54 protein-coding genes, 2 pseudogenes and 2 riboswitches (2 of these 58 running past the window's edge) are annotated in these 57,671 nt (G+C 49.9%); of the genes and pseudogenes, 42 read left to right on the top strand and 14 right to left on the bottom strand.

Annotated elements, in window-relative coordinates:
- Together CW734_RS17880 and CW734_RS17875 are read left to right on the top strand one after the other, a co-directional pair.
- Positions 1-1,279 carry the 3' portion of a 2-hydroxycarboxylate transporter family protein gene (locus CW734_RS17880; RefSeq protein WP_232787130.1) on the top strand. Its footprint begins 29 nt before the window's first position, so 1,279 of the gene's 1,308 nt are visible here — the last part of the coding sequence; its start codon lies beyond the left edge, outside the window; the stop codon is at positions 1,277-1,279.
- A 61-nt stretch (positions 1,280-1,340) separates the two neighbouring features.
- A complete protein-coding gene (locus tag CW734_RS17875; RefSeq protein ID WP_180956245.1) occupies positions 1,341-2,246 on the top strand; it encodes an AEC family transporter in 906 nt (301 codons plus the stop codon).
- A gap of 80 nt (positions 2,247-2,326) precedes the next feature.
- Here the strand turns inward: CW734_RS17875 and CW734_RS17870 are convergent, their stop codons facing one another.
- The 5 genes from CW734_RS17870 to CW734_RS17850 all read right to left on the bottom strand — a co-directional run bounded on the left by CW734_RS17870 (position 2,327) and on the right by CW734_RS17850 (position 7,872).
- Positions 2,327-3,325 (bottom strand): hypothetical protein, encoded by a 999-nt coding sequence (locus CW734_RS17870; RefSeq protein ID WP_101192071.1) that lies wholly within the window; start codon positions 3,323-3,325, stop codon positions 2,327-2,329.
- A 294-nt stretch (positions 3,326-3,619) separates the two neighbouring features.
- On the bottom strand, positions 3,620-4,492 hold the full coding sequence (locus tag CW734_RS17865; protein ID WP_157824191.1) for a polysaccharide deacetylase family protein: 873 nt from the start codon (positions 4,490-4,492) through the stop codon (positions 3,620-3,622).
- The gene (locus tag CW734_RS17860) at positions 4,446-4,946 is read right to left on the bottom strand and encodes a hypothetical protein (protein WP_101192069.1); all 501 of its coding nucleotides are present in this window, start codon (positions 4,944-4,946) and stop codon (positions 4,446-4,448) included. Before CW734_RS17860 ends, CW734_RS17865 begins: the two co-directional genes overlap by 47 nt.
- Positions 4,904-6,163 carry a poly-beta-1,6-N-acetyl-D-glucosamine synthase gene (gene pgaC / locus CW734_RS17855; protein WP_101192068.1) on the bottom strand — a complete coding sequence of 420 codons (1,260 nt, stop codon included), beginning with the start codon at positions 6,161-6,163 and terminating at the stop codon, positions 4,904-4,906. The genes CW734_RS17860 and pgaC overlap by 43 nt, the downstream gene beginning before the upstream one ends.
- Positions 6,164-6,495: 332 nt before the next feature.
- Positions 6,496-7,872 carry an outer membrane protein assembly factor BamB family protein gene (locus CW734_RS17850; RefSeq protein WP_157824190.1) on the bottom strand — a complete coding sequence of 459 codons (1,377 nt, stop codon included), beginning with the start codon at positions 7,870-7,872 and terminating at the stop codon, positions 6,496-6,498.
- 263 nt (positions 7,873-8,135) lie between these two features.
- Between CW734_RS17850 and CW734_RS17845 the strand changes: the two genes are divergently transcribed.
- The 3 genes from CW734_RS17845 (at position 8,136) to CW734_RS17835 (ending at position 10,737) form a co-directional block, all read left to right on the top strand.
- Positions 8,136-9,323: a DUF4317 domain-containing protein gene (locus CW734_RS17845; protein ID WP_101192066.1), complete on the top strand. Its 1,188-nt coding sequence runs from the start codon at positions 8,136-8,138 to the stop codon at positions 9,321-9,323.
- A gap of 203 nt (positions 9,324-9,526) precedes the next feature.
- Positions 9,527-10,183: an RsiV family protein gene (locus CW734_RS17840; protein ID WP_101192065.1), complete on the top strand. Its 657-nt coding sequence runs from the start codon at positions 9,527-9,529 to the stop codon at positions 10,181-10,183.
- 71 nt (positions 10,184-10,254) lie between these two features.
- Positions 10,255-10,737, top strand: coding sequence for a nucleoside deaminase (locus tag CW734_RS17835; protein WP_101192064.1), 483 nt, complete (start codon positions 10,255-10,257; stop codon positions 10,735-10,737).
- Positions 10,738-10,865: 128 nt separating this feature from the next.
- Here CW734_RS17835 and ahpF read toward each other — a convergent pair whose 3' ends face one another.
- The 3 genes and pseudogenes from ahpF to CW734_RS17820 form a co-directional block, all read right to left on the bottom strand.
- Positions 10,866-12,413, bottom strand: a complete 1,548-nt coding sequence (gene ahpF / locus CW734_RS17830; RefSeq protein WP_101192063.1) for an alkyl hydroperoxide reductase subunit F — start codon at positions 12,411-12,413, stop codon at positions 10,866-10,868.
- A 12-nt stretch (positions 12,414-12,425) separates the two neighbouring features.
- On the bottom strand, positions 12,426-12,995 hold the full coding sequence (ahpC, locus tag CW734_RS17825) for an alkyl hydroperoxide reductase subunit C (RefSeq protein WP_101192062.1): 570 nt from the start codon (positions 12,993-12,995) through the stop codon (positions 12,426-12,428).
- A gap of 454 nt (positions 12,996-13,449) precedes the next feature.
- Positions 13,450-14,416: pseudogene (locus tag CW734_RS17820) on the bottom strand (sugar phosphate isomerase/epimerase family protein).
- Between the two features lie 200 nt (positions 14,417-14,616).
- Between CW734_RS17820 and CW734_RS17815 the strand changes: the two are divergent.
- The 5 genes from CW734_RS17815 to CW734_RS17795 all read left to right on the top strand — a co-directional run bounded on the left by CW734_RS17815 (position 14,617) and on the right by CW734_RS17795 (position 20,317).
- Complete coding sequence (locus tag CW734_RS17815; RefSeq protein ID WP_058382315.1) at positions 14,617-15,606, top strand: LacI family DNA-binding transcriptional regulator; 990 nt, start codon at positions 14,617-14,619, stop codon at positions 15,604-15,606.
- A 114-nt stretch (positions 15,607-15,720) separates the two neighbouring features.
- Positions 15,721-16,701, top strand: coding sequence for a substrate-binding domain-containing protein (locus CW734_RS17810; RefSeq protein WP_101192060.1), 981 nt, complete (start codon positions 15,721-15,723; stop codon positions 16,699-16,701).
- 64 nt (positions 16,702-16,765) lie between these two features.
- Positions 16,766-18,280 (top strand): sugar ABC transporter ATP-binding protein, encoded by a 1,515-nt coding sequence (locus tag CW734_RS17805; RefSeq protein ID WP_101192059.1) that lies wholly within the window; start codon positions 16,766-16,768, stop codon positions 18,278-18,280.
- Positions 18,273-19,247, top strand: coding sequence for an ABC transporter permease (locus tag CW734_RS17800; protein WP_232787129.1), 975 nt, complete (start codon positions 18,273-18,275; stop codon positions 19,245-19,247). Before CW734_RS17805 ends, CW734_RS17800 begins: the two co-directional genes overlap by 8 nt.
- Positions 19,248-19,258: 11 nt before the next feature.
- On the top strand, positions 19,259-20,317 hold the full coding sequence (locus tag CW734_RS17795) for a Gfo/Idh/MocA family protein (protein WP_101192057.1): 1,059 nt from the start codon (positions 19,259-19,261) through the stop codon (positions 20,315-20,317).
- Positions 20,318-20,576: 259 nt separating this feature from the next.
- On the opposite strand, the gene solA is transcribed toward CW734_RS17795, so the two are convergent.
- Complete coding sequence (gene solA / locus CW734_RS17790) at positions 20,577-21,716, bottom strand: N-methyl-L-tryptophan oxidase (protein ID WP_101192056.1); 1,140 nt, start codon at positions 21,714-21,716, stop codon at positions 20,577-20,579.
- Positions 21,717-21,922: 206 nt separating this feature from the next.
- Positions 21,923-22,028: riboswitch (SAM riboswitch) on the top strand.
- A gap of 126 nt (positions 22,029-22,154) precedes the next feature.
- Here solA and CW734_RS17785 point away from each other — a divergent pair.
- From CW734_RS17785 to CW734_RS17740, 10 genes are all read left to right on the top strand, one after another.
- On the top strand, positions 22,155-22,967 hold the full coding sequence (locus tag CW734_RS17785; RefSeq protein ID WP_101192055.1) for a transporter substrate-binding domain-containing protein: 813 nt from the start codon (positions 22,155-22,157) through the stop codon (positions 22,965-22,967).
- Between the two features lie 21 nt (positions 22,968-22,988).
- Positions 22,989-23,708, top strand: coding sequence for an amino acid ABC transporter permease (locus CW734_RS17780; protein WP_101192054.1), 720 nt, complete (start codon positions 22,989-22,991; stop codon positions 23,706-23,708).
- A complete protein-coding gene (locus CW734_RS17775; RefSeq protein ID WP_101192053.1) occupies positions 23,708-24,445 on the top strand; it encodes an amino acid ABC transporter ATP-binding protein in 738 nt (245 codons plus the stop codon). Before CW734_RS17780 ends, CW734_RS17775 begins: the two co-directional genes overlap by 1 nt.
- Before the next feature lie 42 nt (positions 24,446-24,487).
- The gene (mmuM, locus tag CW734_RS17770; protein WP_101192052.1) at positions 24,488-25,441 is read left to right on the top strand and encodes a homocysteine S-methyltransferase; all 954 of its coding nucleotides are present in this window, start codon (positions 24,488-24,490) and stop codon (positions 25,439-25,441) included.
- 156 nt (positions 25,442-25,597) lie between these two features.
- Positions 25,598-26,365: an alpha/beta hydrolase gene (locus CW734_RS17765; protein WP_101192051.1), complete on the top strand. Its 768-nt coding sequence runs from the start codon at positions 25,598-25,600 to the stop codon at positions 26,363-26,365.
- Positions 26,366-26,465: 100 nt separating this feature from the next.
- Positions 26,466-26,568, top strand: a riboswitch (SAM riboswitch).
- 282 nt (positions 26,569-26,850) lie between these two features.
- On the top strand, positions 26,851-28,431 hold the full coding sequence (locus CW734_RS17760; RefSeq protein WP_101192050.1) for an ABC transporter substrate-binding protein: 1,581 nt from the start codon (positions 26,851-26,853) through the stop codon (positions 28,429-28,431).
- Positions 28,432-28,524: 93 nt separating this feature from the next.
- Positions 28,525-29,469, top strand: a complete 945-nt coding sequence (locus tag CW734_RS17755) for an ABC transporter permease (RefSeq protein ID WP_101192049.1) — start codon at positions 28,525-28,527, stop codon at positions 29,467-29,469.
- A gap of 23 nt (positions 29,470-29,492) precedes the next feature.
- Positions 29,493-30,323, top strand: coding sequence for an ABC transporter permease (locus CW734_RS17750; protein ID WP_101192048.1), 831 nt, complete (start codon positions 29,493-29,495; stop codon positions 30,321-30,323).
- Positions 30,324-30,336: 13 nt separating this feature from the next.
- Complete coding sequence (locus tag CW734_RS17745) at positions 30,337-31,344, top strand: ABC transporter ATP-binding protein (RefSeq protein ID WP_101192047.1); 1,008 nt, start codon at positions 30,337-30,339, stop codon at positions 31,342-31,344.
- Positions 31,341-32,357, top strand: a complete 1,017-nt coding sequence (locus CW734_RS17740; protein ID WP_101192046.1) for an ABC transporter ATP-binding protein — start codon at positions 31,341-31,343, stop codon at positions 32,355-32,357. Before CW734_RS17745 ends, CW734_RS17740 begins: the two co-directional genes overlap by 4 nt.
- Positions 32,358-32,496: 139 nt before the next feature.
- On the opposite strand, the gene CW734_RS17735 is transcribed toward CW734_RS17740, so the two are convergent.
- On the bottom strand, positions 32,497-33,069 hold the full coding sequence (locus CW734_RS17735; protein WP_101192045.1) for a YdeI/OmpD-associated family protein: 573 nt from the start codon (positions 33,067-33,069) through the stop codon (positions 32,497-32,499).
- 154 nt (positions 33,070-33,223) lie between these two features.
- Between CW734_RS17735 and CW734_RS17730 the strand changes: the two genes are divergently transcribed.
- From CW734_RS17730 to CW734_RS17685, 10 genes and pseudogenes are all read left to right on the top strand, one after another.
- Positions 33,224-33,865, top strand: coding sequence for a Yip1 family protein (locus tag CW734_RS17730; protein ID WP_101192044.1), 642 nt, complete (start codon positions 33,224-33,226; stop codon positions 33,863-33,865).
- A gap of 229 nt (positions 33,866-34,094) precedes the next feature.
- Positions 34,095-36,430: pseudogene (gene katG, locus CW734_RS17725) on the top strand (catalase/peroxidase HPI).
- A gap of 120 nt (positions 36,431-36,550) precedes the next feature.
- Positions 36,551-37,234 carry a hypothetical protein gene (locus CW734_RS17720; RefSeq protein WP_101192043.1) on the top strand — a complete coding sequence of 228 codons (684 nt, stop codon included), beginning with the start codon at positions 36,551-36,553 and terminating at the stop codon, positions 37,232-37,234.
- A gap of 312 nt (positions 37,235-37,546) precedes the next feature.
- A complete protein-coding gene (locus CW734_RS17715) occupies positions 37,547-39,109 on the top strand; it encodes a histidine kinase N-terminal 7TM domain-containing diguanylate cyclase (RefSeq protein WP_101192042.1) in 1,563 nt (520 codons plus the stop codon).
- A 186-nt stretch (positions 39,110-39,295) separates the two neighbouring features.
- A complete protein-coding gene (locus CW734_RS17710; RefSeq protein WP_101192041.1) occupies positions 39,296-39,862 on the top strand; it encodes a DUF4256 domain-containing protein in 567 nt (188 codons plus the stop codon).
- 88 nt (positions 39,863-39,950) lie between these two features.
- The gene (locus tag CW734_RS17705) at positions 39,951-40,439 is read left to right on the top strand and encodes an LURP-one-related/scramblase family protein (protein ID WP_101192040.1); all 489 of its coding nucleotides are present in this window, start codon (positions 39,951-39,953) and stop codon (positions 40,437-40,439) included.
- Between the two features lie 202 nt (positions 40,440-40,641).
- Entirely contained in the window at positions 40,642-42,270 is a 1,629-nt protein-coding gene (locus CW734_RS17700) for an ABC transporter substrate-binding protein (protein WP_232787128.1), read from the top strand.
- Between the two features lie 18 nt (positions 42,271-42,288).
- Positions 42,289-43,368 (top strand): M42 family metallopeptidase, encoded by a 1,080-nt coding sequence (locus CW734_RS17695; protein ID WP_101192038.1) that lies wholly within the window; start codon positions 42,289-42,291, stop codon positions 43,366-43,368.
- A gap of 167 nt (positions 43,369-43,535) precedes the next feature.
- Entirely contained in the window at positions 43,536-44,090 is a 555-nt protein-coding gene (locus CW734_RS17690; RefSeq protein WP_101192037.1) for a hypothetical protein, read from the top strand.
- 22 nt (positions 44,091-44,112) lie between these two features.
- Positions 44,113-44,283, top strand: coding sequence for a Fe3+ hydroxamate ABC transporter substrate-binding protein (locus tag CW734_RS17685; RefSeq protein WP_101192036.1), 171 nt, complete (start codon positions 44,113-44,115; stop codon positions 44,281-44,283).
- Positions 44,284-44,351: 68 nt separating this feature from the next.
- Here the strand turns inward: CW734_RS17685 and CW734_RS17680 are convergent, their stop codons facing one another.
- Positions 44,352-45,284 carry an iron-hydroxamate ABC transporter substrate-binding protein gene (locus CW734_RS17680; protein WP_101192035.1) on the bottom strand — a complete coding sequence of 311 codons (933 nt, stop codon included), beginning with the start codon at positions 45,282-45,284 and terminating at the stop codon, positions 44,352-44,354.
- Positions 45,285-45,468: 184 nt separating this feature from the next.
- Between CW734_RS17680 and CW734_RS17675 the strand changes: the two genes are divergently transcribed.
- The 9 genes from CW734_RS17675 (at position 45,469) to CW734_RS17635 (ending at position 50,447) form a co-directional block, all read left to right on the top strand.
- Positions 45,469-45,813: a DUF6176 family protein gene (locus tag CW734_RS17675; RefSeq protein WP_101192034.1), complete on the top strand. Its 345-nt coding sequence runs from the start codon at positions 45,469-45,471 to the stop codon at positions 45,811-45,813.
- A gap of 179 nt (positions 45,814-45,992) precedes the next feature.
- On the top strand, positions 45,993-46,232 hold the full coding sequence (locus tag CW734_RS17670; RefSeq protein WP_101192033.1) for a hypothetical protein: 240 nt from the start codon (positions 45,993-45,995) through the stop codon (positions 46,230-46,232).
- Between the two features lie 35 nt (positions 46,233-46,267).
- Complete coding sequence (locus tag CW734_RS17665) at positions 46,268-46,492, top strand: hypothetical protein (protein ID WP_101192032.1); 225 nt, start codon at positions 46,268-46,270, stop codon at positions 46,490-46,492.
- A 187-nt stretch (positions 46,493-46,679) separates the two neighbouring features.
- Complete coding sequence (locus tag CW734_RS17660; protein ID WP_101192031.1) at positions 46,680-46,886, top strand: hypothetical protein; 207 nt, start codon at positions 46,680-46,682, stop codon at positions 46,884-46,886.
- 39 nt (positions 46,887-46,925) lie between these two features.
- Positions 46,926-47,126: a hypothetical protein gene (locus CW734_RS17655; RefSeq protein ID WP_058382350.1), complete on the top strand. Its 201-nt coding sequence runs from the start codon at positions 46,926-46,928 to the stop codon at positions 47,124-47,126.
- Between the two features lie 62 nt (positions 47,127-47,188).
- Positions 47,189-47,752, top strand: coding sequence for a DNA-3-methyladenine glycosylase I (locus tag CW734_RS17650; protein ID WP_101192030.1), 564 nt, complete (start codon positions 47,189-47,191; stop codon positions 47,750-47,752).
- Positions 47,753-47,845: 93 nt separating this feature from the next.
- Positions 47,846-48,103: a hypothetical protein gene (locus CW734_RS17645; protein ID WP_101192029.1), complete on the top strand. Its 258-nt coding sequence runs from the start codon at positions 47,846-47,848 to the stop codon at positions 48,101-48,103.
- Between the two features lie 311 nt (positions 48,104-48,414).
- Positions 48,415-49,944 carry a malate dehydrogenase (quinone) gene (mqo, locus tag CW734_RS17640; RefSeq protein ID WP_101192028.1) on the top strand — a complete coding sequence of 510 codons (1,530 nt, stop codon included), beginning with the start codon at positions 48,415-48,417 and terminating at the stop codon, positions 49,942-49,944.
- Between the two features lie 86 nt (positions 49,945-50,030).
- Positions 50,031-50,447, top strand: a complete 417-nt coding sequence (locus CW734_RS17635) for a GNAT family N-acetyltransferase (protein WP_101192027.1) — start codon at positions 50,031-50,033, stop codon at positions 50,445-50,447.
- A 37-nt stretch (positions 50,448-50,484) separates the two neighbouring features.
- Here CW734_RS17635 and CW734_RS17630 read toward each other — a convergent pair whose 3' ends face one another.
- Together CW734_RS17630 and CW734_RS17625 are read right to left on the bottom strand one after the other, a co-directional pair.
- Entirely contained in the window at positions 50,485-51,021 is a 537-nt protein-coding gene (locus CW734_RS17630; RefSeq protein ID WP_058382354.1) for an ECF transporter S component, read from the bottom strand.
- A 444-nt stretch (positions 51,022-51,465) separates the two neighbouring features.
- Positions 51,466-51,915: an SRPBCC family protein gene (locus CW734_RS17625; RefSeq protein ID WP_101192026.1), complete on the bottom strand. Its 450-nt coding sequence runs from the start codon at positions 51,913-51,915 to the stop codon at positions 51,466-51,468.
- A gap of 124 nt (positions 51,916-52,039) precedes the next feature.
- Between CW734_RS17625 and CW734_RS17620 the strand changes: the two genes are divergently transcribed.
- Entirely contained in the window at positions 52,040-55,189 is a 3,150-nt protein-coding gene (locus CW734_RS17620; RefSeq protein WP_232787127.1) for a DEAD/DEAH box helicase, read from the top strand.
- A 369-nt stretch (positions 55,190-55,558) separates the two neighbouring features.
- Here the strand turns inward: CW734_RS17620 and CW734_RS17615 are convergent, their stop codons facing one another.
- Positions 55,559-56,317 carry a purine nucleoside phosphorylase YfiH/LACC1 family protein gene (locus CW734_RS17615; RefSeq protein WP_101192025.1) on the bottom strand — a complete coding sequence of 253 codons (759 nt, stop codon included), beginning with the start codon at positions 56,315-56,317 and terminating at the stop codon, positions 55,559-55,561.
- Positions 56,318-56,470: 153 nt separating this feature from the next.
- On the opposite strand from CW734_RS17615, the gene CW734_RS17610 reads away from it, so the two are divergent.
- Both CW734_RS17610 and CW734_RS17605 read left to right on the top strand, forming a co-directional pair.
- Complete coding sequence (locus tag CW734_RS17610; RefSeq protein ID WP_101192024.1) at positions 56,471-57,085, top strand: NUDIX hydrolase; 615 nt, start codon at positions 56,471-56,473, stop codon at positions 57,083-57,085.
- A 115-nt stretch (positions 57,086-57,200) separates the two neighbouring features.
- Positions 57,201-57,671 carry the start of a branched-chain amino acid aminotransferase gene (locus tag CW734_RS17605; RefSeq protein ID WP_101192023.1) on the top strand. The gene runs 603 nt beyond the window's last position, so 471 of the gene's 1,074 nt are visible here — the first part of the coding sequence; the start codon lies at positions 57,201-57,203; its stop codon lies beyond the right edge, outside the window.

Here is a 57,671-nt window from a genome sequence, read left to right as displayed (position 1 = left end):
GTTGCCGGCGAGAAATTTGAAAGACAAATTCACGATTTTCAATATGCCGATTCTATGGTTCGGGGTTTTCGCAGCGATTGCGATCTATGCGATGTACACCGAAAACTTGCCGGCCGGCATGATCGGCGCGTTGCTCATTACCATGGTGCTTGGTGAATTATTGGGCTGGTTCGGCAATCATATGCCAATCGTCCGCACGTTCCTCGGAGGCGGCGCGATTGTCGCTATTTTCGGATCTGCTTATATGGTCTATAGTGGACTTATGCCTGAAAGCACAACGGCAGGCATTACGGAATTCATGAAAGATGGCGATTTCCTCAACTTCTATATTGCGGCTTTAATTACCGGCAGTATTTTGGGGATGGAATCGAAGATCCTGGTGAAAGCGGGCGTCCGCTATGCCTTGCCATTGCTCGCTGCGGTGGCAGGAGCGGTTGGACTGGCTGCCTTAGTCGGGATGGTATTGGGCTTTAGCGTCCAGGAAGCGGTGCTCGTCATCGCCATGCCAATCATGGGCGGCGGCATGGGTGCAGGCGCTGTGCCGATGTCTCAAGTCTATTCGGAAATGCTGGGCAATGAACCCGGGTATTACCTGTCGATTTTAGTGCCGGCTTTGGCACTTGGGAATGTCTTCGCCATCATCTTGGCGAGTGTATTGAATTTGATCGGTGATAAATACCCGAGCTTGACGGGGAATGGCCAGCTGATCCGCAATTTCCATTACGAGAAAAAAGAAACGCCGAGCTACGATTTGGCGAAAATGGGAATCGGCGTCTTGGCTGCGGTATCGTTCTATATTTTAGGGAATTTATTGGGTGATTTTATCCCACTTCATCCGTACGCCATCATGATCATTTTGGTGGCAGCACTGAAAGTGGCGAATGTCATGCCGGAGATTATCGTAGAAGGCGCGAGCCAGTGGTATGAGTTCGTGGCGCGCAACTGGACCAACGCCTTGCTAGTAGGCATTGGGGTCGCGTATACGGATCTTGAAGCCGTGCTGAATGCCTTGAGCATCCAATACGTGCTCATCGTCTTGGCGGTTGTCATCGGTGCTGTCATCGGTGCTGGCGTGGTCGGGAAGTTCATGGGCTTCTACCCGATCGAAGCGGCGATCACCGCAGGGTTGTGTATGGCGAATATGGGCGGAACGGGCGATGTCGCGGTGTTGTCTGCGGCAAGACGCATGGAATTGATGCCATTTGCGCAAATTTCCTCCCGTCTCGGCGGCGCGTTGATCTTATTACTCGCCAGTGTGTTTATCCCGTTTTTCATTTAATAAATTAAACTTTGGGGGAGGGGAGAAATCCTTTCCCTCTTTCTGATGGAGAGTGAACGCCGTGATTGTCAGTGAAATCATCAATGTCATTTTGCCGGTCTTTATCTTGCTCGGCATCGGCTTTTTTGTCGGCAGATTCATGGACATCCAGACGAAACCGGTGTCGGATTTATGCATCTACGTGTTCAGCCCGGCCTTATTTTTCCATTCCGTCACGACGTCTTCGCTGGATTTGGGGGATTTAGGGCGGATTGTGCTGTTTGCCGTGTTGTTGTTCGTCCTATTTGCGGTGCTGATTAAGCTTCTTGGCATCGTGTTTGGGTGGAATCTGTCGTACCGCAACACGATGATGCTTGCGAGCGCTTTTCCGAACACCGGGAATTACGGCTTGCCGATTGTGTTGTTCGCCTTTGGGGACGAAGGGATGGCGATCGCCATTATTTACGTCGTCATGCAGTCTTTGCTGATGAATTCAGCTGGCATTTTTTATGCTTCGAATCATGCGGATGTGTCCAAGAAGGCGATTTTCATTACCATCATCCGTATGCCAGGATTTATTGCCATCACGATCGGGCTGGTTCTGAAAATAGCGGGCATCGGGGTGCCTGAGGCGCTCGGCAATGCCACGGGATTGCTCGGGCAGGCGGCGGTGCCGGTGCTATTGACGCTGCTCGGAATTACCTTGGCATCGATTCAGATCAAGACCGTGCTGAAGTTTATCGGGACGGCGGCTGTGTTGAAATTGGCTGCGTTCCCGGCGATCGCGTTCGTGCTGCTGGCCTGGCTGTATCCGGGAGGGTCGCTGGAAGCGAAGGTGTTGCTCATTTCTGCGGCAACTCCGGCGGCTGCCACGACGACGCTTTTGGCCATCAAATTCAATATGAACCCGGACATGGTATCGAGCGCAATGTTCGTCAGCACCTTGGCGAGCATCGTTACCATTCCGGCATTGCTGCTGATTCTTTAAAACGGCAAGTGTCTGAAAAAAATAAATAAGGAGTCATCCCTGAGTTGCTTAGGGATGACTCCTTATTTTTGTACGTAGAATTACTGAGCTGCTTCGTCCAACTCCACCGTCACTTCTTGCAAGCCTTCTTTGTCCAAAGTCGCAAAATACACATGGCGTTCATCGAGGAACACGCCGGTGGTGCCGGACGTTCCCCAGTTGATATCCAATGAATCGGAAGAATTCAGCTGGAGCTGGTCATCCGAAACGTGGACGGTGAAATAATTCGCGGGCAGCTGCGGGAACACCAATGTATTTCCTTCTATGGCCGGGGCGGCTTCCCGGACCAGGCGGGGTGCATCGATTTGGTCGAGGACTTCTCCTTCTTTTGAAAGCAATAACAAGGTGCCGCCTCTATTCGTCTGGGCCGCGACGACATACTGGCTCGCCGCTGGCACATAAGAGACGCTGTAAATATAAAAATTCACTTGCGGTAATAATTCGGACGGCGTGACAGTCAGTTCATTTGCAACCGGATCATAAACAGCGAAACGGAGGGAGGCTTCGCTGGCATCGTCATTGAATTGCTGCCAAACGAGCAGCGCATTATCGTCGGAAGCGGCAAGCATCGGCCAGCTGTCGCGGTCATCTGCTTGCGATAGTTTGATGTCATGCAAAACTTCGCCTTCATTTGAAACGGTTGAGACGATGACTTCCTTGCCCGAGCCGAGGTCGTTTACACCGCCGCCGTTGACCCAGCCGTGGGACCAAAAAAGGACGTGATGCGCATTTGTCGAAGCTGCATGCCCGGAATGCCCCCCGTCGAGCAAGGTGCCTTCATGCAATGGCTGCCAATTGTCATCATAGAGCTTATAGCGCTGGGAAACATTATTGTTTGAATTATAGCCGTCCTCGTAAGTGATGATGCTGGTTTCATCGGTTGAACTGGCGCTGACCGGTTCTTGTGCTTCCGGATTGGAAACGAGTGTGTCGAACTGGTTTTCACCGATTTCTTTTTTATAAATATCATGGATCCAGCCATCTTTGCGCTGCTCCCCACTTTTTTCAGACCATAGCACCGTATTTCCGACGATGGACACGCCATGCGCATATTTCCTTGTATCCTCAGTTGGCTGGGCAGACTGCATGGAACAGCCTGACAGCAGGAGGGTGGCTGTTAGTGGAAGCCATTTTTCATTATCATTCCGCCTTTACGATACGTTTTCTGCGTGGCGGGAGAAGCGGGTAGTGGAACGGCCCGGTAGATCAGCGGGGACCGGTGCTAGATTGCCGGAATTAACTATAGAGGCCTTGAAGTCCATTCATTGAATAAAAAAGGAAAGCTCCCCTATAGAAAGGAGCTTCCTTATAGAGCTTGAGATCGGGTTGAACTCTTAGTTTTTTTCCAGATAAGGAAGCAGCACGTCATCGAAAGTTGTCTGGTTGACGATGACCCGGTTGATCCAATAATTATCATCTGCCGGCCGAATGACTTGAGGGGCTAAGATATGGCCAGCTTCAAGGCCTTGCTCTTTCAAGATGCGGGTGACCCGTTCGTTGGTGTTGCCGTAAGGATAGGCAAAACTTTTCACCGTGACATCCAGTTCCGACTCAATCGTTTCGACGCTTTTTTTCAGGTCTTCCCTGAATGCGTCCGCTTGCCCGGGAATCAAAAAGACAGGCGTTTCGCCTTCGAAGCGATGCATATCAAAGGTATGGGAGCCGAAGTCAGCCAAGCCGCTGTCTTTCATTTCCCTCAGCTGATCCCATGTGGACATCTCCAGGTTGCTGAAGTCCTTATTGCCGACTTGCCCGGCAATAACGAACAGGGTGAATGGCACATTCGCTTCTTTTAAAACAGGAAAAGCATTGTCATAAACCGACACGTCGATATCGTCAAATGAAATCCATACGCATTTTTCCGGGAAGTCGCCGTCCGCTTTCGCCTTCAATAATTGCTCTTCGTTCAAGAAGTTGGCGCCCGCTTCGACTAAAGCATCGATTTGCGATTGAAATTCGCTTTTCAGCACGCTGTATTGCACCAGTTCGTTGGATTGCAACACGCTGCGCGCTGATTTGACGATTAAAGCATCGTCTTGGACGCGGTGATAATTCAATCCGAGGCAGCCATCGCTAATCAATTTTTCCGGAAAGGACATAGCGGGCTTGTCAGCTGAGAAAGCTTCGGCGAACAGCTCTTTCCGCGACAAGAAAAACAGGCTAATTAATGCGATAATGGTCGTCCAAATAAAGATCTTTTTGATCAACGCTCTCACCTCCAAGAGGGACAATCGGGTTTGTTTCAAAAACGGCATAGTCTTCGCTTTGCAGTTTCTCGATTGCTTCTATTTTCATCAACCCCAACGACTTGAGTTCGGCATTGCTTGCCGGGGCGGGGTAGCGCCGTCTTCTTAAGGTGCCGAATCTCTTTTTATTGTAGACATGATTCAAATACAGCAATGTGTAGAACAGCAGGAAGACGCCAAGGGCTGCGGCAATGAACAAGCGGATATCTTGATTGATCATATTAAAGGAAGAATTCATGACCCGTGTCAGGATGTTATTGAAGCCGAAAGTGGCCGATACGATAAACGAGACCACCAATACACTATAAAGCCAGCACAGCATCGAAAAGATGAAATCGATGGTGGCGTAGAGCCAGGGACGCTTGACGACGATTAGGAAACTTTCTTCTTCATACCGCGGTCTGGGCTGTTCCATACTGCGTAACCTCCTTTAAGGCGAGATGAGATTGTTTTTGGGATGGCTGCGATGACGACAGCGGTATTGATCATCCAATAAATGGCCGGATACCAAGCGGCCCAGAAATAGTATTTTAATTTCCCGTTATAGCGGGAGTCGATGGACAGGGCGATGAATAATTGAATGAGGCTGATGAACACCAAGGCGAAGGAACTGAAGGTGAACCAGAACAGCATTTCCTGCAGCGTAGTAGCCGTGAACAATAACAATAGCGTGATGAACAGCCAGCAGAAAGCCCATAGGATGCTGAACCATTGCTCGAGATACACAAGCCAGATTCTGCGTTGTTTCCAGTTGAACAATACTTTCCAATGGCGCAGGATGACTTCCTGCCCGCCTTGCGCCCAGCGAACCCGTTGTTTCCAAATGCCCGATACTGTTTCTGGCACCAGCATCCAGCACAGCGCACGGGGTTCATAGCGGATATCCCAGAAACGCTTTTGGAGTTTCCAGCTGACCGCGATGTCTTCAGTGATCATGTCGCGGTCCCATAAGCCGACATCGACGAGTGCTTTTTTGCGGTAGGCAACGACGACGCCGGAAACGGTCATCACTTTTCCGAGTAGCCTTTGCGTCCGCTTGATAGCCCCGATGATCGAAGCGTATTCGACCAGCTGCATCCGGCTCAGCAAATTGTTGCGGTTGCGGATCGTGGGGTTGCCGGTGACAGCGCCGACCCGTTCTCCTTGCTTGAAGAACTGATGGATCAAATAATAAGGAGCGGTATCGGCCAGCATGGCATCCGAATCGACACATACGAGGTATTCGGCTCTAGAAGCGAACAAGCCGACTTGCAACGCGTTCGCCTTGCCGCGGTTTTCATGCAGCTGGATAGCCCGCACGTCGCCGTACTGCTCCGACAATCTCCTGAGGATATCGCTCGTCCCGTCTTTAGAGCCGTCATTAATTAAAATGATTTCTTTTTTCGGATAAGACAGCCCAACCAAGTTGCGGACCGTTTCTTCGATGGTTTCCTCTTCGTTATAGCAAGGAACCAATATACTGATCATGGGCCAGTCGAATGCTTCAATATCCAAAGGCTCGCTTTTTAACTCTTTAGTCCTGAGGAAAAGGATAGAACCGGCTATCCAAAACAAGGCCATTGCGAAGGGATACACAAAAACATATCCAGTGATGAAACTATAAGGTCCAGATAAAAGTTGTGAAAAATCCATGATGCGCCTCCTAACAAAAATGTTTGATTTTATCAAATATTTAAATAATTTAGTTGTGAGTATAACTTTCATGGTCGTAAAGTGTCAATAAGATTTCGTAATAATTAATATTTAATTTACAAATAGGTAAATATGATTACTATTTATTCATTTAAAATAAAATATTATCAATTTAATGTCCTTTTTATATCGAATCACTTCATGCGTCGATGCTTTATCGATAAAAAAGCAGCCAAATATCAATGGTAAAAACGGAAATAGCCTGGACCCGAGTGGCTGTCGGGTCCAGGCTATTTAATATGAATGACTATTCAATAGGAAAGATCTGATATTCATCTGAATCGGCTTAGGCTCACATAGCCGTCAAGGCTCGTCAACAATACTTCAGTTTTCCCGTCTCCGTCCAAATCACCGGCAAGCGGCGTGCCTTCAATGCCGCCCTTGACGTGAACTTGGCCGATTTCTTTCCCGTATTGATCGAGAATCGTCAAGGTGCCCATCATATCAGGGACCAGAATTTCCTGCTCTCCGTCTGAATTGATATCCAAGACACTTGTCGACCCGCGCATATTCGCAGCGAGAAATGTCCGCCAAATGGTATTTGCCTGGCCGTCCAAGCAATAGACGAATCCCGCCAAGCCGCCGAACACCACCGCTTTTTGGCCCGGTTCGTAATGGAAGACTGTCGCTCTTGAATTGGTTTCGCTAGTCGCCCAAACCGACCAATCCGTCGATTTGTATTTCGTCTCGCCGGTTACGCCGTCCAGGTAAAGCGTCCTGCCGCCGCGGCCGTTGATGATGTATTCCATCACTCCGTCATTATCCATATCCGCATAGCTCCCGAAACAGTCGATGCCAAATCCGGCATGGTTGTGCCATTTCAGCGACCCGGTTTCTGCGTCCAGGCAATAGACATGCTCATCGATGCTATTGAAGAGGCATTCGAGTTTTCCGTCCCCATCGATATCCACGACTGCTGGAAACGGTTCGTTCTGTTCGAGCGAGCTGAATTTCCATATCAATTCCCCCGTGCTTGCTTTCAGTTTGACGCATTGATTATCGAAGGAAGTTGTATACAGGTACCAAGCATCCGGCTCTTTCACCAGCTGGCCGGCATGCTGGTAATACACATCGGATTCGTGAAAAGGGTGGATCTCGTAAGTCGATGTGGCATCGGGCAAGGTATCGAACGCTTCTTCGATCCAAAGGGTATCCGTTTCGACTCCGCTGATTTTCCGCCTTTGCCCTGCGCCGGTTCCGGAAACAATAGCGAGCTCGGCGTGGTTGCCATCCATCCTCAGGAAAGAATTGGCTGCCCACTCTTTCGTTGAATCGGTGATTCCCCATTCGCTTGCCGAAGTGACTTGGCCGTTGCCTTCCCGGTAATAGAGATTTGAGTGGAACCAAATCCTTTCGCCTTGTTCATTCAAGCAGTAAACATGGCCATCGTGGGAAGCGCCAAAAATTTCGATTTTGCCATCGCCGTCCACATCCGCAGCTTGAGGGCGCCCGTAATTCGGCGCGCCGAAGAGATAGCGCCAAACCAATCGCCCGGTTTCCACTTCTCGGACGTAGATATACCAATCCCAGGATTGATAGATGACGACTCGCTGGCCCTTGCTGAAAATGGCGAAGATGGGAGTGGAATAGATCGGTTCGTCGCCTGTTTTGACTTGCCATAAGATTTCATGCTCAATTCGTTTGCCCATATTCTGCATGCTCCTCACTCCACATTGGTTTCTTGTTGATCCGCCTTCCAGACATCATAGCTTATTGCGCAGGAGATCCAAATGATTTCTGCCAAAGCTGCTGTGTGAAAGGCGGTTTCTGAATTGCGGGCCAGCCATTCGTGCAGGCATCGTACATGCATCCCCCTTCAACTGGTATAATGGAGCAGTGTCAAAAGCGCAGGCTTTCGATGCTCTTTTTTTGCAGAAACATGGATTTTATTAGCTGGGAGTTGGAAATAGAGATGAACAAAAAAGATATTGCCGAGATCCGCAAGCAGTTCAAGCTGGAGACGGATTTACTGAAAATCGCCGAAATTTACAACGTATATATCAAGCAGGACACAAGTGAAATATTTCACGAGGAGAGCCGTTCGTTTTCCTTGCTCGACCGGGAGCAGCAAGAGCTGTTTTTGGCCAATTTCAAGAAAGTGCTCGCGGGCAAGCTCGACATCAAGCTGTTCGAAGTGAAGTTCCAGCGCCCGGAAGAAGGGCAAGCCGACCATACGCAGCATTTGTTGTACGAAGGGCTTCATGCGGACGATGCAGAAGGCTGGAAAGACAATATGCAGCGCGTCGCTTTGAAGATGGTCGAAGAAACGCCATACGAGAAGGACATGGTCATCACCTTCATCCGCGGCACGTATTTCAAGACGACGAAGCGCGAGCCCGATGAGACGGAAGCCGCAATGCGCGACGAAGTGTACACGACGCCGTTCGTCCTCAGCAGCATGAACCAGACCGAGCTGCCGAAATCGTCGCTGGTGTTTGATTTTATCGAAAAGGAATTCAAGTCGAATATCATGGCGGATCCGGTCATTAAGCTGTCGTCTCCGGTTGGTGGGTTCTTGTTCCCGAGCTTCACGAACAATGCAGCAGACGTCAACCGCATTTTGTATTCAGCGGCGAAAGCCAATAAGCCGGATTTCCAGTTTATCGAAAACGTGCTGAACGGCGACGAAATCACCACCGCAGAAGACGATAAAGTGGTGTTCGAAGAAATCGTTAAGCACGTCATCGGCGATGAGGTCAATTCGAGAACGCTCGCGGGTGTCTACGACGAGATCAACAGCATGCTTGAAGTGGAAGCGGAAGACGAGGACGAGCCGGCACCGATGCTGGATTCCAAGGAAGTCGAGCGCGTCTTGAAGGCGAGCGGCATCAAAGACATCAGCACGGAGAAAGTGGAACAGGCTTTCCAGCAAGTGACCGATGACCGCCAGTACGAGATGAAAGCGAGCCACATCGTGCCGAAATACGGGGCCAAATCGATCAAGATCAACACGAAAGTCGCGGAAATCAAGATCGGCCCCGAAGACTTACGTTACGTCAAACAAGTCAATTACAATGGCCGGCGCTGCATCCTGATCGAAGTTGAAGAGGATACGGTCGTGGAAGGGTTTAAGTTATTGGCGGAGGAAGAGTTGGAATAGGACAGGCCTGTCAGAAACAGCAGGCGCTGCAGTGCATATGCATTGCGGCGCCTTTCTCATTTTAGAAACAACAGCTTCAGATAAAGAGGACTATTCCTTTGGCGCTAGAATTGAAATAGAGAAGATACAATACGAATAAAGCAGGATCAGCCCCTTGTTCACCTTACATACGATTCGCAGAATTTAAAAGAGGAGGGAGCAAGATGGCGAGCAAATTGTCCATAATCGGTATAGTCTCAGTTGCGGTTGTGACGGGCTGTGCAGAGCCTGTGGAAGTGGAAGAGATCGTGGTGGCTCAGGAAGACGACGGAATGGTTTTGGATATCACGGTGCCGCAAGTGGAAGGGCTGGATGGATTCAACGAACAGGCGATGAGGCTTGGTGAACAGTTGGAGGGGCAAATCAGACAGTCTGAGCAAGCGGTAGAGGAAGGAGAGGCCGACTTACATGCAGAAGGCGTGCTGAGTTTTGAGACGAAACTCCTTAATGAAAAAGTCATCAGTATATTGTTCGACGGCTTTTATTCCCTGGCTGGCATTCCTCGTACGGTGCACTACAAAGAGACTCTAAACTATGAATTGCAGTCGGGTTCAGCTATAGGAATAGCTGAGTTGTTTGAAGAAGAGAATTACGAAGACGATCTTTTGGCTGCAACGAATCTAGAGATGGAGGCAAGTGGCCTAAAGGAGAACCTGTCTTTTCCGTTCGACCAAGTTAAAGAAGAGCAGCAATTCTATTTAACCGAACAAGAGTTAGTTCTAGTGTTTGACCAATACGAAATCACTGCAGGATCTATGGGGACGCAAGAAGTGGCCATTCCAAAGAGCGAGTTAGAGAATTTAAAAGATGTTTATAAATGAAGAGCAGGGTGGATCAAAATTTTTATACAGGTTGGATATACTTGGTGAGAAGCATTTAAAGGAGGACCACTATGATAACTGAAAAAGATTTACAGTATTTGCAGCGCTGCGTAGAACTCGCCGAACAAGCACTGGGAAAAGGGGACGAGCCGTTTGGTTCAGTTCTCGTATCAGCACAGGGAGAGGTGCTGTTCGAAGACCATAACCACGTGGCAGGCGGCGACCATACGCAGCATCCAGAATTCGCGATTGCGCGCTGGGCGGCAGAACACATGGCGCCACATGAACGGGCCGAGGCAATCGTCTATACATCAGGCGAGCATTGCCCGATGTGTGCGGCTGCGCATGGCTGGGTCGGGCTCGGCCGCATCGTCTACGCGAGTTCGTCGAAGCAATTAGGCGAGTGGATGCAAGAGCTGGGCGCGGAACCTTCGCCTGTCCGCAATTTGTCCATCCCTGAAATCCTGAAAGACCCGAACGTCGACGGGCCAGTACCGGAGCTGGCGGAACAAGTGCACCAGCTTCACCGGCGTTTGCACAAATCGAAACAGTAAGTGGTCAAAATGAAAAGGCTGAAGCCGTGCCCGCGGAAAGCGTCCGTCGCGATGGACATCTGCCATTTCTTTTGAATACAAAAAGGACTGCGAAGAGAAAAATCTCTCCGCAGTCCTTTTATCTTTTATTACACCAAAACAGGGATATCGCTTCGGATAAGGTGGTCGAACGCGCTCAGTGAAGCCGTTGCGCCAGAGCCCATCGAAATGATGATCTGTTTGTACGGGATGTTCGTGCAGTCGCCTGCCGCAAACACGCCCGGCATATTCGTTGCGCCGCGCTGGTCGATGATGATCTCGCCGTGCGCTGTGCGCTCGACGAAGTCACCGAGCCAGTCGGTGTTTGGCACGAGGCCGATTTGGACGAAGACGCCGGATAGTTCGACATGCTTTTCTTCGCCGGTTTGAAGGTCGATATAGGAAAGGCCGTTCACTTTATCGGTGCCGGTAATTTCCTGTGTGCGTGCATTCGTCAGCACCGTGACATTCGGCAGGCTCTTCAGGCGGTCCTGCAAAACGGAATCCGCTTTAAGCTCTGCGTTGTATTCCAGCACCGTCACGTGATTCGTGATGCCTGCAAGGTCGATCGCCGCTTCGACGCCGGAATTGCCGCCGCCGATGACCGCGACGTCTTTGCCGGCAAATAACGGGCCGTCGCAATGCGGGCAGTACGCCACGCCTTTGTTCTTGAATTCCTCTTCGCCAGGAACGCCGATATTGCGCCAGCGGGCACCTGTTGAAAGAATGACGGTCTTGCCTTTGACGACAGCGCCGTTTTCGAGTTCAAGCTCGAACAGCTCTTTTTTCTCCAAGCGTTTCGCACGCTGCAAGTTCATCAGCTCGATATCGTATTCTTTCACATGCTCTTCGAGGCTTGCCGCAAATTTCGGGCCTTCTGTATGCTTAACGCTGACGAAGTTCTCGATGCTTAAGGTATCCATCACCTGGCCACCGAAACGCTCCGCGACGATGCCTGTGCGGATGCCTTTACGTGCCGCATAGATCGCTGCGCTGGCTCCAGCCGGGCCGCCGCCGACGACGAGCACGTCAAACGGCTCTTTGTCTTCGAATTCGGATGCATCCGGTGCGCTGCCAAGTTTTGCGAGCAATTCTTCAAGCGACATGCGTCCGCTTGCGAACGATTCGCCGTTCAAGAAAACGGTTGGAACAGCCATGATGTCTTTGCGTTCGACTTCTTCTTTGAAGGCAGCGCCGTCGATCATCGTGTGCGTGATGTTCGGGTTGAGGACGCTCATCAAATTAAGTGATTGCACGACTTCCGGGCAGTTCTGGCAGCTCAAGCTGATATAGGATTCAAAATGATAAGAACCTTCCAGGTTTTTGATCTGGTCCATCGTTTTCGGGTCGGCTTTTGGCGCGCGTCCGCTCACTTGCAACAGGGCAAGGACGAGCGAAGTGAACTCATGGCCAAGCGGGATGCCGGCGAAAGTGATGCCGATTTCTTCTCCAGGACGGGTGACGCTGAAGCTCGGGGTTCTCTCAAGCTCCGTGCGCTCCATTTGAATGCGCGGGGACATGGCGGACAGTTCTTCCACCAAATCGACCATATCTGTTGATACCTTATCGGATCCGGCGCTCACTTGGAGCAGCACGTCGCCTTCCAATAGCTGCAAGTATTGCTCTAATTGAGATTTGATTTGCGCATCTAGTATCATTGTCAAAACTCCTTAAATTTTGCCTACAAGGTCAAGGCTTGGCTTCAATGTGTCGCCGCCTTCTTCCCATTTAGCCGGGCATACTTCGCCTGGGTTGTTGCGCACATATTGTGCTGCTTTGATTTTGCCGACAAGCGTGCTTGCGTCGCGGCCGATGCCGTCTGCGTTGATTTCTGCAGCTTGGACGATGCCTTCTGGGTCAACGATGAATGTGCCGCGCTGTGCAAGGCCTTCTTCTTCGTTAAGAACATCGAATCCGCGTGAAATGCGCTGCGATGGGTCACCGATCATGGTGTATTCGATTTTGCCGATTGCATCTGAATGGTCGTGCCAAGCTTTGTGAGTGAAGTGAGTGTCTGTAGAAACAGAGTATACTTCAACGCCAAGCTCTTTCAATGTTGCGTATTGGCTTTGGAGGTCTTCAAGTTCAGTTGGGCAAACGAACGTGAAATCTGCTGGGTAGAAGCACACGACGCTCCATTGGCCTTTCATGTTTTCTTCCGTGACCTCGATAAATTCGCCGCTCGCCGCCTGGTAAGCTGACGCGTTAAATGGTTGGATTTCTTTTCCGATCAAAGACATAAAATAATTACCTCCTGAATGTTTTTTTAGAATGACCATAATCGATAACGCCAAAAAAAATAATCAAAGTGGGTGGCTTCAATTAATATCGTTATCTGATTATAATAATTCTAATTCTATTTCTATTGTCATATGAAACGAGAATTTTGTCAAAGAGAACCCTAAGGTGTAAACGCTTTCTAGTAAACACTCATTGAAATCTTAGAAACAAGTAGTTTTCCCGGGAAATAAACAAAGAGAAAGAACGGGAAAGATTGTGAAGTTAATAATTATTAAATATTTCAGAATAGGGTTAACCATAAATTGGAGAGAGAATTTCTCAATGGCGAGCGCCAACTGATAGAAGGGCAGGAAGGTGAAAAAGGGGAGTTGAGTGATAAAGACGCAAAAAAAAGCGGGATCCGCTTAAGAGGTCCGCTTTCTATTGCACGATAAGCCACGATGCATCCTAAAGCTACACCCACCACATCTCATTGACCGATTCCTTGACCATGACCGGCTTCAGGTTCTCCACTGCTTTTGTGAAGCCTTCGTTGATCGACATCAAGCCGTCTTCATGCTCGATGCTGACGACGTAATCATAGCCGTAGAGGCGCAAGGTGCTGATGATGTCAGCCCAGGTTTTTTGGCCGTGGCCGAATCCGACGGTGCGGAAATACCAAGCGCGGTCTTTCATCTCAGAGTAGTCGGTCATATCAGTCAAGCCATTGCGGTTGGTGTTTTCCTGGTCGATGATGGTGTCTTTCGCGTGGAAATGATGGATGGCGTTTTCCCGCCCGAGAATCTTGATCGCTTCAACCGGGTCGATGCCTTGCCACCACATATGGCTCGGGTCGAGATTCGCGCCGATATACGGGCCGCATGCTTCACGCAAGCGCAGCATGGTCGCGGGCGTATGGACGGAAAAGCCGCCGTGCAGCTCTAAGCCGATCTTGACGCCAAGCGATTCCGCCAAAGCGTTTTTTTCTTTCCAATAAGGAATCAATTTCTGTTCCCATTGCCAGGCGAGCACTTCCTGGAAATCGTTCGGCCAGGCGGCGACGGGCCAGTTTGGGTATAACGCGTTCTCGTGGTCGCCCGGGCAGCCCGAGAAGGTATTGACGACCGGCACCTTGAGCTTGGAAGCGAGCTGCATCGTCTTGACGAGCAGCTCATCAGCCGCTCCGGAAATGTCTTTTTGGGGATGCAGCGGATTGGCGTGGCAGCTGAGCGCGCTGATGAAGAGGCCGGCATCGTCGATTTGTTTCAGGAAGACTTGCTGCTGGTCTGCGTCTTCAAGCAGTTCGTCCAATTTGCAATGGGCATCGCCCGGATATCCACCGGTGCCCAGTTCGATCGCTTCAATGCCTTTTGAGGCCACATAAGCCAGCATATCTTCAAAATTCCGATCAGAAAATAAGACGGTAAAACCCCAATTTCATGAAAATTCCTCCATTCAAGTTTTCAGATTATACTGACATGTAAACCGTTACATTCTTAACATATAGAATAAAACGATGTAAATCAATATATTTCATGCAATAAAATAGTTATTGACAGATAATTCTGAACAAATTATGATGAAAATGTAAACGATTTCATTTCACAACAGAAGTGTCGCGTCAGAAAGAAGGAAAAGCATATGGCAAACATACAACAAGTAGCGAAGCATGCAGGGGTTTCAGTCGCCACGGTATCCCGGGTATTGAACGGCCACGACAAAGTAACGGCCAAAACGAAACTGAAAGTGGAGGAGGCGATCCAGTACTTGAACTACGAGCCGAGCATGCTCGGCCGGAATTTGCGAAATTCGGAAAGCCGTATTGTGCTGATCTTGATCCCGACGATCTCCAACCCGTTTTATTTTGAAATCATCAAAGGAATCGAGAATATGGCGCTCAGCCAGAATTACAGCATCCTGTTGTGCGAAACGGATTCCAAGCCTGAAAAGGAGGAGATATATTTCGATTTGGTTCGCAAGAAAATGGCGGATGGCATCATTTCGATGGACCCGGCAGTGAATGTCGAGACCTTGAAAGAACTCGCAGAACACTACGCCATCATCCAGTGCAGCGAATACGGGGGCGGCATCGGCATCCCGTATGTCACGATCGACAGCGAGGAAGCGTCTTACCGCGCCGTGAAGCATTTGATCCAGATCGGCCACAAAAAAATCGCATTGATGAATTCCGATGAAAAATTCCTGTATGCCAGGGAGCGGCGGATGGGCTATGAACGGGCATTGCGTGAACACGACATTCCAGTGAATGGCGATTATATTTTCTACACGCATGAGCTCGGTTTCGAGCAGGGCCAGATGGCGATGAAGAAAATACTGCGCCTCGAAGACCGGCCGACTGCCGTATTTGCGGTATCGGATTTACTGGCGATCGGCGCCTTGAAAGAAATCACTGCCGCCGGTTTGCACGTGCCGAATGATGTCGCGGTCGTCGGGTTCGACAAGATCGATTTCTCCAATATGACCAATCCGGCATTGACTACCGTCGCCCAGCCGATGTACAAAATGGGAACGGTCGCAGCGCGTATGCTGATCGAGAAGATCCAAGGAAAAACCGTCGACAGCGTAGTGCTGGGCCATGAACTGGTCATCCGGGAATCGACCACCGGCTAAATGGCTTGGCCCAGCGCTTCATGAACATGGGGATGGTAGAAAGAGCGCTGGTCCTGAGCATTAATGTAATCGATTACATTTAACAGATCCATAAAAAATTAAGGGGTGAATAAAGTGAAAAAACTATTGCTCATTTTATTGTCTTTCGTAACGATTTTTGGACTCGCGGCATGCGGCAGCACGGAAAACGAAAGTTCGGGTTCAACGGATGAAGGTTCAGGCGACGGGGATATGACGATCGGCATCTCGCTTCCTTCGGCAACACACGGTTGGATGGGTGCCTTGATCGACAGTGCCGAGAAACAGGCGATGGAGTTGAAGGAATCAGAAGGCATTGATTACGTCATGACCAACGCAGCAGACCCGAACAAACAAGCGAATGACGTGGATGATTTGATCGCACAAGGTGTGGACGTCATTGTCATGCTGCCGATTGAATCCGCAGCGCTGAGCCCAGTCGGCCAGAAAATCAAAGATGCAGGCATCCCGCTCGTCATCGTTGACCGCGAACTGGAAAACGATGCAGCGACAGTGGTTGTCAAAGGGGATAACGAAGGAATCGGCGTCAATGCCGGCAAATACTTCGTTGAGCAATTGAATGGCGAAGGGAAAATCGTTGAAATCACTGGGCCGCCGAGTTCGGTAACGGAACAGCGGGGATCCGGATTTAAAGAAGCAGTTGAAGGGCAGGAAGGCATGGAAATCATCGCTTCGCAAAGCGGCGACTTTTCCACTGAGAAATCATTGGAAGTCATGCAAAACATTTTGCAAGCCAATCCTGAAATCGATGCCGTTTTCACTCAAGATGATGGCATGGCATTAGGCGTCATGCAGGCTATTAAAGAAGCAGGCCGGACGGATATCCAATTTGTCACAGGGGCAGGCGGCGCGAAAGGCGTATTCGAAGACATCCAAAACGACGGGCTGATGAAAGCGACGTTCTTGTATTCACCGACCATGGTCGAAGATGCAGTGACGATCGCTGGTGATTTGGCGCAAGGTGAGGAGCCGGCTGAATCGATGGTCGTCAAGGAAGCGACGCAAGTGACCAAAGAAAATGTGGATGAGTATTACGATCCGGAATCGAAATTCTAAGCTAATAGCCGGGAAATGCAGTGGAGCCATTGCATTTCCTCTTTTCCTATAAGGAGGTTAAGACATGACTTCGCAGCCTTTTGTGGCGATGAACCAAATCGAGAAATCATTTAACGGCGTCCCAGTTTTAAAGAAAGTGACGCTGGAAGTAGAAAAAGGGGAGATTCATGCCTTGCTTGGGGAAAACGGCGCCGGCAAATCGACGCTGATGAATATTTTAGGCGGCGTCCACCAACCGGACAGCGGGCAGATTTTCATTGAAGGCAAACAGGTAAATATGGCGAACCCGCATATTTCCCAGGCGCATGGCATCAGCTTCATCCATCAGGAGCTGAATATGGTCAATGATTTGAAAGTGTATGAAAACATGTTTCTAGGTTCAGAAATTCGCAACAAGGCCGGATTTTTGAACGTGGAAGAAATGTGCCGCCAAACGCGTGAGATCTTGGCGGAACTGGGCGTGTTCCTCAATCCGAAAGAATATGTGCGCAATCTCGCCACGTCCTATAAGCAATTGATCGAGATTTCAAAAGCGCTGCTGCATAAATCGAAGCTGATCATCATGGATGAACCGACGACATCGCTCGCGGAACATGAAGTGGGCCGGCTGTTCGAATTGATGCGCAACTTGAAGAAATCGGGCGTATCCATCATTTATATTTCCCATAAATTAAAGGAAATCCAAGCGGTATGCGACCGCTACACCGTGCTGCGCGACGGCCAGCTAGTGAAGACGGATGGCATGCAGAGCGGAAATTTAGAGGAAATCACCAAGCTGATGGTCGGCAAAGCGATTTCACAGGAGCGCTTTGTCCATGAGCACGAATTTGGCGAAATGGCTCTGGAAGTCGAGCGCTTAAGCAGCCCTGGCTTATTCCAGGACATCGACTTTACCGTCCGAAAAGGCCAGATTGTCGGGTTTACCGGGCTTGCGGGAGACGGCCGGACGGAGCTGTTTGAAAGTTTATTCGGCTACCGCAAAAAATACACGGGCACCATCAAAGTGAAGGGCAAAGCGATGAAAATCACCCATCCGCGAACGGCGCTGCAGGCTGGCATGGGCTATGTGCCGAAAGACCGTAAAGAAAATGCCATCATCAAAGATTTGAGCGTCGTCCATAATATGAGCTTGTCATCGATGGGCAATTTTGAGCGATTGGGTTTCATCCAAGACAAGCGGGAGCTGGAAAAGTTCAGCAGCTATAAAAAAGCCTTGAACATCAAAGTAGCTAATCCACGCATCACCATCGACAAATTGAGCGGCGGCAACCAGCAGAAAGTGATCATCGCCAAATGGCTTGAAGCGGATACCGATATCTTGATTTTCGACAACCCGACACAAGGCATCGACGTCGGCGCAAAACAGGAAATCTATCAGGAGATCCTAGAACTCGCAAAACTGGGCAAAGCGATCATCATCCTGTCATCAGAAGCCCCTGAAGTGTTGCGCATATGCCATGTCATCAACGTCATGTACCACGGGGAAATCACGGCCAGGTTTATGGGCGATGAGACAAACGAAGAAGAAATCATGCATTATGCCACAGGCGCGAAAAGGGAGGGAGAGCACATTGGATAATATCAACACAAAGGAATACAGCCCTGAATCTCCAAGCATGAAAAGCAGGCTGTCCTGGCTATGGTCGGAATACAGCGTCATCATTGCGTTCATCATCATTTTCATCGCTGCTTCCGTGATGAATCCAAGATTTCTCGATATCAACAACCAATTGAACATCCTCATGCAAGTGTCGATCATCGGCATCATTGCGCTTGGGATGACGGTCGTCATGCTGTCAGGCGGCATTGATTTATCGGTCGGCTCTGTCCTGGCGCTCGCCGGCGTCATTTCCGTCTTGGCATTGAACGCATCCGGCAGTATTTTAATCGGCGTGTTCACGGCCTTATTGGTCGGGGCATTCGCCGGATTCCTGAATGGCCTGATGGTCGCGAAAGGCAGGATCGCGTCGTTTATCGCTACGCTCGGCATGATGGCCGCGGCCCGTTCGATCGCACTGTATATTGCAGAAGGCGGCAGCGTCTCGGGCGAAGTGAGCGGATTCACCGCCATCGCCAATAACAATGTATGGATTTTTGATTTGCCGGTGCTCATTTTCTTCGCCATGGCCGTGCTGATTTATATCGTCATGCACAAAACACGGTTCGGCAGGTACGTCTATGCGCTCGGGTCGAATGAAAAAGCGGCGATGCTGTCCGCTATCCGTGTGGACCGCATCAAAATCGGCGTCTATACGCTGATCGGGATGCTTGTCGGAGTCGCGGCGGTCATTGAAACGTCCCGGTTGAACTCGATTTCGTCTTCAAGTTCCGGGGCGCAATATGAACTTGACGCCATTGCAGCTGTCATCATCGGCGGCACGCGCATGACAGGCGGGCGCGGCAAAATCATCGGCACGATTTTCGGCATCTTGATCTTGGGCATCCTCAACAATATGATGAACTTGATGAATGTTTCGCCCCATCTGCAGGGCTTTGTCAAAGGCTTGATCATCATCATTGCCGTCGTGTTCCAAAAAAGAGAATAGGAGGAGATTGCATGGGCATCAAGGTAGGCATCATTGGCTGCGGGGCCATTACGAAAATGCGCCACGCGCCGGAATATACAGCGAATCCATATGTGGATGAAATCGTCTTTTACGACCGCAATCTCCACCGTTCCGAAGCGATGGTCGAATTGTTCGGCGGGCGGAATGTGGAAAGCGTCGAGGAATTGTTCAACGACCCCGAGATTACAGCCATCAGTGACTGCTCTTCGAATGAACACCATCATTTGTTCTCGACACAAGCGCTGTTGAGCGGTAAGCACGTGCTGTGTGAAAAACCGATTTCCTTGACGGTCGATCATGCCAAGGAAATTTTAGCGGCACAGAAAAAATCCGGCAAGAAATTGATGGTCGACCACAATCAGCGCTTTACGCGCGCGCATCAAAAAGCACGCGAAATCCTCGCTAGCGGAGAGCTCGGGAAAGTCTTGACTTTCCGCACTGCTTTCGGGCATTCGGGCCCAGAATCCTGGGGCATCAATAAAACGAAATCAACATGGTTCTTCAAAAAGGAGCGCTCGGGCTTCGGTGTCGGCGGCGACCTTGGCATCCATAAAATCGATTTGCTGCATTACCTGCTCGATGATGAAATCATTCAAGTGAGCGCCTTTCAGGGAGCTTTGCATAAAACGGATGAAAACGGCGAGTCGATTGAAGTATGCGACAATCTTGTCTGCAGCTTGGCGACGCAAAAAGGGCGTCTCGGAAACGCCGCCTTCTCCTGGACCTATTACGGGGAAGAGGACAACAGCACCGTTGTTTATTGTGAGAAAGGCATCATGAAAATCTACCATGATGACGAGTATCAGCTGGAACTCATCATGGAATCCGGCGAGAAAGTGAACTACCAGCTGGAAGCGATCCAAACGAATGACAACCAGACTCCGAGCGGCGTCATTGATGCATTCGTCGATTCCATCCGCCTGGACCAGGAGCCGATCGTTACGGGAGAAGATGCCTTGAAATCACTGAAAGTCATTTTGGGCATCATGGAAGCAGCCGACACCAAGCAAGTGGTCACTATCGAAAAAGAGTCTCTCCTTTATCAATAAGGAGAGACTCTTTAGTTTGTCGAGAAAGTTAAAGCCGTATTTTCCGAAGCTTATCGCTCGCTTTCCGTGGGCTCGCGTTCAAGCCTCCTCAGTCGCTGTGCTCCTTGCGGGGTCTCGGTCGTCTCGCTGATCCACAGGAGTCGAGCAAACGCTTCTCCAAATACTTAGGTAGAACATTGATCTTAAAATGTAGAATAAGTGATTTTCTTTTTATGCATAGTGAATCACTAATTTCTTCAACACTCTTCTTTCATTTCGCTCATGGTTTGAAACGGTTGAGTGAGAAGGGAGCGATGTCGAATTCGGTGTGGCCGTCTATTGCCAATTGGCTCAACACTTCGCCCATGACGCTGCCGAATTTAAAGCCGTGGCCGGTAAAGCCGCAGGCGAAAATGACGTGCTCGTTGTCCGGATGGCGGTCGATGATGAAGTTATGGTCGTCCGAGACGGTGTATAAACAAGTTTTGCCTTGTTTCAATTCTCCGCTCGCTTCTGGCATATACAGGTCCAGGAATCTTCTTAGGTCGCCCTCATCAAATTCGTATTGCCCGAAGTTCTGGGTTTGTTCGTCCGGGTCGATTGGCTGCCCGCCATCCGAGCGTCCGACTTTTACGCCAGCGCCGTCGATGCTCGGGAAGCCGTAGAACATCATCTCGGGACCTTCCACAAAAAAACCGGGAAATTGATCGGCATTGTACATCTCCGGTGCTTCAAACCAGCCGACCGCTTTGCGCGTCGGTTGGATCGGCAATTGCAGGTCTGGTAGCAGCTTCTTCGCCCATGCACCGGCTGTGACGATCACTTTTTCAGCATAGAAAACACCTTGCGCGGTCGAGATTTTCACGCGATCCCCGTCCTGTATATCGATGTGTTGGACGGGTGTATTCGGCACATAGTGAACGCCGTTTTCGAGCGCCAGTTTCTTATAGGCACGGATGGCATTTTCGCTGTACAACACGCCTGCTTGTGCTTCAAAGCAGCCGATGAAATGCTCGGGCACTGTGAAGCCCGGCCATCTTTCTTGAATCGCGCCGCTGCTTAATATTTCGAGCGGCAAGCCGTAGCTATTGGCGGCTGCAATGCTTTCGAGCAGAAAAGGGGAGTCTTCCGGGCCAAGCCCGATAACACCGGTCTTATCGAACACTTTGTAGCCGGTCTGCTTCTCCAAGTCTTCCCATAATTGCTGCGCGCGCAACACTAACCTAACGTAATGCCTGCCTTCCCCGTAGGCGTGGCGGATCAACCGGGTATCTCCGTGATGGCTGCCGTTCGCATGGGGCGGGTCGAATGCATCGATCACCAATGTCTTCTTGCCTTGCTGTGCCAAAAAGGCGCCGGCGGCCATGCCCATCGTGCCGGCACCGACGATGGCGACATCAAAAACAGTTTCCTCGCTCATCTTGTGTTCACTCCGCTCTTGTATTGGATGCATGCCGCCCGGTGGAACCCGGCAGCAATGGAATATTAAATTGATGGTATGCAATATGGCAGGCTTTGTCAATTTCCTCCTGAATTTTTATACGAAATTTTGATTTATTTTCAAAAAAGGGTTTGACAGCAGGGGCTATCTCAAATACTATCGTTAATATGTTAAAAAAATTAAATAACTTATCCAGAGAGACTGAGGGACAGGCCCTATGACGTCCAGCAACCATCATGTTCATGAGAGGTGCTAATTCCTGCAGAATGTGTTCATTCTGAGAGATAAGAAATTGGTCGAAGCCTCTTTCCTATTGAAAGAGGCTTTTTTGCATCCAAAAGGAGGGCAGGCACTCTACACAAGGCGGAAAGTCCAGCCCTATCATAAAAAAACTACACACCAAAAGGAGCTTGAATTATGAAAAGAAACGCTTATCTATTCGCTACTGCCTGTTTAGTAGGTCTTGCCGGAACACTTGCCGGCTGTTCATCGGAAGAGACGGCGAACGCTACAGGAGACCAAGTGATCCGCGTCGGAACGCAAAACGACTATCCGCCTTTCGCTTTCGCGGATGATGCCAACCAGCTGACGGGCTATGACGTGGACATGATGAAAGCCGTCGATGAACAATTGGACGGCTATACGTTCGAATACGTCGCCGTACCGTGGGACAGCATGTTCCTCGCGCTCGAGTCGAATAAAATTCAGGCCATTGCCGACCAAGTAGCGAAAACGCCGGAACGCCAAGAAAAGTATTTGTTCACCGATGAATCGTATTTCGCAGCGGAAACGGTCATCGCGGTGAAAGAAGGCCGAGAAGACATTCAGACGATTGAAGATTTGGAAGGAAAAGCGGTCGGGGCTTTGGCAGGCGATTCCTATACTTTATTGCTTGAGGAGTACAACGAAACCGCCGCCGAGCCGATCGAACTGAAATACAGCGAAAGCGGCAACCCGTCGGAAATTCTGCAGGATGTGCAGAACGGGCGCGTCGACGCTTACGTCAATGACCCGATCATGATGAACGCGGTGTTGGAAAAGAATGAACTCGGCGTGGAGATTGTCGGGCAGCCTTTGGTCAATGACGATATGGGCATCGTCTTGAAAGATGAAGAAAAAGGCGAAGAGTTGAAAGCCTTGATCGACCCGATTTTGAAACAGCTGAAAGAAGACGGCACCTTGTCCGAACTGTCCGAGAAATGGACCGGCGGCGACTACATCCCTGAATAAGCTAGCGGAAGGACAGAGACAATGGAAAATTTACTGGACTTGAATTTCTTGATCGAGAGCTTTCCTGCCATTATTTCCAGGCTGCCAATCACGATCGGCATAGCAGTCGGCTCACTGCTTTTGAGTTTAATCATCGGCGTGGCTGCGGCATTGATCAAAATCTACAAAGTACCTGTGCTCAGCGTCATCACGTCGATCTATATCTCCTTTATCCGGGGGACGCCGTTATTGGTGCAGATTTACCTGGTGTTTTACGGGATTCCGAAAATCATTTATTTTCTTCAGAGCGAATACGGCTGGCTTCAGTCGGCGGACGTCAATAGCATCGCACCGGAATTCTATGCCTTGATGGCCTTTTCCATCAATTTGGGCGCGTATTTATCCGAAACGATCCGTTCGGCGATCGAATCGGTCGACCGCGGGCAGTTCGAAGCCGCCAAAGCGATCGGCATGACGCCTGTGCAGATGATGCTGAAGATCGTCTTCCCGCAGGCCTTGACGGTAGCGATCCCGAACCTCGGCAATATGTTCATCAGCACGATCAAAGACACCTCGCTCGTGTTTATCATCGGCGTCATCGATATCATGGGGCAGGCAAAAATCCTCGGCTCCCGTGGCTTGGCGTTCTTTGAAGTGTATATCGCCGTCTCGATCGTCTATTGGATCTTATGCATTGCCGTCGAGCGCTTATTGGTGAAGATCGAGAAGCGTGCACGCAGATATGAAAGAGGGATTGCCTGATGATCAAATTGGAGAAGCTGCATAAATATTACGACCGCCAGCATGTTTTGAAAGGAATCGATTTAACCGTCGAAAAAGGCGAAGTGGTGGCGGTCCTCGGGCCAAGCGGTTCCGGGAAATCGACGCTGTTGCGTTGCATCAATTTTCTCGAAGAGCCGACGAGCGGCATCGTGGAAATCGGCGGAAAGCGGGTGGATGCGGCCACCGCCAAGAAAAAGGAGATCTTCGCGCTCAGGACTGCAACTGGCATGGTCTTCCAGCAATACAACCTGTTCAAGAATCTGACTGTGCTGCAAAATGTCTCCGTCGGTTTGACGAGCGTCAAGCGGATGAAAAAAGACGCTGCTGACAAGAAAGGCATCGAGATGCTCGAGCGGGTCGGCTTGTCTTCTAAATTGAGCCATTACCCTGCGCAATTGTCCGGCGGCCAGCAACAGCGTGTCGGCATCGCCCGTGCGCTTGCTTTGGACCCGGAAGTGCTGTTATTCGACGAACCGACTTCTTCATTGGACCCTGAACTGGTCGATGAAGTATTGGCCACCATACGCCGCGTCGCGGACACCGGAAAAACGATGTTCATCGTGACCCATGAATTGAGTTTCGCGCGGGAAATTTCGGACCGCGTCATCTTTATGGAAGACGGCGTCATTATCGAGCAAGGCACGGCTGAGCAAATTTTCACCGAGCCTGCCGTCGAAAGAACGAAACAATTTTTAGGAAAAGCCGTCCAAGGCTGAGGGAATAAAGTGTAACGACTGAGAGCGGAAGGATGGTTTGGAATGAACCCGATTGAACAGATATTGAACGAGTTCCCGGTCCTGATCGTGGACGGGGCTATGGCGACAGAACTTGAAAACTATGGATGCAATTTAAATGATTCTTTATGGTCAGCGAAAATATTGATGGAAAATCCGGAGTTGATCAAGAAAGTGCATGTGGATTATTTCCAGGCTGGGGCGGATTGTGCCATTACGGCCAGTTACCAGGCGACCATTGAAGGCTATCAGGAGAGAGGGCTGACAGAATCACAAGCGATCGCATTGATCACGAAGTCTGTCGAGTTGGCAACACAAGCGCGCGACGAGTTTTGGGGCGCTGCAGCGGATCGCTCGGACAGGCCGAAGCCTTTAGTGGCGGCATCAGTCGGCCCGTACGGCGCATTTTTATCGGACGGGTCTGAATACCGCGGCGGCTATGCGATTGGCGAAGAGCAATTGGCCGCATTTCATAGAGAGCGAATCCGGGTGCTGGTGGAAGCAGGAGCGGATATTTTGGCGTGCGAAACTTTGCCGTGCCTTGCGGAAGCGAAAGCGATTGTGAGCGTGCTGGAAGAATTTCCGCAGGTGTCTGCCTGGTTTACATTCAGTGCGAAAGATGAGTTCCATATCAGTGATGGGGAGCGGATCGCGGATTGTGCAAAATGGCTCGAGCAGCAATCGCAAGTGGCGGCAATCGGCATTAATTGCACAGCTCCGCAGTTTATCGAATCCTTGATCCAGGAAGTGAAAAGCGCATCTTCCAAACCGGTCATCGTCTATCCAAATTCCGGCGCCACTTACGACCCGGTAAGCAAAACCTGGAGCGAAGAACCGTCAGTTGGTGCGTTTTCAGCCAATTCGAAAGCCTGGCATAAAGCAGGAGCAGATATCATCGGCGGCTGTTGCAGCACGACTCCCGATGATATTGCAGCGATCGCCTCGTGGGCGCGCCAAGGGAAAGCTTCGGAAGTTTAAGGCAGCGCCTGGTGCGGGTGATCGTTCATTTTATAAAACCTAGTTGACAAGTAGGTTTTGAATATAGTCTAATGTGAATAAGCTTTTTTCGCATTACTTCACATTAGGGGCAGCTAGTGGGCCTCCTGATTTTTAAACAGCTGAAGGAGGGATTGCATGAACGAACAATATCCTGTCATCCAAGGGGCGGAAGCCTTCTTTCTGAAAGGCGGCAGCACCGGCATCCTATTGTGCCACGGGTTTCTCGGCACGCCGCAAAGCGTCAGGGAATTAGGCGAAGCGCTCGGCGAACAAGGCTATACGGTTTCCTGTCCGCGGCTGCCGGGCCATGGCACCCATTTCAAGGAGTTGGAACAATTTTCTTATGAAGACTGGTTCCAGAGTGTTGAGCAGGCTTATTTAGAACTCAAACAAGCGTGCACATCGGTCTTTGTCATCGGGCAATCGATGGGCGGCACCTTGAGCTTGGATCTGGCCAGCCGCCATCCTGAAATCCAGGGCATCGCGTTGATCAATCCGGCGATCGACATCCCGCAGTTTGAAACTTACCGCAGCCGCCCGGCCCATGCTTACGTTACAGAAGATGCGCCCGATATCAAAAAAGCGGATGCGGTGGAAATCACTTACGGGCAAGCACCGGTCAAAGCGTATCAGCAATTGCTTGGCTATATGGATGCTGTCCGCGCAAAGCTCGCCGAAGTCCGCTGCCCGGTCGTTTGTTTCCAGTCGCTTGAAGACCATGTCGTGCCGCCAGCCAACACCGACTATATTCTCGGCAAGGTCGGTTCGGATTACGCGTTCAAGCACGAACTCCATAATTCCTATCACATCGCTTCCATGGACCATGAATTGGATTTCATCGTCGCCAAATCCATTGAATGGATCGAACAGGCGCAGGTCTTGCCGGCTGGAGGGCAAGCGTAAACCAAATCGAATTTTAGCATCATGTAAATAAATTCAATTTCTTCAAAATAATGTTGACAAGCCGGATCAAGGGCCGTAACATGAACTTTACAATTTAATCATCTTATCGAGATTGACTGAGGGACTGGCCCTGAGACGTCAAAGCAGCAGACCGCAACGCGGCACTGTGCTAATTCCTTGTACTGCGCGTACAGAGATAAGAGAGGCGATCGAACGTACGAAACCACTCCTCTTCTTGTCGAAAAGAAGAAGGGGTTTTTTTATTACGTTAAAACCAAGTAAACAGGTAAGATAAATTATTTTTTTGGCGAAGGAGGTGCCTTCAATGGACAAATGGTTTTCGAAATACCGTCGGAGCTTGAGCGGCAGATTGGCGCATCAACACTTCGACGCTTCATTGAAAATCTGGGAACTTGGATAGGCTTTTAGGCAGTTGCATACATAATCGAGGCAACATCATTTTTTCAATCATAAGGAGGAACATCGTGAAAAATATCATCTTTTTACTTATCAGTTTAATTGCACTTATCGGCTTGGCCGGTTGTTCCGGCGGCGAAGCGAGTTCGTCCAATGCTGACGGAGATTCAGAACCAGTGGAAGGCGGGGAGCTGAACGTGGCGATCGGCGCAGATCCGAACACGCTGGACTGGATGTATACGGGAGAAAGTGCCGCACGCAAAATCGGCTGGCATATTTATGAAGGTTTGTTTGCCTTAAACCAGGATTTTGAAGCAGTGCCGTTGCTCGCTGAAGATTATGAAGTGAGCGAAGACGGAAAAACCTACACAATTACCTTGCGTGAAGGCGTAAGCTTCCATAACGGGGAACCAGTAACGGCAGAAGATGCCAAAGCGTCCATCGAACGTTGGCTGAAAGTGTCATCTGTCGGCAAGATCACCAACGACCACGTGGAGTCCGTGGAAGCAGACGGCTCGCAATTGACCATTCAATTGAACAAAGCATACAGTTCTCTGCTTTCTGACTTGGCTGCCCCGAAATCGGCTGCAGTCGTCTTACCGAAAGCAATCGCTGAAGCGGCCGGCGAAAAGCCGCTCGACCATGACCAGTATATCGGCACCGGGCCATTCCAGTTTGATTCGTGGAAGCGCGGCGATGAAATCGTCTTGGCCAAATACGACGACTATGCATCTAGAACCGATGAGACAAGCGGTTTGACGGGAGAGAAAAAAGCGTATGTGGATTCGGTCCATTTCAAGATCGTCAAAGACCCTCAAGTGGTGGTCAATGGCTTGAAAACCGGACTTTACGATTTCGGCGATGAAGTTCCGCTCGATTTGTACGAAGTGATCGAAAGCACGCCGAATATCGAAGCTGGCACCGCCACTAACGGCTATACGGTGTTGACGCCGGATAAATCGGAAGCGCCTTTCGATGACTTGCAAGTACGCCAGGCATTGAACGCTGCACTCGATAAAGAAGCGATTGCCAAAGCAACATACGGCAACGAGGAATTTTACGAATTGGACGGCGCTTTGTTCACGCCGAACCAAACCGCCCTGTATTCGGAAGAAAACACAGACGGCTTCCTGTCCTACGATGTGGATGAAGCGAAACGCTTATTGGAAGAAAGCAGCTACGACGGCGAGCCGATCAAAATTATCTTCTCGAGCGATTCCAACGACTATAAGAAAATTGCCGAGATCGCTGAACAGCAGCTTGAAGCAGCCGGCTTTGCGGTCGAGCTGGAATCCTATGAATGGGCAACATACCTTGAGAAATGGGGAGAGGCTTCCAATTGGGATCTCGTTGTCGTCGGATGGTCCCCGTTCTTCTCGCCGAACCAGGCAGGCATGTTGAGCCAGGATTCGAACAGCAGTGGCTGGTATAACAGTGAGAAATGGCAGGAGCAAATCGCCCAGTGGGCACAAGCGGAATCCGAGGAAGAACGACAGCAGATCCTCGCCGGCTTGAACGAAACGCTGTATGAAGAATTGCCGTTTGAAAAAGTGACGAACATCTCGAACTTGAATGCGCGCACAACCGATATCCACGACTATAGCGAATGGTATGGCCCGCGCTTCTGGAATACGTATAAAACAAATTAACGACGAGCCATCAAACAGGATAACTAAGAGAAGAAAATCGTCAGGAACGATGCTGGCGATTTTCTTCCTTTTATGGAGAAGGGGGAACAAGCAATGCTGAACTACACGATTCGCCGGCTGTTGTCGGTGATTCCCGTCATGCTGGTCGTCAGTGTAATCGTCTTTATGATCGTGCATCTGACTCCCGGCAACCCGGCGTTCCTCATTTTAGGGGAGGACAGTTCACCGGAAGCGATTGCTGATTTGGAGCGTGAACTGGGCTTAGACCAAGCGCTTTATGTCCAATTCTTCAATTGGTTTGCACAAGTCATCACGGGGGATCTCGGAACCTCCGTTTACTCTTCGCAATCGGTGACCTCGCTGATCGCCGAGAATTTCGGGCCGACCTTCAGCTTGATGGCGCTGTCGACGGTGATTTTGCTCGTCATTGCCATTCCGGTGGCGATCCTCATCGTCGCGTTGCGCAAGACTGTCTTGGACCCGATTTTCACATCGGTTTCCTTGTTCGGCGTATCGGTCCCGGAATTCTGGCTCGCGACGCTATTGGTGCTCGGCTTCGGCGTCGCGCTGCCGATCTTTCCGGTGGCCGGTTATGTGCCGTTTGCGGAAGGGGCGGATGCATGGCTTCACCATATTTTGCTGCCATCGTTTGTACTGGCGATCGTTGAGGTGGGCATCATCGCCCGGATGCTGCGCGACAGCATGCTCGATTCGGTCAATCAGGATTACATCAAAACGGCGCGCGCGAAAGGCGTAAAGGAACGTGAAGTATTGATGCGCCATGTCTTCATCAATGCCTTGATCCCAACGACCACGGTGCTCGGCGCTACAGTGGCCGGCTTGCTCGGCGGCACAGTCATCATCGAAACTTTGTTCACGATTCCGGGCATCGGCCAGCTCTTGGTCGATTCCATCCACCGCCGCGATTACCCGGTCGTACAGGGAATTGTGTTGTTCATTGCCGGCATTTATGTGTTCGTCAATCTATTGGTAGATCTGCTGTACACATTCCTCGATCCACGCATCCGCTATGATTGACCATTTGGAAGGAGACGAAACCGATGTTTACTAAGAAAACGAATTTGCTGGCGCTGGCGATGCTATTGATCGTCGCGCTTGCGGCCATCACCGCAAGTTTCTGGCTGCCTTTCTCGCCGGCCGCGATTTCCCCGGAACAGCGCTTGACCGGCCCTTCAGGGGCGCATTGGTTCGGCACGGATGATTTTGGCCGCGACATTTTCTCGCGGACCATCGTCGCGGCCCGGGTGTCCTTGTCTGTCGGCGTCATCGTTGCGGTGCTGTCAACGGTAATCGGCACAGTGATCGGCTTAATCTCCGGCTATTTCCGCAAAGTGGATTTCGTGCTGATGAGAATCATTGACGGCTTTCTGGCGTTTCCGGCACTCATCCTTGCGCTTGCGCTGGTTGCAGCACTTGGCGGCAGCATCACCAATATCATCATCGCTTTGACGCTGGCGTTTTTCCCGGTCATGGCGAGAGTCGTCCGTTCGGCGACGCTGCAAGTGAAAAACCAATCCTATATCGAAGCGGCCCAGACGACCGGATCGAGCCATGCGGTGATCATCGCCAAATACGTATTGCCGAATATTCTGTCCCCGGTTATCGTCCAAAGCACCTTCATTTTCGCGAAAGCGATTTTAGCGGAAGCGGCGCTCAGCTTTCTCGGCGTGGGGGTTAACCCGTCAACGCCGACCTGGGGCAATATGCTGCAGGAAGCACAGATCTACGTGACCATCGCGCCTTGGTATTCCATTTTCCCAGGCCTTGCGATCGTCATCACTGTTCTGGCTTTGAATTTGCTCGGCGATGGGCTGAGGGACAGTTTTAATCCACATCAAGCGAAACGCAAGCGCAAAACCAAACTTGCCTAAAGGGGGCACTCGAATGTTGCAAGTAGAAAATCTTCATGTCCATCTTGATACACCGGGCGGCCTCGTGAAAGCAGTCGACGGCGTGTCCTTTTCCATCCAGAAAGGGGAGACCATCGGCATCGTCGGGGAGTCGGGGAGCGGCAAAAGCGTGCTTGCCCATTCCTTGATGAAGCTCAATCCGGAACCGCCTGCAAAGTATCCGGAAGGCACAATCCATTTTGAAGGCCAATCGGTGTTGGAAATGGGCAAAACGGAACTTAGGAAACTGCGGGGCAATGACATCGCCATGATCTTTCAGGATCCGATGTCGAGTTTGAATCCCGTCTCCAAAATCGGCAAGCAATTGATCGAAGCCATTCAAGCCCATCAAAAACGGCCGAAACAGCAAGCCCGCGAAAAAGCGATTGAGTTATTGGAAGACGTCGGCATTGCCGATGCCAAAGCACGCATGAACAGCTACCCGCATCAATTCTCGGGTGGGATGCGCCAGCGTGTCTTGATCGCGATGGCGCTTGCTTCCAACCCGAAATTATTGATTGCGGATGAGCCGACGACGGCGCTCGATGTCACCATACAGGCGCAAGTTTTGGATTTGCTGAAGGGCATCCAGGAAAAATACGGCACGGCCATTCTCGTCATCACCCACGACCTCGGCGTCGTTGCCCACTTGGCTGACCGCATCCTGGTCATGTATGCCGGGAAAATCGTCGAATCGGGAAGTGCTGAAGATATCTTCTACAGGACTTCGATGCCATATACGTGGTCGCTCTTGCGTTCGGTCCCGGTCATCCGGGAAGGCGGCCCGGAGCGGCTCATCCCGATCGACGGGCAGCCGCCGAGTTTGATCGACCGGCCGGCGGGATGCGCGTTCGAACCGAGATGCCCATTCGCACGGGACGCATGCCGGCAAGTTGATCCGCCGCTGGAGCATCGCGAAGGCAATCATTCGGCAGCGTGCATTCTTTCAAGTAATGAATTCGAAGAACAGAAAAAGCAATTGGAAGGGGTGCTGATAACATGAGCGCATTATTGGATATCAAAGGGCTGCATGTCCATTTCCCCGTCAAAAAAGGCTTGTTGCAGCGCGAGAAAAGCTACGTCAAAGCGCTGAACGGCATCGACCTCCAAGTCCAAAAAGGCGAGACACTCGGCATCGTCGGCGAATCGGGCTGCGGAAAAAGCACACTCGCGAGAAGCATTGTCGGCCTGCAGCAACCGACAGCGGGTGAAATCCTATTCCATGGAAAAGATTACGCAGATGCGAGCGCCAAAGAACTTCATGATATGCGGCGCAATGTCCAGATGATTTTCCAGGATCCCTACACCAGTTTGAATCCGCGCATGAAGATCGGGGATAGCATAGCGGCGCCGTTGAAAGCCTATAAAAAGACCGAGCGGCTGGAATCGAGGGTCAAGGAATTGCTTGAACTCGTCGGATTGAACCCGGACACGCATTACGATAAACTGCCGCATGAGTTTTCTGGCGGTCAGCGGCAGCGTGTCGGCATTGCCCGCGCCCTTGCCCTGGAGCCGGAACTGCTAATCTGCGATGAGCCGGTCAGTGCACTCGATGTTTCGGTGCAGGCGCAAGTCATCAATTTGCTTCAGGATCTGCAGAAGCAATTGGGCTTGACCTATGTTTTCATCGCGCATGATTTATCCGTCATCAATCATTTGGCCGACCGTGTGGCTGTCATGTATCTAGGAAAAGTGATGGAGAAATCGGAAAAAGGCGCGTTCTATACAAAAGTCCAGCATCCGTATACGCAATCCTTGCTGTCGGCAGTGCCGGTTCCCGACCCGTTGCTCGAGCGCGGCCGGGAACGCATCGTCTTGAAAGGCGAGCTGCCGTCGCCGGCGAACCCGCCAAGCGGCTGCGTATTCCACACAAGATGTCCCATGGCCACCGAACGCTGCAAAAATGAAGTGCCGGCACTCGAACCGAGAGGGCTCTCGGGCCAAGAAGTCGCCTGTTTTTATCCACTTGTCGAAAAACAGCCGGCTGATGCGCCGAAAGATCCGCTATATGTATAGAAGAAAAAGGCATCCTTCCCAGCACAAGTGCTGAGAAGGATGCCTTTTTTCGATGGAGATGACAGCGTTCCTCGCAAAGTTCTACCTAGCAAAGGTAGAAATATCTACCTAACAAAGGTAGAAACATGCGACAAGCTTTTCAGTCATCCAATAAGCGCCCATTGTCGTTCCATTGCCCGTACATTTTATTGGCGCGTGTATTCTCAATGAATTTTTCCAGGCGCTTGTCGAAAAGCTCGCGGTCATAGCTTTTGTATCCTTGTATATTATCAATACGGATCCGGCGGTATAGTTCAGGGAAGTTCAAGAAGTTTTCATAGACTTGCGGGTCTTCCTTCAGGCGCGCTTCAATCTCGGGGTCGATAGTGAACGACTCAGGCCGCATATCGGGGAGGATGTTCAACCCCTGCTCTGTCATCAAACCCAGCTTCTCCAGCCTTCTGATGCGCTCTTTGTTCAATTCGGTCCAATTGCTCTTTTTCCGACGCGGTGAAAGCCGCTGGACCAATCGATTATCGGCTGTCTTTTTCGTGATACCGTCAATCCAGCCAAAGCATAAGGCTTCTTCCACGGCATCCAAATAAGGGATCCCTTCTGGCCGTTCCTTGGTCCCGATCAGTACCCAGCAAAACTTCGCCGAAGCCGAATTTTTCTCCAGCCACTCCCTCAATTCCTGCCTGGAACGCGCGCCAAGCATATTGTCAATTTCCATTCGGCATGACTCCTTTCTCAATTGGCTGTTCGCTTATCATTTCCACTGCGATTTCACGCCCTTCGTCAAAAAAGGGTATTCGGGAGTTATGAAGAAACATAGGGGATAGTCTTTTGTGCCACTGCGATCTTTGATAAGAAAGGAGGAAGAAATCATGGTAAGGGAAGAGCGAATCAGAAGCGAGCGCGGGGTGAACCCATTCACCGATATCTGGCTGCGCACGCGGGAAACCGTCCGTTTCGTCATTGAACGAAAATCATTCAAGTTCATTATACTGCTCATTGTCCTCACGGGCTTTGCTTCGGGTTTGATCGGGATGATGAATGAACGCAGCTCCGACATGCCACCCTGGGCTGCCATTCTACAGGCGTTGGTGACCGGGCCGATCGGCAGCGCGTTCGGCTATTTTCTTGGAGCCGCGATCCTGGTGCTTGTCGGCCGATTGTTTAAAGGGACGGCGACGTATCAGGAAATGTTCAAGGCGCTGGTCACGGCCCAAATCCCGCAAATTTGGCTGTTGCCGCTTCTCATCATCTGGGTGCTGGCATCACCCGAAACCTTCCTGGCTGACCGGACAGATGTGGAAGGAAACCCAATCGTCGTCATCATGTCCATCGTGATGGCGGTCGTCTCTATCTGGACATTCGTTATCGTCTGTAAGGCGGTAGGCGAAGCGCACCGCGTGTCGTCCTGGAAAGGTTTTTTTATCGTCGTGCTGCCGGGAATCATCATTACGATCATCGTTTTGATTATCGTCTTTGTGCTGTTCGCTTCATTCTTCAGTGAGTTTTTCTGAAGTTGAAAAATGAAAACACATTATAGGAAGAAATTCGGGCAACTCTTGCTGTTTTAAACGAAGCAGAAAAAGATTTGCCCTCATTTTTATCTATATTGCTGTTCAGCTGTTCTCTAGTTTAGTATAATTCTAATGTAAGAATTATTACATGCAATTGGCAATACCCAACAACATGCGTGTTGGATAGAAGTTCACCTTTTTTCATTATCAATTGGGAGGTTTTTACAAGATGGATAACAACGAACAAAAGCGCCACACAGCTGCATCAGATGCACAATGCCCATTTACGGGCGCCGGCGGGCAACAGCCGACGAGCCAGACGGGCGGTCACCAGGACAGCGCCATCACGACTTCGAACAAGCCAGGCAAAACGCAAAATAAAGACTGGTGGCCGAATATGTTGAATGTCAATATTCTGCACCAGCATGACACGAAATCGAACCCTCTAGGGGAAGAATTTGATTACCAAGCAGAATTCGACAAATTGGATTACGATGCATTAAAACAAGATCTTCGCGACTTGATGACCAATAGCCAGGAATGGTGGCCGGCGGATTATGGCCATTACGGCGGATTGTTCATCCGCATGTCATGGCATGCCGCAGGTACTTACCGTACATTGGACGGCCGTGGAGGTGGTTCTACCGGCAACCAGCGTTTCGCGCCGCTTAACAGCTGGCCGGATAACGTCAACTTGGACAAAGCACGCCGTTTACTATGGCCGATCAAGAAAAAATACGGAAACAAAATCTCATGGGCTGACTTGCTCGTCTTGACAGGAAACGTAGCACTGGAATCGATGGGCTTCAAAACTTTCGGATTCGGCGCAGGCCGCGAAGATATTTGGGCACCTGAAGAAGATGTCTATTGGGGCAACGAAAAAGAATGGTTGTCGGATAACCGTTATTCTGGAGATCGTGAATTAGAAGAACCTCTTGCAGCAGTTGTAATGGGCTTGATTTATGTGGATCCGGAAGGCCCGAATGGCAAACCGGATCCGCTTGCAAGTGCAGTGGACATCCGTGAGACTTTCGCGCGCATGGGAATGAACGACGAAGAAACAGTTGCCTTGATCGCAGGCGGCCACACATTCGGTAAAGCGCACGGCGCTGGAGATCCTTCCAACGTAAGCGACGATCCGGAAGCGGCAGTCATGGAAAACATGGGGCTTGGCTGGAAGAGTTCATACGGCTCAGGAAAAGGCCGCGACACGATTTCAAGCGGTATCGAAGGCGCTTGGACTGCCAACCCGATCCAATGGGATAACGGCTATTACGAGCAATTGCTAGGCTATGAGTGGGAATTGACGAAATCTCCTGCCGGCGCTTACCAATGGACAGCAGTAGACCTATCTGAAGAGCAGATGGCACCGGATGCAGAAGATTCTTCCATCAAAGTGAAAACGATGATGACGACTGCCGATATGGCGCTTCGCGTAGATCCGGAATATGAAAAAATTTCCCGCCGTTTCTACGAAAACATGGAAGAGTTCCAAGATGCGTTCGCGCGTGCATGGTTCAAACTTCTTCACCGCGACATGGGCCCGAAAGTCCGCTACTGGGGACCAGAAGTTCCAGAAGAAGAGTTGATCTGGCAGGATCCAGTACCAGCAGCTCCAGGAACGTTGAAAGACAAGGAATTGGCTGAACTGAAAGCGAAAATCCTGGAAAGCGGCATCAACCCACAGCAGCTCGTCAAAGCAGCTTGGGCTTCTGCCAGCACATTCCGCGGTTCCGACAAGCGCGGCGGAGCAAACGGTGCGCGCATCCGCTTTGCACCACAGCGCAGCTGGGATGCCAACGAGCCGGAAGAATTGGAAAAAGTGCTTTACTTCTATGAGCATTTGAAAGCAGAAACAGGCGACAAAGTAAGCATCGCTGACTTGATCGTCCTCGGCGGTAACGCAGCGATCGAACAAGCGGTCAAAGCAGCCGGTTTCGATATCGAAGTTCCATTCACACAAGGCCGCGGAGACGCTCTTGAAGAGCAAACCGACGCTGAAAGCTTCAAAGTGCTTGAGCCGCTATCCGACGGTTTCAGAAACTACCATAAGAAAGAATATGCAACAAGCCCGGAAGAAATGCTGTTGGATAAAGCACAATTGCTTGGCCTGACAGCTCCGGAAATGACAGTTCTTGTCGGCGGTATGCGTGCACTTGGCGCAAACCATGAAGGTTCTACTGCAGGCGTCTTGACTGACAACGTCGGCGTCTTGACTAACGACTTCTTCACGAAGCTATTGGATATGGACATCGAATGGGCACCTGTAGAGTTCAATAAATACGAAGGCAAAACCGTGTGACTGGCGAAACAGCCGGCACTGCGACGCGCATTGACCTCGTATTCGGCTCTAACTCCATCCTGCGTGCGATTTCGGAAGTTTATGCACAAGACGACAACAAAGAGAAATTCGTCCGTGACTTCGTTAAAGCATGGAACAAAGTTATGAATGCCGATCGCCATACGATTTGCAGAACTAAATCAGACACTGACTGGCCAGCATTTTGCTGGCCAGTTTTTATGGGCTCCATTTGTCAGACAGCAATAGATTTCAGAAAAATGTAATTTCTTGTTTATTTTAATGATAAACTGGAAATAAGAGCACTCACCTTAGAGCAGGGTATTGGACACCAGACGCGTCGCAGCCACTGGATTCAGTTCAAAAATGGTAAGGAGAGGATTGTATTGCCGAAAAGAAAAAGTTTCTATAAAAAGAGTTTAAGTGCAGGGATTCTTGGCTCGGCTTTGTTTATAGCGGGGTGTGGAACGGCAGACACCATCGCCGAACAGCAAGCAGAAAGTGAACAAGCCGAAGTGCAGACAACAACCGCATCGGATGGATCCGGTGAAACGGAACAATCGGAAGATGAAACAGAAGAGGCTGAAGAGACTGAAGAGACTGAAGAGACAGCGGAAGAAGCAGAAGAAGGGGCGGAAGCTGAAACTGCTGCGACTGATGCAGAAGAACAAGCAGTGCCTGAAGACCAGCAGGGCATCACCATGCCGATGCCGCTTGGCACGCCGCTGGACGATTTAATTGCCCATTACGGCGAACCAACTTATGATGACTACTTCCTCGGGAGCCGGCTCGTCATGTTTAAAGAGAAAGACGGTTATTTCCTGGATGATGATAATAACGCTAAAGGATTTTTGGTTGGCAATCCTGACGTCTCGGTCTTCGATACCCGAGTTGGCATGACTTTCGAAGAAATCGATGAGATACTGGGGGCGAAAGGAGAGGTAGGGTACGACCAGTCGGAAACCCAATACTATCTCAATATCTATTACGTCGAGAATTACAAAATCACGTATTCTGCTGAAACAGAAGATGGTCCGGTAGTGGATATAGTGATAATAAGAAGCAAGTAAGAAAATTTCAAGGAATGCTGAAAAATCCTGCTTCAATGGCAATTGAAGAGCCTTGAGAAAGGTGTTTTGCAGCTATGAAATGACTTCGGCAATGGCCGAAGTCATTTTTTTTAGTGAAAAGATTCACCAAAAACGATCCGGGAAATCATCAGGTCCATCCAACGAAAATAGAAAAATAGGGAAGTGGACTTATGCGCTTATAACTCTTCTGTTCGCAGTAAAAAATTTCTTTTTATTTGGTTATATTTTTCAATATTTCTCAGTTAGATTATGCTACATTATGAATAAAAGAGTGAAAGAGGGGTGTCTTCCGTGCATTCCCCGCTGATGGTATACCTTACCTTAATTTGTATGTCGACTGTATTTATCCTGTTTTTACTTATATACGTTTTCCGCAAGCGCCATAATTATCCGGAAATTGCTCGTTATTTCCTGCTCTATACCGCGGCAATCGGCATCTATTGCTTCGGTGCCGGTATGGCGTTGACTGCAGCGACACTCGGTCAGATGAAGTTTTGGACTGTTATCCAATACATCGGCATGCCGCTCTCTGCCCCTTTGGGTTTGCTGTTCATCATGCGCTACTTGGGAATCAACGTGACGAGGGCTGGGTTTTGGTCCTTATTGATCGTGCCGTTCATTACCTTGCTGATGGTCATCACCAACGATTGGCATGGGCTGCACTACCGTGTATTTGAAGCAGATCCCGTAATGGGCATGCCGTTTATCTACCAGGAAATCGGGACCTGGTATGCTGTCCACGGCCTATATATTTTCTCCTGCATGTTCGTGGCTTTTATTCTTTTGCTTTCGAAGTGGAAGGATACGGCACGTACCTATCGTCGGCAGCTAATCGCTTTATTGTTCGGGCAATTGCTGCCGATGCTGACTTCCTTTCTGTATTTGGTTGGCGTGACGCCGAGCGGCCTGGACCCGGTTCCGATGGTGCTATGGCTATCGTCTCTTTTATATTTTTGGGCGATCAGCTCATCGACCTTGTTTGCGATTATGCCGGTGGCGAAAGACATCATTTTCAATAACATCAAAGATGGCGTCATTGTGCTTGATAAGTCCCACCGGTTGATAGAGTTTAACCGGGCTGCGAAAAACAATTTCCCGCTTTTGGATCAGCCTATGTATGGCATGGAATTTCAAAGGATATGGCCGCGCCTGACAGGGGAGCGGTTTCCTGTTGAATTGGGGAGCATGGCAGATGGCCAGGAAGTTCAAGCAGTAATCGGGCATTCGGAGCGCATCTACCAAATTAGTGCATCGACCATGAAGCATGGGGGCAGCAGTGAAGGCTTACTGCTTATTTTCACAGACGTGACCGAATTGAAAAAACTGCAGCAGCAATTGGAGCATCAAGCCTTTTACGACGAACTGACACAAGTTTATAACAGACGCGCTTTCCTGCGGCAATGCGAACAGGATTTTGCAGCCGCTAAAGGGAGTTCCGATCCTTTTTCAGTCATTCTCATGGATATCGATCATTTTAAAGCGATCAATGATACTCATGGACATGACATAGGCGACCAAGTGCTTGTCCATATCGCGCGAATTTGCCGAAACAAATTGCAGCAAGGGCAGATTTTTGCCCGATACGGCGGCGAGGAGTTTGTTCTGGCGTTGAAAGGAGTTACAGTGGGGCAAGCGGAGCAAGTAGGCAATGAACTAAGGGGCTATTTGCAGTCGCATCCACTCGTCACAGCCGAAGGAATGATTTCAGCCACAGTGAGCATAGGCGTTGCCCAAAGCAAGGACGGAAGCTTGCAGCAGCTTTTGAAGAAAGCGGATCTTGCCCTTTATGCAGCAAAGCAAAACGGAAGAGATCAAGTAGCTGTATACAAAGAAATAATGGAATCCATTAAGTGAAATAAGAACAAGGCATCGTTTATGAAGTGAATTCATAAACGATGCCTTTTGATGTCCCTAAAAATTCGCACTTCTCGAAAGGCCCGATAAGCAGGAGAAATCACTCAGTATGTCAAAAGTAAGGAAGAAGACAGATAATAGAACGGATTCTCAATAACCATCAACTTTTGGATAGGAGGTTTTCAAATGTGTGCCGGTAAAAAGCAATTAACCGAAGAGCAAAGCCGAAATTTGCTCGAAACCTTGAAACAGCGCTTTGAACAAAACGAGCAGCGCCACGAGAAGATGGGCTGGGACAATGTCCTGCTGAAGCTGGACGAAAACCCGGAGAACTTAGAGGTTTTGCATCAAATGGAAGAAACCGGCGGCGAACCGGATGTGATCGGCTATGAAGCAGAGACCGGGATGTTCTTGTTTTGCGATTGTTCAAAAGAAAGCCCTGCAGGACGCAGAAGCCTTTGCTATGACCGGGCGGCGCTTGAATCGCGTAAAAAGAACAAACCCGAAAGTTCGGCAGTCGACAGGGCAGCTGAAATCGGCATTGAATTATTGACAGAAGACCAGTACAGGCTCCTTCAGAAATTGGGAGAGTTCGATTTGAAGACTTCGAGTTGGCTCGAGACGCCTCAGGAAATCCGGGAACGAGGCGGGGCGATTTTTGGCGATTGCAGGTATGGTCAGGTGTTTGTTTATCATAACGGAGCGGATTCCTATTACGCCGCAAGAGGGTTCAGGGGAATTTTAAAAGTGTAAGAATTTGAAGATGTTTCACGTGGAACAAAACGGATGGGCTTGGAAGTAAGTAGAGATCATAACAGCGAAAAATAGAAAGGAAGTTATTATGAAGCAACTCTACATCAAACAAAAAGTGTTCAGTTTGAGCGAGAAGTTCACAGTGAAAGACGAACAAGAACAGGATCAGTATTTCGTGGAAGGCAGTTTTTTGAAAATACCGAAGACCTTTTCGATCTTGGATGCAGAAAACCAGGAAATCGGGCTTATCACGAAAAAGACCTTCAGTTTCTTGCCGACTTTCTTTGTGGAAGTGGACGGGCAGGAAGCAGTCATGATCAAGAAAGAGTTCACTTTTTTAAAGCCGCGCTATGCCATTGAAGCGGAAGGTATCGATGTTCAGGGGAATTGGTGGGAAATGACCTTCGATATCCTTCGGCACGGACAAGTCATCGGTTCGGTAAGCAAGCAATGGCTCAGCTGGGGAGACACGTATCAAGTAGACATCCTCGATGAAACGATGGAGCATCTGATCATTTCGCTCGTCGTGGCCATCGATTGCGTAAAAGCGGACCAGGCAGCGGCTGCTTCAAGCTGACGACCGATTATAATGATTAAGTTGATGATAGCCTGCGACACTCACTGCATAAGTGGGTGTTTTTTTTGATGCATATAAACAAAATTCTGAAAAAATAGATTTGAAAATCAATTCCAATAACTTTATACTTGGACGTATCTTGTTTTCTCTAAAACTTTACTGTGCTAGAGAAAGAGAGCGAAAAAAAGGAGGCGGAAGCCGGTTGGAAAAGAAAATTCGTCAATTATTTTATTTTTTCATCGCATTCGGAATCGTATTATTGGCTGGATGTTCCAGCGACAATACGGAAAGTGGTGGCGGCACTGCATCTGAAGACGAGAAAAGCGGCGGGACCTTGGTTTATGGGCGCGGCGCCGATTCGGTCAGTTTGGATCCGATCAATGTGACAGACGGCGAATCGATCCGGGTCACGCACAATATATATGAAACACTCTTGGAGTATGACCATAATTTGGAGCTTCAGCCGAAACTCGCGACTGAATACAGTTCGAGCGAGGATGGTTTGACTTGGACATTCCAGTTGCGCGAAGGCGTGAAGTTCCATGACGGCACCGATTTTAACGCAGACGCCGTCGTCTTTAATTTCGAGCGCTGGATGGATCCGGAAAACCCGTACCATGAAGGGGATTTTCCTTATTATCCATTCCTGTACGGCGGGTTTAAAGGAGACGAAAACCACCTGATTGAATCAGTGACAGCGACCGGCGAATACGAACTTGAAATTGTATTGAAGAGAAAAACCGCACCGTTCCTTAGCTATTTGGCGATTTCCATGTTCGGGATTGCAAGCCCTGCAGCGATCGAACAGCACGGCGCTGGCATCGGCGAGAACCCAGTCGGAACCGGCCCGTTCAAGTTTGAGGAATGGAACCGCAATAACACCATCGCGCTGTCCAAAAATGAAGACTATTGGATGGAAGGGAAGCCTTATCTCGACCAAGTCATCTACCAAGTCATTCCCGAGAACTCTGCTCGCTTGAATGCTTTGCAGACTGGGGAAATCGATATTGTGGACGGGATGAATGCAAGCGATACGACGATTGTTGAAGACACGGAAGGCATTGAGCTGATCAAACGGCCAAGTTTCAATATCGGCTATATGGCGTTCAATATGGAAAAAGAGCCATTCGATGACCCCTTGGTGCGAAAAGCCATCAATATGGCCATCGATAAAGAGGAAATTGTCGATGCCTTTTACAACGGATTGGCAGACCCGGCAACAAGCCCGTTGCCACCGTCTCTCTGGAGCCACGACGAATCGCTGGAGAAATACGATTACAATATAGAAGAAGCGAAAAAACTATTGGCGGAAGCTGGCTTCGAAGACGGCTTTACAACGGAACTGCATACGATGAGCAACCCGCGCCCGTATTTGCCAGAACCGATGAAAATTGCGGAAGCGATCCAATCGGACTTGGCTGAAATCGGCATCACGGCAGAAATCGTGTCGTCGGAATGGGCCACTTATTTGGAAGACACAAAGAACGGCAAGCACAGCATGGCCATGTATGGCTGGACTGGGGTTATGGCCGATCCGGACAACTTCCTGTATCCGAACCTCAGCAAAACAAACGCCGAAGTGCCGGCACAAAACATCGCGTTTTATAAGAGCGACGAATTCACGTCCTTAATTACAGAAGCACGTGAAACGATTGACCAGGACAAGCGGACAGAGCTGTACCAGGAAGCCCAGCAATTGTTCCAGGAAGACGCCCCGTGGGTGATGCTCGCTTATACGACACCGCCTTTGGCACAAAGTGATTATGTGGAAGATTACAACCCGCATCCGATGAGCAACGATTTAATGACCGATGTGTACTTATCAAACTAAGCATGGAGTTGAGCAATTGTGTATAAAGTATTGAAGGATTTATGTGGATTGGTGGGGCCAAGCGGCTTCGAGCAAGATGTACAACGCTATATCAAGGCTGAAATAGAAGGGAAAGTGGCGTCTTGCGAAGTGGACTCGCTCGGCAACATCATCGCGACAATTCCGGCGACGGATGCTTCCTTGCCGTCGATTCTGCTTGCCGCGCATTCGGATGAAGTCGGCTTTATCGTCAAAAAAGTCGAAGCGAATGGCACGCTGCGCTTTGAACAGCTCGGCGGATTCGATAACCGCACCTTGTTGGCCCAGCCGGTGACGGTCAAAGGCGATGACGGCTATATTCAAGGCGTGATCGGAACACTCGCTGTCCATTACGTGAAATGGGACGACCCGAAGCGCATCGCTTCGCACAGGGAGCTGTATATCGATATCGGAGCGGCTTCGCCTGAAGAAGTTGCGCAAATGGGCGTCAGAGTCGGCCAGCCGGTGAGTTACGGCAGCGAATTGAAGCTGATCGGCGATGCCAAGCAAAACCGCGTCGTCGGAAAAGCCTTGGATGACCGTGCCGGTTGTGCCGTCTTGATGGAGTTGATCAATGAATTCCATCAAGCAGCCGATTTGGCCCATGGCGATATCCATTTCGCCTTCACTGTACAGGAAGAGGTCGGGCTGCGCGGTGCTTCCGTCTTAAGCGCAAACCTGCAGCCGGATTTCGCTTTGGCGATCGATACAACGCCGACGAGCGACACGAATGATGTGCTCATGACCGGCACCCGAAAACTGGGCGCTGGGCCGTGCATTAAGATTACGGATAAATCTTTGATTTCGCATCCTTTGGTGACGGGGCTGTTGGAAAAAGTGGCCACCGAGCAAGCGATCCCGTATCAACAGGAAATCTTTATGGGCATCGGCACAGATGCTGGGGCGATCCATATGACACATAAAGGCGTCTCGTCCGGCGTCGTCTCCATTCCTTCCCGTTATACGCATACACCGATTGAAATCGTGGACCTGGAAGATTTGGATCACACAGTGGAGTTGGTGAAACACTTTATTTTATCGTCGAATGAATTAAACGGAAAAAGCTTCCTGGATACCTAATAGGATTCCAGAAACGCCTTTCAGCTTGCGAACCTTAGGGGGAGTGGACTGAAAGGCGTTTTTCGGTTTTTAGATATAAAAGCCATTTCGAAACAACTCCCTTATATGCCAGAAAATTGAAACTTAACTCTAGTTATTTCGTAGTATAAACAAAGGAGATGGTCGGAATGCAGAAAGGAGCAAGCAAACTGAAATTGGCGTTGGCTGGGCTGGCCGTGCTCGCGGCATTGTTTACCGTGTGCGGGTGTATGGCGGCGAAAGCGGACGACCCAAAAATGGAGACGATTGAGCGCGTATTGGAGCTGCAATTCAACGGGCCGGACGAGGAGTTTTTAGAGGCGATGTGGAATCCTGCCAACAAACAAATCGTGGACGGCGTCGAAGTGAATGAGGCATTTGAACAGCAAGTGGACGACAAATACGGAGCCTATTTCACTGACAACGAATTGGATCAGTTCATGCGGGTATTCGGTACCTATTTTCCGGGGTTGGCTGATATTTACGGCTACGAGCTGCGCCTGGAAGATGTAGACATCGAGTTGAGCGAGACGGTGGCGAACCGCTACCTGTTCACGGCAGAAGTGGTGTTTCAGAAAAAAGGCGGAAAAGAGCAGCGTGCTGAAGTGGGAGGCGTCGTGCTATTCTCGACTGTCCAGGAAGGCAAAATCGGCAAGTTCACTTATACGGACGACCAAGGCTTATCGGAACGCTTAAAACAATAACCATCAAGTGGGAGGGATGATGATGTTCAATCAAGCACCGAAATGCCAAGTGTGCGGCAGGGAAATCGAAGGCGATGAAGTAGTGCATATCCAGATGCGCTATCCGAAGCGCAAAGGGTTCGCGGAGGTCAAAGCGTATTTAAAACTAGAGGGCAAGTTTACGTGTGATGCATGCGCCAAAAGCAAAACATAACGAAAGCCCCCGTCCGAACGGCTTCCGGGGGGTGTGGAAGTCCGTTCGGACGGGGGCTTTCAAATGGCTTAATTACCGGCAAGGAATCCTTCTTCAAAGATACCGAGCAGATGGTCCAGGGTGATCGGGTCGCTGTACGTCGAAGCTTTCGTATTGATTTCAATGACGCGCTCTTCGCTTACGGCAGGGATATTGTTCCAGACATCGGTTTCCATGAATGAGTTGTCGACATCCGGATTTTTGCTGAGGACGACGTAATCCCCTGCAAAGTCAGGCAATACTTCGAGCGAGAAGGTGTGGACGCCTGCTTCAAGGGCAAGTTCCTCGACTTTTTCCGGCATGTTCAAGCCCATTTCCTGATAGAGAATTTCGGTGCCGCGTGCGTAATTATCACCGAATACATAGAATTCCTTATTGCCGCTTTCGATGACCGAAACAGTGGCGTCTTCACCGATTTTGGCGCGGATTTCTTCACCGGCAGCTTGTGCGCGGTTTTGGAAATCAGCGACCCAATCTGTCGCTTCCTGTTCTTTATTGAGCAATTTGCCGATTTCGACTTGCTGATCCAAATAACCGAGTTTGCCCCACGTGAAAGCAACGGTCGGTGCAATTTCGCTCATCTTGTCGAGATTTTTCATGTGTGTGCCTGCAATGATGAGGTCCGGATCCAATTCGATGATTTTCTCCAGATTGTCTTCCGTGACGATTTCCACATCGGACAGCATATCTTCAAAAAGCGGGTTGGCATTGGTCCATTCGTCGATGCCGACGATATTGCCTTCAAGCGCCAAGACATTCGGCCCGTTCGTCAAGGCGATAATGCGCTGCGGGTCTGTCGGCACTTCAACGGCGCCTGTTTCCGATTCGTATATAAATGTCTCCGCTGCTGCATCTTGTTCCGGTTCTGCAGCGCCTGTATCTTCTGACGATTCAGCAGAGCCACAAGCGGCGAGTACGGCCAGTAACAATAAAAGCACGAACAATAATCCTGATTTTTTCAAGTTCTTCTTCTCCTTTGATCGAGAATGATCAATCAATAATGATAATCATTTTCAATTAGATTCTTGTTTTATCCTACTTCGCTACTCGTGTATTGTCAATAAACTTATGGAAGATAATTTCGCCAAGCTTGTTGTTTTCTGCCATCTTGAGCAATTTTAAAAAACTTCGAAGGAAGTGGTTTAGGTGAATGTTGAATTGACGCGGTTTCGCGTGAAAAAAGGAAAGTCGGAAGTGGTAGATGAATGGCTAAAGTTCTTGAACAATCATATGGAGGAAGTCCTTGTGACCTTGGAAGGGGAGAACATGTACGTCGAGACCATTTTCCGGGAAACGCTGGATGGGGCTGAGTATTTGTATTGGTATTCGGTGCAGGGGGAAGGCGGGCAGGCGGTGGAAACCTCAACGCATTGGATTGACGAAAAACACATGGCGTACTGGCAGGAATGCATCGATCCAGACTTCGAAGCGGTCGATTTATCGGTCGAAGCGGTCATGATTCCCCGCCATATCCGAAATCATATGAAATAAGGCGGGCTAAAGCAGGAGCCGCGTTCTTTTTTATGAAAACGACTATCTATTTCCTCAAATTTCCATCTTCATATTCCTTTGATTCCTTAAAAATGATAGGATGAAAAAAATGGGAATTTATAGACTGCCCGGATGCGCCAATACGCATTGGAGCAGTTGCGTAAGAATGGGGAATAGCGATGCTGAAAATAATTCGGATTATCCTTCAATTAAGTGTTATCGGAATAGGAAGCTATACATTATTTACCGAAAAATTGGTTTTGACGCCGCTCGTCATGCTGCTCGCGGGATTGTTCATGCTCGTTGCAGGATTCGAACGGATCGAGAAAAACCAAAAAGAATTCTGGGGTTATGCTTTCGTGGTCATTTCGCTGTTTTTATTGACTGTCTCATGGCAAAACTTGTTCTTGGCGACTTAACGAAGGCCTAATCAGGTATGAAATGGGGGAGCGGGATGTCGAATATTGGGATGTTTGGAATGGGCAGTTGGATGGGCATCGTTTCAGCCCTTTTGTTTGTGGCCAGCTTTTACTTTACGTTAACGTTTTTCGAGCAATTGAAATCGGAAGATGGGCGCGTACGCAAACAATCGAAAATCGCGGCCGTGATTTGTTTAACCGTCGCGTTATTGCTGCCTGCTGTTTATCAGCTGTATTTCGTTAACGAAATGATGCGATAGACACGTCGCTTGAACACTAAAAAGCCGAAGCCCTTCGTGAGGGTTTCGGCTTTTTAGTGAGTTGAATGAATTTTAATTTCAAGGGGATTTATGAAAGCGGCTTTTAATATTGACTGCATGCCGCGATAAAAGGGTTTTCTGTAAAGTTTGTAGAAGTTTACACCAAGATTGGAAGGGGATATGAATTGTGGATAATATGATGATGTTCAATATAGGCGATATCATTGCAACGTTCTTCCTTCTGGGCTTTTTCATTTTGGCGATCGTGCTGGTAGTAGCTGCCGTAAAATCAGCGGCCAACAAGAACAAAAAGCTGCAGTCGGATGAAACGGATTTGCAAAAGCGCATCAAGGCACTGGAATTGCGCGTTAAAAAACTGGAGAATGAACAATGAACAGAACCTAAGGAACGATAGCGAAAGGGGGAAATAAAAATGGAAATGCCTGGTGGGATTACGGTGGCGCTCATCATCTTTGGCCTTTTTCTGCTCATTACCGGGCTTTTGGTCGGCAGTATCCTTGTGATGCTGAAAAAGAGCAAGTCCAATAAAGTGGATGATGTGCCGAATCAACAAACGCCTGTAAAAAGCGTCAAAGTAGAGGACCGGGAAACGCCGGAAGACGATCATCGGTAAAGAAGCGGGAAGGATTGCCGCTTCTTTTTTTCATCATAAAAAAAACAGGAAGAGGTGCTCCAATGGCGCAATGCGAATGGCCAAAAAGCGACGAACGGATGCAAGCCTACCACAACGAAGAATGGTGCCGGCCGAGCCGCGATGAACGTTATTTATTTGAAATGCTGAGCTTGGAAGGCGCCCAAGCAGGCTTGTCCTGGCAGATCGTGCTGTCAAAACGCGATAGCTACAAAGACGCTTTTCACAATTTCGATATAGATTATTGCGCCGCATTGACGGATGAAGCGCTTGCTGAGATCAAGGAGCAATACGGCGTGATCAAACACGGTGCCAAGCTCCAATCCGTGCGCACGAATGCACGGGCGGTGAAGGAAATCCAATCCGAATTCGCGAGTTTTGCCGAGTATCTATGGAGTTTCACAGACGGCCAAGCGGTGATCAACGAATGGCAATCAGACGGGCAGATTCCCGCCCAATCGGAATTGTCGGTAAAGCTCAGCAAAGATTTGAAAAAACGCGGCTTTAAATTCGTCGGCCCGGTCACGAGCTATTCGTTTCTTCAGGCAATAGGAATGGTCGACGATCATATAATCAGCTGCCCGTTCCACAGCGCGAACCGAACATAAATAAAAAAATTGGGAACAGTTGGAATTCTATATAGGCGCACTTCCATTTTTATGCTAAAATATGGAAAAAGGGGTGAGCGGGATGAAGCTGATATGCCAGGCAGCAGCGGGGCCGTAATGGTCCATCTTTTGTATTGGGTTATTACATTTACGGTCGGATATGCGAAAACGATGCTGTACCAGCCGAATATCGAAGCGTTATGGGCGAATGAGCATGTGCTGCAGTCGGAAGTATCATTCGGTTATGCCGTTTCCCCGATCGGGTACGTGGCCAGTTTTCTCGCCACGGCCCTGCTGTTCTGGTGCCTGCTTGCCCTTTACAAGAAATTCGCTTCCAAGCCAAGCTGGTGAAATTCAATGGCAACGAAGACTCTGTAGAGACCGTCGCAATGACGGTCTCTTTTTGCATGGGCGCAGATTGCGGAATAGACTAAGCTGCTCGTTCGAAGGGGGATTACGCGCCTTCAGTGCAGGAATCTGCTTTTTCATCTCATGGCTTTGCACAAAAGGCTTATTTTCTTTAATCCTTACGCAAAATGGTTTATAATTGTCCGTTAGTAGTAGAAATTTTGTGTCACACAGGCATACAATAGATGATGGATTTAACACGGAAGCGGTGGACTCGAAAGCCGCTAATACTTGCGTAGAAAAGGAAGGTATACATGAGCAATAGAGAAACTGATACAGATGTAATCTTAATCGGTGCTGGTATTATGAGTGCGACTCTGGGGATTCTCCTAAAAGAATTATCTCCAGACATGAAAATCAATGTGTTCGAGAAATTGTCGAGCCCAGGCGAAGAAAGTTCAAACGAATGGAACAATGCCGGTACTGGCCACGCAGCCCTTTGTGAATTGAACTATACGAAAGAAAAACCGGACGGCACGATGGATATCAGCAAAGCCATTGACGTCAACGAACAATTCCAGGTATCGGCCCAGTTCTGGTCCCATCTCGTGAAAACCGGATTGTTGAAAAACCCGGAAGACTTCATTCGCCCGCTTCCGCACATCAGCATGGTGCAAGGCGAAGACAATATCCGTTTCCTGAAAAAACGTTTTGACGCAATGATTGAAAACCCGCTCTTTACAGGCATGGAATTTTCCGACGACCCGGAAGTGCTGAAAGAATGGATGCCATTGATCATGGCGAACCGCCAGGACAATGAGCCGATCGCTGCGACGAAAATCGATACGGGCACGGACGTAAACTTCGGCGCTTTGACGCGCATGCTGTTCGACCGTCTCGTAAAAGAAGACGTTAATGTCCATTACCGCCACGTGGTGCAGGATTTGAAACAAATGAAAGATGGCCGTTGGTTGCTGAAAGTTAAAAACTTGGAGACCGGCAAACTCGATGTACACACAGCGAAGTTCGTCTTTATTGGCGGCGGCGGTGCAAGCATCCACTTGCTCCAAAAATCCGGCATCCCGGAATCCAAGCATATCGGCGGATTCCCGGTCAGCGGCCTGTTCATGGTCTGCAAAAACCCGGAAGTCATCGAACAGCATCACGCGAAAGTTTACGGCAAAGCGAAAGTCGGCGCACCGCCGATGTCCGTGCCTCACTTGGATACCCGCTTTATCGACGACAAGAAATCCTTGTTGTTCGGGCCGTTCGCAGGCTTTACGCCGAAGTTCCTGAAAACCGGCTCTTATATGGACTTGGTGGCATCCGTCAAGCCGAATAACGTATTGACGATGCTGTCAGGCGGAGCGAAAAACTTGTCGCTGACACAATACCTGATCCAGCAAGTCATCCAGTCGAAAGAACAGCGCATGGAAGAACTGCGCGAATTCATTCCGGCTGCGAAAAGCGATGACTGGGAGCTCGTTGTCGCAGGACAACGCGTTCAGGTCATCAAAGATACCGACGCAGGCGGCAAAGGCACGCTGCAATTCGGCACGGAAGTCGTCAGCTCAGCAGACGGCACGATCTCTGCGCTTCTTGGTGCATCTCCGGGTGCATCGACAGCGGTCCATGTCATGCTCGACGTGCTCGCACGCTGCTTCCCTGAAGACCTTGCAAAATGGGAGCCACAGATCAAGGAAATGATTCCGTCCTACGGCAAATCCTTGATGAACAACGAAGAGCTATTGAAACATGTGCATAAATACACAGCAGAAACGCTGGATTTGAATGAAGTGAAACCGGCCGACCATGCGCCGGAAGATTTAACACCGCAAATTTAATGAAGAGAAAACCGCCGAGAGCAATCTTGGCGGTTTTTTTGCAAGCTTTGAAAAGCAATTAAACTATTTCGGCAGGAGGCATTTATATGGCACAGGCAGGGGATGCGCTGGAGATTACGATCCGAAGCTACGAAGAAAAAGATTTGGAGCACATCCAACGGTTGAACCAACAACAAGGATGGACAGGTCTGGTGGAGAAAAATATCCAAACAAAAGAAGCGTGGAAAAACTTGAACATCGCTTATGTGGCAGAATCACAAGACCAGGGGCTCATAGCTTATATAAGAGGAGTCACCGACGGCTCTGTCAGCACGTATATTAGCGAACTGCTTGTAGCTCAACCCTTTAGAGGATGCGGGGCTGGGAAAAAGTTACTGGATTTTGTGCACGCGTTGCACCCAGATACAAGAATCGATCTTCTAGCCTCCAGCTCGTCGAGTTCTTTTTACGAAGGCAATGGGTTCCAGCCTTTTTATGGATTCAGAAAATCACTTCGCAAATAAAAAATGCCGCTCCTGAAATGTCAGGAGTGGCATTTTATTAATTTCTGAAGTAAGGTGTTTTCTTCAACGCTGCAACAACTGGAATGGCGAGTGCCAATCCGACTGCGTTTTGCACCAGGTTTCCTGGAATGGAGGCTGCCGGAATGATCCAGCTGCTGAAGATAATCGCTTCACCGATATAGTAGATAGCGACCATGACCGGAATGGAAAGCGCCGCAGCCAGGATGTTGAATCCAAGGCTTTCGCCGCCGCGCCCGCCCGACCAGGCGATTTTCCCGACCAGGTAGCCTTGCAAGCCGCGTGCGATGATGGTGATCGGTGCCCATAGCGTCCAGCCTGATACTAAATCGAAGAGCCCCATTCCGACTGCTCCGGCGATGGCGCCTTTTTTCGGCCCGAACAACAGGGCTGCCGTGAACAGCATCGTCGTGCCAAGGTGGACCAGTCCGCCATTTGCCGCAATCGGCAGGCGGATGTTGAGCAACATCGTTGCCACAAAAACAAGTGCGATGAGCATCGAAGTGATGATCAAATCATAGGTTTTGGAACTGGAATAAGTCGTAGTTTTTTGCATGAAACGATTCCTTCTTTCTTGGACATCCGCCAGGCGCAAGGCCCTCCAGCAATGCCGTGTAGTTTTGAACTACTGTAGCAAGTAATTGACCTAGTTAAAAGTATCAATTCTGAATAATTTTTAGGGGTCAGTTTTAAAGGAAGAGGTAGAGGCTTCGGATTTTTGGAGTTGACAGGGCATGGTGTATAGGCTATTGTTAACTACGCGATGAGCTAAGCTGCATAAGACGGACAGGCATTCCTTTATGGAACACGTTGTGGAGCGTGGCCTGATACGCCGCAGCTATCGATACATCCCGCATTTATGCGGGGTGTTTTTTAATGCCCAAAAAACCCGTATGCCGGAATTTAGCATACGGGTTTTCAATTAGTTCAATAAGCGAGCCAGTGATGATCGCTAGTTTCTTTCCAAGCTCAGTTGATTTATCCTTTGGGCAACTAGGGTTCACCGCTCCAATTCACAAGTCGCTTTGAGATTTTCAAGCGTATGGCGAAGTGTGTTCTTCTCCAGCCGGTCGTAGACCAATCGCTCGGTAAAACGGTCGAAAGCGCTGTCGGGCAGATCGATTTCCAGTTCGAAGACCGCTTCCGTTCCGCCTTCCATCGAACGGTAATGGCTCTTTTGGTGGGCGATAAAGCTGCCGGTGATGATGCCTTCCCAAAATCCTTCCTCGCCACTGCGTTCACAGCGCACCACATTGATTGTCACCGGGAAGCGCAAGCCGACAATGGAAAATACCGTCTCGACTTCAGTGCCTGCTTCGCCGGTGCCTTCGATTCTTTCCGGTTTAGATAAATGATTGTAAAAACTCGTCCAGTTTCCGGGTTTCTTGGCGAACTGGAACACTTCGTCGATCGGCGCTTGGATGAATATGCTTTGATGGGCACGAGCCATTGCTATCTCCCCCTTGGAATCAAGCTATCAATTAATATCTGAAAATTAAGTCTATTATAAGTTGAAAGCACATGCTATGTAAAGCGCCTCCGCTTGAAGACGAACGCGGCATGCCGGATAATGAATGTACGACATCATCACGCAGAAGAAAGGGGCCGCTATGGAATTTTGGATCAGCGATAAACATATCCGCAAATTATGCGGCCAGGCTGCCTATAAAAAAGGCCAAGCGTTTCAAATGGCCGGAAAAGTCAATATCACAGAAGCCAATGACCAGTCCATAACAGCTATTGTCGAAGGGCGCAGCTCATTCTACGTCGAGCTAACCCGTTCACAAGCCGGGACCATTCATGCAGAATGCAGCTGCCCGCCTGTCGGATTCATCCATACATATTGCCATCACATTGCAGCGGTGATGATCGCCGCGGAAGAGCTTGGCCAACGGGAGCGTCCACTAGCTGAGCAGATGTTCGGCTTGTTTGAAGAAGACGACAAGCCTTCTGCCCGGCTGCATCGCTTCGACCGGCGCGTGCCGTATCACGTGGAAGCAGCCATACGCAGTGGAGGCAAAGAGCAATTGGTACTGACGTTCCGGAGCGGCACGGCCATCTTGAAAAATGTAAGGGATCCCCTGCGTTTCGTCTCGGCCCTGTCGAATGGCCAATACGAGGAGACCGCAGCGATTCCATACGACCCAAGCCGCCATGCACTCGAACAACCGGTCCTGGAGCTGCTTCAAGTGCTCGATAAAAGCAATCCCCAGCCGGATGAAAACGGAAAATTGCTCGTTTCCGCAAGCGATTGGGAGCGCTTGTTGCCATTGTTGCGCGAAATAACGCATGCCAAATTTGAAAATCCACTCGGGGAAGTGCTGCCATTTCACGTAACGGATACACTGCCAGTGTCGTTTCGACTAGACCACGGCACTAGCGGATACCGCTTGATCGTCCGTGGTTTGGAGCGTTTTCAAATTTTTCCGAAGTACGGCGTCGCCTTGACGGAAGAATCGATTGTCCAGCCGGCCAGTGCCGATATGAAGCGTCTCTCAGGCTTGCAGGAATTGATGCAAGGGGCAGGCGAGGAGCTGGCGGTCGAGGAAAGCCAAGTCGCCCATATGATGAAAGTCGTCTTGCCGGGGCTGGAAAAGCTCGGGCCGGTCATCGTGACTGAAAAGGCGATTGAGAAAATCGGGGAAACGCCGCTGCGCGCGAAACTGTATCTCGATCGCGTGCGCAGCCGACTGCTTGCAGGACTTGAATTTCATTACGGACAGCTCATCATCAATCCGTGCGAAGAGCCCGACGGAACATACCGGCAGTATCCTGGTGTGTTCCGCCAGCTCGAAAAAGAACGGGCCATCATGGACTTGATGGCGTCGGGGCGGCTGACGAAAACGGACGGCGGTTTCTATCTCCAGGACGAAGAAGCGGAATATGATTTCCTTTACGATACGGTGCCGCTGCTCGAAGAATGGCTCGAGGTCTATGCGACAACTTCGGTGAAAATGCGCATCCAAAAAACCTTGCCGGGGCCGAAAATCCGTGTCAATCTGCCGAAAGACCGGACCGATTGGCTGGAGTTCCGCTTTGATCTCGGGGGCATACCGGAAGAAGAATTACGGGGGATTATCCGCGCCATTCGGGAGAAAAAGCGCTATTTTCGCATCCCTAACGGTACGTTAATGTCGCTTGAAACTCCGGGCATGGCGGCGTTTGAGGAGTATTTGGCTGTCATGAACATCGATGAAGATAATTTTGAACGCGTTCAGCGCATTCCGCTGCTGGAAGGCATGCGGCTTGCCGGGAGCCTCGAACAGCACGAATTATCGGAGACAGGGACGGAATTTGCGCGCTTGCTGAAAGAGCTGCACCATCCGTGGACGCAATCACAACAATTGCCGGCGCATTTTGAAGGCATTTTAAGGGATTATCAAAAACGCGGCTTCAGCTGGTTCCGTTTGCTGGCGAAGTACGGATTCGGCGGCATATTGGCAGATGAGATGGGACTCGGAAAAACCGTCCAGAGCATCGCTTTTGTGCAATCGGTGCTGGAAGACATCCGCAAGAGCGATGAACCGGCGCTGATCGTTGCGCCTTCTTCGCTCATGTACAATTGGCAAGCCGAATTCGAGCGCTTTGCACCGGAGATCCAGACGGTCATCGTCGACGGCCCGAAAGCAAAGCGGACGCAAGCCTTGAAAGAGCCCGGTGATGTGTATATCACTTCTTATCCGGCGCTGCGGATGGACCGGGGGGCATATAAAGATTGGACCTTCCATACGATTTTCTTCGATGAAGCGCAAGCTTTTAAAAATCCGGCGACTCAAACCGCCAAAGCCGTGAAAGAGCTGAACGCACGGCATCGGTTCGCGCTCACTGGGACGCCGATTGAAAACTCGCTCGATGAATTGTGGTCGATTTTCCACGTCGTCTTTCCGGCGCTGCTTCCGGACCGCAGCCAGTTTGCGGAACTGCGCAACGCCGATATCGCCAAGCGCGTGCGGCCGTTCCTGTTGCGCCGGACGAAAGCGGAAGTGCTTGGGGAAGTGCCGCAAAAGATCGAGCGCATCGAACATTCCGAACTCCACGAAGAGCAGAAGAAACTGTACACGGCGTATCTCGCGGAACTGCGTCATGAAGCCTTGAAGCATCTGCGCGACAATAGCATGCGCAAAAACCGCATCCGCATTCTTGCGGGACTGACGCGTCTGCGGCAATTATGCTGCCACCCATCATTGTTTGTGGAAGACTACTCCGGTGGCTCGGCGAAGTTCGAGCAATTGCTGGAAATCCTGGAAGAGGCGCGCTTGACCGGCCGCCGTGTGCTGGTGTTCTCACAGTTTACGGGCATGCTCAATATCATCGGCCAGTCGCTCTTGCGCTCAGGAAGGTCGTATTTCTATTTAGATGGCTCGACGCCGCCAAAAGAGCGCGTGGAATTATGCGACCGCTTTAACGAAGGCGAGGAGGACCTGTTTTTGATTTCCTTGAAAGCGGGCGGGACCGGGCTCAATTTGACGGGGGCCGATACGGTCATCCTGTATGATTTGTGGTGGAACCCGGCCGTCGAACAGCAGGCAGCGGACCGAGCACACCGGATGGGGCAGAAGCGGGAAGTGCAAGTGCTGCGTTTAGTGGCGAAAGGAACGATTGAAGAGAAGATGTACGACCTGCAGCTGCGCAAGCAGGATTTGGTGGATGAGATGATCCAATCCGGTTCAGAAGCCGTGCAATCGATGAGTGAAGAGGACATTCGGGAGATTTTGATGATTTGAAGATATAATTGATGAATTATACCGTCTGGTAGTTGAAGCCAGTGTGCATAGCCAGTGCTAATAGACTGCGCTTCAATGGCTGCTTTGGGCTCGCAGGATGCGAGTCATGCAGCTGATGCGACAGGACGTCGCGTTTTCAGCTGCCCGGGAATGGGGCGGGTGTTGAGCCAATGTGCCGAAGAGCATGGCACATTTGTCTCGCCAGCCCGCACGGTCCCCCAGGAGTCAGCCATTTCCGCTCCGTCTCTAGTTTAAGAGTAGGAAGTTATTGTATCTCTCTTAAAGCAGGATGTAAAAACCGATAATCCAGTCGATCGTCAGTTCAAATAGTTATTATAAAAAGCTCTCCCTATGCGGAAGAGCTTTTTGCTATTTCTTGACGATATAAGCCATATGGCGGCCGCATTGTCTGTCTTCGCGGTAGGAAAAGCCGTCTGGACTCTTGAAGGTGCAGCTTCGGTCGATGTCGATATATTCGGCTGGAATGCCTGCGCGTTCCAGCTGGGTTTTGACCGTGAGTTGATTGTCGATATGGTATTTCCCGGTTTCTTCGTTGAATTCGATGAACGGGTCGGCATAGCCGAGTGCTTTGAATTTCACGTAGACGTCTTCATCCACTTCAAATTTCTCCTGGCTGAGCGACATGCCGATCTGGACGCGGAATCCTTCCGGCGCGCAGTTTTCATTGGCGGTTAAATGGGCAAACAAGTGCGGCACGAGTTCCTTTACGGTTCCTTGCCATCCGGAATGTACGGCACCGACCAACTCTTCCGTTACGTGATAGAAAGTTACGGGCACGCAATCAGCGGCAAAACTCGAGAGCACGAGTCCTGTATCGCGCGTATAGAGCGCATCGGTATCCGCAATCGCATCGTCTAGAATGCGGGCGCCTTTGCCTGCATCTGCACGGGTCACTTTTCGGAAATGCTTGCTGTGGGTTTGATTGGCGCAGACAAGTTCATCGAGGGTGTGGCCAAGTGAAGCAAGCAAAGCTTCCCGGTTTTCGAGTGAATGCTCGCGATGGGTTCCGGCGTGGAGCGCCAAGTTATTATCGCCGCTCGTTTGCGGGTCTTTTATGGTCATGCCCGCGATATAGGAATCGTTGTCGATATATGTTTTTCGGTTCAAGTCTATCCCCTCCGCTCCCATTGTAGCGAAGGCGCAGTGCGTTCGCCAATAGATGGCAAGGGAATTCGGATTTTTCATCTTTCCGGAGCGATTGAAAGGCCGGGCACTTCGATTATTTGGTAAGATAGGAAGAAAGAAAGTCGAGGTGATGGCATGGAACCGGAAAAGATTTTGGAAAAAGTCAAAGGGCGGGTGCCTGAAGTACTCGGCAACCGGGATTTCTCGAAATATGCGATTCTTCTCCCATTGATTGAAAAAGAAGACGGCGTCCATATCCTGTTTGAAGTGCGTTCGTTTGAAATGAGGCGCCAGCCTGGGGAGATTTGTTTTCCGGGTGGGCGCATCGATCACGGGGATGAAGATGAGGAAGAAACAGCTTTGCGTGAAACGATGGAAGAGCTTGGCATCCGCAAAGAGGCGATCAGCAATGTGTTTCCGCTCGATTACATCGTCTCGCCGTTTGGCATGATTGTCTATTCGTTTGCGGGCTTTATCGATCCTGACACGGATTTTAAGCCGAATCCGCCTGAAGTCGACAGCGTCTTCACGGTGCCGCTGAAGTTTTTCCTTGAAAACGAGCCGCGCGTGTACCGCATTGATTTCGATATTCAGCCGGAGGAAAGTTTTCCGTATGACTTGATTGCCGGCGGCGAAAACTACAGCTGGCGTGCGCGGCAAGTGGATGAATTCTTCTATTTATACGAAGACCGCGTCATTTGGGGATTAACGGCAAAGATTCTCATGCATTTCATGGAATTGATCCGCTGAGCCGATTGGCCGATATTTGGCGAATTTGATGAACAGCCTTTTCAGTACGTGGAAATGTGTGTATAATTATTCGAAATTGTGAAAATAAAATTGCTGCATAGAAGGGGACATGACCATGACGACTTATCAATTGGAAGTAATCGAGAATACTGCGAAGAAAGACAAGCCGGCGCAAGACCAGATTCCATTCGGCCAAACTTTCACTGACCATATGTACATCATGGAATACGAAACGGAGAAAGGCTGGCATGAACCGAAGATCGTTCCATACGGTCCGATTTCCTTGGATCCGGCAGCGATGATTTTCCATTACGGGCAGACGGTTTTTGAAGGCATGAAAGCATACCGCACAGAAGACGGGCGCGTATTGCTGTTCCGTCCTGAGAAGAACTTTGAACGCCTCAACTTGTCGAGTGAGCGCCTCAGCATTCCGCCGATCGACGAAGACTTGGCGCTTGAGCACCTGAAGCAATTGATCAAGCTTGAAAAAGACTGGGTGCCGAAAACACCGGGCACATCACTTTATATCCGCCCGTACATTATCTCGACGGATGCCAATTTGGCAGTAGGGCCATCATCTACATAT

This window comes from Planococcus sp. MB-3u-03, assembly GCF_002833405.1.
Classification (GTDB): Bacteria; Bacillota; Bacilli; order Bacillales_A; family Planococcaceae; genus Planococcus.
Note: the sequence above shows the minus strand (reverse complement) of the source record. Positions and strands in the feature narration are given on the sequence as shown.

Coding starts and splice junctions, on each gene's coding strand:
- CW734_RS17860 (WP_101192069.1), bottom strand. CDS start 4,946: ATGGAACAGCCCAGACCGCGGTATGAAGAAGAAAGTTTCCTAATCGTC.
- pgaC (WP_101192068.1), bottom strand. CDS start 6,163: ATGGATTTTTCACAACTTTTATCTGGACCTTATAGTTTCATCACTGGA.
- CW734_RS17850 (WP_157824190.1), bottom strand. CDS start 7,872: ATGGGCAAACGAATTGAGCATGAAATCTTATGGCAAGTCAAAACAGGC.
- CW734_RS17845 (WP_101192066.1), top strand. CDS start 8,136: ATGAACAAAAAAGATATTGCCGAGATCCGCAAGCAGTTCAAGCTGGAG.
- CW734_RS17840 (WP_101192065.1), top strand. CDS start 9,527: ATGGCGAGCAAATTGTCCATAATCGGTATAGTCTCAGTTGCGGTTGTG.
- CW734_RS17835 (WP_101192064.1), top strand. CDS start 10,255: ATGATAACTGAAAAAGATTTACAGTATTTGCAGCGCTGCGTAGAACTC.
- ahpF (WP_101192063.1), bottom strand. CDS start 12,413: ATGATACTAGATGCGCAAATCAAATCTCAATTAGAGCAATACTTGCAG.
- ahpC (WP_101192062.1), bottom strand. CDS start 12,995: ATGTCTTTGATCGGAAAAGAAATCCAACCATTTAACGCGTCAGCTTAC.
- CW734_RS17815 (WP_058382315.1), top strand. CDS start 14,617: ATGGCAAACATACAACAAGTAGCGAAGCATGCAGGGGTTTCAGTCGCC.
- CW734_RS17805 (WP_101192059.1), top strand. CDS start 16,766: ATGACTTCGCAGCCTTTTGTGGCGATGAACCAAATCGAGAAATCATTT.
- CW734_RS17795 (WP_101192057.1), top strand. CDS start 19,259: ATGGGCATCAAGGTAGGCATCATTGGCTGCGGGGCCATTACGAAAATG.
- solA (WP_101192056.1), bottom strand. CDS start 21,716: ATGAGCGAGGAAACTGTTTTTGATGTCGCCATCGTCGGTGCCGGCACG.
- CW734_RS17785 (WP_101192055.1), top strand. CDS start 22,155: ATGAAAAGAAACGCTTATCTATTCGCTACTGCCTGTTTAGTAGGTCTT.
- CW734_RS17780 (WP_101192054.1), top strand. CDS start 22,989: ATGGAAAATTTACTGGACTTGAATTTCTTGATCGAGAGCTTTCCTGCC.
- CW734_RS17775 (WP_101192053.1), top strand. CDS start 23,708: ATGATCAAATTGGAGAAGCTGCATAAATATTACGACCGCCAGCATGTT.
- mmuM (WP_101192052.1), top strand. CDS start 24,488: ATGAACCCGATTGAACAGATATTGAACGAGTTCCCGGTCCTGATCGTG.
- CW734_RS17765 (WP_101192051.1), top strand. CDS start 25,598: ATGAACGAACAATATCCTGTCATCCAAGGGGCGGAAGCCTTCTTTCTG.
- CW734_RS17755 (WP_101192049.1), top strand. CDS start 28,525: ATGCTGAACTACACGATTCGCCGGCTGTTGTCGGTGATTCCCGTCATG.
- CW734_RS17750 (WP_101192048.1), top strand. CDS start 29,493: ATGTTTACTAAGAAAACGAATTTGCTGGCGCTGGCGATGCTATTGATC.
- CW734_RS17745 (WP_101192047.1), top strand. CDS start 30,337: ATGTTGCAAGTAGAAAATCTTCATGTCCATCTTGATACACCGGGCGGC.
- CW734_RS17740 (WP_101192046.1), top strand. CDS start 31,341: ATGAGCGCATTATTGGATATCAAAGGGCTGCATGTCCATTTCCCCGTC.
- CW734_RS17735 (WP_101192045.1), bottom strand. CDS start 33,069: ATGGAAATTGACAATATGCTTGGCGCGCGTTCCAGGCAGGAATTGAGG.
- CW734_RS17730 (WP_101192044.1), top strand. CDS start 33,224: ATGGTAAGGGAAGAGCGAATCAGAAGCGAGCGCGGGGTGAACCCATTC.
- CW734_RS17710 (WP_101192041.1), top strand. CDS start 39,296: ATGTGTGCCGGTAAAAAGCAATTAACCGAAGAGCAAAGCCGAAATTTG.
- CW734_RS17705 (WP_101192040.1), top strand. CDS start 39,951: ATGAAGCAACTCTACATCAAACAAAAAGTGTTCAGTTTGAGCGAGAAG.
- CW734_RS17690 (WP_101192037.1), top strand. CDS start 43,536: ATGCAGAAAGGAGCAAGCAAACTGAAATTGGCGTTGGCTGGGCTGGCC.
- CW734_RS17685 (WP_101192036.1), top strand. CDS start 44,113: ATGTTCAATCAAGCACCGAAATGCCAAGTGTGCGGCAGGGAAATCGAA.
- CW734_RS17670 (WP_101192033.1), top strand. CDS start 45,993: ATGCTGAAAATAATTCGGATTATCCTTCAATTAAGTGTTATCGGAATA.
- CW734_RS17665 (WP_101192032.1), top strand. CDS start 46,268: ATGTCGAATATTGGGATGTTTGGAATGGGCAGTTGGATGGGCATCGTT.
- CW734_RS17655 (WP_058382350.1), top strand. CDS start 46,926: ATGGAAATGCCTGGTGGGATTACGGTGGCGCTCATCATCTTTGGCCTT.
- CW734_RS17650 (WP_101192030.1), top strand. CDS start 47,189: ATGGCGCAATGCGAATGGCCAAAAAGCGACGAACGGATGCAAGCCTAC.
- CW734_RS17645 (WP_101192029.1), top strand. CDS start 47,846: ATGCCAGGCAGCAGCGGGGCCGTAATGGTCCATCTTTTGTATTGGGTT.
- mqo (WP_101192028.1), top strand. CDS start 48,415: ATGAGCAATAGAGAAACTGATACAGATGTAATCTTAATCGGTGCTGGT.
- CW734_RS17635 (WP_101192027.1), top strand. CDS start 50,031: ATGGCACAGGCAGGGGATGCGCTGGAGATTACGATCCGAAGCTACGAA.
- CW734_RS17630 (WP_058382354.1), bottom strand. CDS start 51,021: ATGCAAAAAACTACGACTTATTCCAGTTCCAAAACCTATGATTTGATC.
- CW734_RS17625 (WP_101192026.1), bottom strand. CDS start 51,915: ATGGCTCGTGCCCATCAAAGCATATTCATCCAAGCGCCGATCGACGAA.
- CW734_RS17620 (WP_232787127.1), top strand. CDS start 52,040: ATGTACGACATCATCACGCAGAAGAAAGGGGCCGCTATGGAATTTTGG.
- CW734_RS17610 (WP_101192024.1), top strand. CDS start 56,471: ATGGAACCGGAAAAGATTTTGGAAAAAGTCAAAGGGCGGGTGCCTGAA.